The sequence below is a fragment of the Curtobacterium sp. MCPF17_018 genome, assembly GCF_003234135.1.
Lineage (GTDB): Bacteria > Actinomycetota > Actinomycetes > Actinomycetales > Microbacteriaceae > Curtobacterium > Curtobacterium flaccumfaciens.
Genome location: NZ_QKSJ01000001.1, coordinates 1 through 57,219, shown reverse-complemented (window position 1 = coordinate 57,219; position 57,219 = coordinate 1). Strand labels below are relative to the sequence as shown.

The following is a 57,219-nucleotide window of genomic DNA, read 5'->3' as shown; positions in this document are numbered from 1 at the left end:
GCACGAGCACGCCGCCGAGGAACACGTTGAACAGCACCTCGCGGCCGCGGAACCGGTACTTGGCCAGGGCGTACCCGCACATCGCGGAGAGCACGGTGCCGAGCAGGCCGGCGACCCCCGCGTAGGCGATGCTGTTCAGCAGCCAGCGCAGGTAGATGCCGTCCTGCCGCGTGAACAGCTCGACGAGGTTGCCGGAGAAGTCCTGCACCGAGGTGGCACTGAACCACAGCGAGAACGTCGAGTTGAAGTTCGCGGCGGTCTTGGTGGACGAGACCAGCAGCCAGAAGATCGGCAGCAGGAAGTAGAGGGTGAAGACCCCCATCACGATCATCGCGGCGCTGCGCGAGATGACGCTCTCACGGGGACCGCGCGCTCCGCGCTGGTGCGGACGGGAGGCCCGGTTCGGCTCGAGCGGTCGGCCGACGTCGCGGACGAGGTCACCTGGGGACGGGGCGTTGACGGTCATTCGGCGGCCTTCCGCTGGGTCAGTCGGAGGAACCCGATCGACAGGACGAACGTGGCGACGGCGAGGACGACCGAGAACGCCGCGGCGAGGTTGAAGTTCGGCACCGAGGACGTCGAGTAGACGAGCATGTTCGGCGTGAAGGTCGACGAGATGGTCGAGGTGAACTGGCGGAACACGGTCGGCTCGGTCAGCAGCTGCAGCGTGCCGATGACGGAGAACACCGCGGTGAGGACGATGGCCGGCACCACGAGCGGGATCTTGATCGACAGGGCGATCCGGAGCTGGGACGCACCGTCGAGCTTCGCCGCCTCGTACACCTCGGCGGGGATCGCGAGGAGCGACGAGTAGATGATGAGCATGTTGTAGCCGACGTAGACCCAGGTCACGACGTTGGCGACGGCCCACAGCACGGTGCTGCCGCCCAGCAGGTCGACCCGCGAGGTCACCGCGGAGAACGGCGACAGGTCGGGGGCGTAGAGGTAGCCCCACATGATCGCGGCGATGACGCCGGGTACCGCGTACGGCGCGAAGAACGCCAGGCGGAAGAACCGCTTGCCGCGCAGCAGCGGGGAGTCGAGCAGCAGGGCGAACAGGAGCGCGAGCCCGAGCATCACCGGCACCTGCACGACACCGAACAGCAGCACGCGGAGCACCGAGCTCCAGAACTCGCCGTCCTGGAACACCAGGGCGTACTGGCTCAGACCGCCGAAGACCTGCGTCGGGGCGCCGAACGTGCCCTGCCGCTCGATCTTCTGCAGCGACTCCCACACGGCGTAGAGGATGGGGACCAGGTAGAACGCCGTGAACAGGACGGCGAACGGCAGGACGAAGATCGCGATCGCGCGGCGGTAGCGGAACCCGCCGCCCCGGCGTCGTCGGGTCGCGCTGGGCGACTGTGCGGTGGTGGTCATGAGCGGTTCCTGTCGGTGCGGATGATCTGGGTCCCGCCGGGGGCGATGGCGGTGGTCCCGGTGACGGGGCGGTCGGCGACGAGCTCGTGGCCGACCTCGTGGTGCTCGACGGTGCGGTCGGAGTGGTTCAGCAGGAAGACCCACTCGTGGGTGTCGTCCCGGCGACGCACGACCTCGAGTCCGGGGCGGACGGCGGGGTCGGCGCGCACCCCGGCCTCGTCGAGGACGCGGTGGACGAAGCCGCCCAGCGCACCGGCGTCGAGCACCGTGGACGTGTACCAGGCGGTCCCCGCGCCGTGCTCGTTGCGGGTGACGGCCGGACGGCCGGCGAGCGAGCCCTCGGCGTAGTCGACGACGCTCGTCGCACCGCGCAGCTCGACCGGCTCCGACCAGACGCTGCCGGTCGTGCCGTCGGACAGCGCGATCGTGGCGTCCGCGGCGAGCGGGAGGAACTCGTCCACCCGCACGCCGAGCAGGTCACGGAAGGCGCCCGGGTAGCCGCCGGTGCGGACCCGGTCGCGCTCGTCGACGATGCCGCTGAAGCAGCTGACGATCGCGTGCCCGCCGCCGGCGACGTGGTCGGCGATGACGGCCGCGTGCTCGTCGCGGACCAGGTACAGCTCGGGGACGACGACGAGCGCGTACCCGTCGAGCGGTGCCCCGGGGGCGACGACGTCGACGGTCACGCCGAGGTCCCAGAGCGCGGCGTGGAACGCGTGGACCTGCTCCAGGTAGCGGAGCGCGGTGCTGGGGTGGGCCTCGAGGTCGGCGGCCCACTGGTTCTCCCAGCTGAACACGAGCGCGACGTCGGCGACCACACGCGACCCGCGCAGCTCACCGAGCCGCCCGACCAGGGCGCCGAGCGCGACCACGTCGTGCCAGGTGCGCGACTCGGTGCCGGCGTGCGGCAGCAGCGCGGAGTGGAACTTCTCGCTGCCCTGCACGGATGCGCGCCACTGGAAGAAGCAGACCCCGTCGGCCCCGCGGGCGATGTGCGCCGCGGTGTTCCGGAGCATCTCGCCCGGGGCCTTCGCGACGTTGTGCGGCTGCCAGTTGACGGCACCCGTCGAGTGCTCCATGAGCAGCCAGGGGGCGCCGCCGGCCAGGCCACGGGTGGTGTCGGCGGCGAAGGCGAGCTCGACGTGCGGCCGGGGCAGGCGGTGGTCCAGGTAGTGGTCGTTCGCGATGACGTCCATGTCGCCGGCCCACGACCAGTAGTCGAGCGCCGTGATGTGCGCGGCGACCATGAAGTTCGTCGTGACGGGCTTGTCGCTCAGCTCGCGCAGGACGGCGGCCTCGGCACGGTGGTGACCGAGGAGCTCGTCGGACGAGAACCGGTCGAAGTCGATGGTCTGCGCGGGGTTCGTGAACGACAGCGTCGCGCGGGGCGGCAGCACCTGCTCCCACGCGGAGTAGCGCTGGCTCCAGAACGAGGTGCCCCAGGCGGCGTTGAGTGCGTCGACCGTGCCGTACCGGGCCTGCAACCAGCCGCGGAAGGCCTGGGCGGAGACGTCGCAGTAGCAGTGCGCGTTGTGGCAGCCGAGCTCGTTCGACACGTGCCAGAGCCGCACGGCGGGGTGGTCGCCGTAGCGCTCGGCGGTCGCGCGGACCAGGGCGAGGGCGTGCTCGCGGTAGACCGGGGAACTCGGGCAGAACGCCTGGCGGCCACCGGGCCAGCGGGTGGTGCCGTCGGCGACGACGGGCAGGACCTCGGGGTACCGGGTGGTGAGCCACGGCGGCGTCGAGGCGGTGCCGGTGCCCAGGTCGACCCCGATGCCTGCGCCGTGCAGCAGCTCGATGACGGTGTCGAGCGCGGCGAAGTCGTACTCGCCCTGCCGGGGCTCGACGTGCGACCAGCCGAAGACGTTGATCGCGACGAGGTTCACGCCGGCCGCACGCATGAGCCGGACGTCCTCGACCCACACCGCGGGGTCCCACTGCTCGGGGTTGTAGTCGCACCCGAACGCGAGGCCCGTCGAGCCGAGGCCGAGCGCGCCGGTGGCGGTCGTCGGCAGGGTGGTGGTCGTCACGGGGATCCTCGCTGATCGGGGCGACCCCGGCCGCCTCGGTCGCGTGCGACCCCTTCGACGGCGAAGGCCACCCAGTGTTCTGGGAGCGCTCCCAGTCCGCACCGGACGATCGGGGCCGGAGATTTCTGGGAGCGCTCCCAGATCAAACACCAGCGGCTGCACCCTGTCAACTGCGAGGCGTTCCGAGGGCTCCTCGGCGCCGGATATGGTTGCCCCATGTCCGAGGTCCGATCCGCTCGTCAGCGCGCCACGATCCAGGACGTCGCCGACGAAGCGGGGATGTCGCGCGGCACCGTCTCACGGGTGCTGAACGACGAGCCGTACGTGTCGCCCAAGGCGCGCGAGGCCGTGCAGGACGCCGTCCGACGCGTCGGCTACGTGCGCAGCGCCGCAGCCCGCAGCCTGGTCACCCGGCGATCCGGGGCGATCGCGCTCATCGTCCACGAACCCTCGGTCGTGGTGCTCGACGACCCCAACATCGGCAACATCCTGATCGGCACGAACGCCGTGCTGTCCGACGCCGACCAGCAGCTCGTCACGATCATGGTCGACTCCGCCCGCGACAGCGAACGCGTGGTCGAGTACCTGCGCGGCGGGTTCGTCGATGGCGCCATCGTGCTGTCCGCCCGCGACGGCGACCCGATCACCGGCGCGATCGAGGAGATCGGCATGCCCGCGTGCTTCGTCGGGCACCCGTCCGACGCCGCGAACATCTCGTACATCGGCATCGACAACCGCGCCGCAGCCGAGCAGATCACCCGGCGCCTGATCGACACCGGTCGACGACGGATCGGGATGCTCGCCTCGGGACTCGACCGCGACTCCGGCCAGGACCGTCTGGCGGGGTTCACCGCGGCACTCGGCGAGCGCTTCGACCCCGACCTCGTCGCCCGGAACCCCCTGTTCAGCTACACCGCCGGCGCCGAGGGCATGCGCGAGCTGCTCGAGCGAGCCCCGGACATCGACGGGGTGTTCGCCGCGTCCGACGCGGTCGCCGCCGGTGCCATGGACGTGCTGCAGCGCAACGGCAGGAGTGTCCCCGGCGACGTCGGCGTGGTCGGCTTCGACGACAGCGCCTGGGCGCTGCGGTGCGACCCGCAGCTGTCGACGGTGCGGCAGCCGGCGCGCCTGCTCGGCGAGCAGGCGGCGCACCAGGTCCTCGAGCAGATCGGCGGCGCCGACGACGGTCCACGCGGTCTGCTGTTGCCGACGGAGGTCGTCTGGCGCGGGTCCGCGTAGCCGGCCACGGAACGCCACGGGAGGCCCGTGGCGGCGTCGCCACGGGCCTCCCGTCCGTCCATGGGTGCGTCCCGCACCCGGCTGGGTCAGCCCTGCGGGGGCGAGTAGAGCTGCAGGTCGTTGCCCTCGCTGTCCTTAAAGGGGATGATCTTGCCCCACGGGTGCTCGCTGATCTCGCCCTGGATGTCCGCGCCGCGCTCCTTGAGCGCGGCGACCTCGTCCTCGATGCTGCCGTCCGGCTGGAACGACACGACGGCGCCGCCGTCGCTCGCCTGGCTGGCGGACTCGCGCCCGTTCAGGCCGATCATCAGGCCGCCGGCGTCGATCTCGCTCCAGTCGTCGGACTGGTCCTTGACGGTGAGACCGAGCGTGTCGCGGTAGAACGCGACGGCGCGCTCCATGTCGCTGACCGGGACCCAGACTGCTGCGACTCCACTTGCCATGGTGTTTCCTCTCGTCGTGGTGTGCCGTGGACGGTAGGCAGCGCTCGTGCACGGAGGCACAGGGTCACTGTCCCCCGAACGCATCAGCGCACGACACTGCAAACCGACCGGGGAAGCGCTCCGAATGTCATGTGCGCCGCACGCTGCGGCGCGTACAGAAAAGAGGGCTGATCATGACCAGCAGCGCAGCAACCGCACGCACCGGCTCTGGCTCGACGTGGACCCAGCGGGGCGCGTTCGTCTTCGGTGTCGTCTTCCTGATCGTCGGCATCGCCGGGTTCATCCCCGGACTCACCATGGACATGGGCTCGATGTCCATGGCCGGCCACGGCTCCATGGCCCTGCTCCTGGGCACGTTCCAGGTGTCCGTCCTGCACAACATCGTGCACCTGCTCTTCGGCATCGTCGGGCTGCTCGCCGCCCGCCGCGCCGCCTCGGCACGCCTGTACCTGCTCGTCGGCGGCATCGTCTACCTGGTGCTCTTCGTCTACGGCCTGTTCACCGCCGGCATGGCAGACCCCGCCAACTTCGTGCCGCTCAACAGCGCCGACAACGTCCTGCACGCGTTCCTCGCGGTCGCGATGATCGTGCTCGGCTTCGTCCTGCCGCGGATCGGGACGCGCACCGCGCGCTGAACCACAGCACACACCGGACGGGAGGCCCGTGGCGACACCGCGACGGGCCTCCCGTCCGTCGTCAGGGGCGTCCGTCGTCAGCGTCGACGACACCCGGGGTCGGGGTCGTGCCGGTGAAGGCGTCGCGCATCGCGCCGACACCGCGCTGCGGGTGGGCGCGGTCCAGGTACTTCGCCCGCGACTCCTTGCGCGGTTCCGGATCGGTGCGCATCGCCTGGTTCCGGTCCTGCTGCAGTGCGCTGTCCACCTCCCCCTCGCGGTTGAACGACCACATGAGCATCGGATCGCCGATCGGCAGGTCGTGTGCGGGCTGCGATCCCATCGGGGTGCTGTGCCAGGTGTGCCACGTCTTGCCGTACGAGTTCACCAGGTGCCCCATCAGCTCGGTCTCCACCGCGATCGGCAGGCCCGGAGCGACGAGTTCGCCGGAGAACACCTCGTGGTTGTGCGGGTGCCACGACGCCTGCTCGTCCTCGGGCAGGGAGTCGAACAGCCGCTCGGACACGATGTACTCGATGCCGATCAGGTTCGCGTCGGCGGTGTTGCCGTCGAAGAGCACGCACTGCAGCATCTCGGCGTTCACCACCTTGCAGAAGTGGTGCGCCTCCATCTGCACGTCGGGCTCGCCCTTCACGCAGTGGAAGCCGACCACGTAGACGTCGAAGCCCCGCAGCGGCGCCGAGGTCTGCAGCAGATCGGCACCGCGGTCGAGCAGGGCGAGCTCGAAGCCGCCGGCCGCTCCGGGCGGAGTGACACCGGTCTTCCGGTCGTGCACGGTGGGGTTCAGGGGCATGGGGGCGTCCTTCCGTCCGTTCGAGGTGGGCGCCATCCAACCCGGCAGCCCCTCGGAACGCTGTGCGGTTGCGGCGTACTGTCCGCTGCATGCCCGCACTCATCGACACGTTCACCCTGTCCAACGGTCTGCACATCCCGAAGATCGGCTTCGGCACCTGGCAGATCCCGTCCGGCTCCGACGCGTACGACGCGACGAAGACCGCCCTCGACCTCGGCTACCGCCACATCGACACCGCCCTGGCGTACGGCAACGAGGCGAGCGTCGGCGAGGCCGTCCGCGACAGCGGCATCCCCCGCGACGAACTCTTCATCACCACGAAGCTGCCGGCCGAGATCAAGACGGCCTCGGGCGCCCGCGACGCCTTCGAGGAGTCGAGCAACAACCTCGACCTCGGACACGTCGACCTGTACCTGATCCACGCGCCGTGGCCGTGGAGCGACATGGGCTCCGACCACCGCGACGGCAACGTCGAGGTCTGGAAGGTCTTCGAGGAGCTCTACGACGCCGGCCGCACCAAGAGCATCGGTGTCTCGAACTTCGCCGTCGCCGACCTCGAGGACCTGCTCGGCCGCACGGACGTCGTCCCGCACGCCAACCAGATCCGCTGGTTCATCGGCAACACCCAGGACGAGACGACCGCCTTCGACCGCGAGCACGACATCTTGACCGAGGGCTACTCCCCGCTCGCCACCGGCGGACTGCTCGAGAACGAGCAGATCGCCGAGATCGCCGCGAAGTACGACAAGACCGTCGCCCAGGTCGCGATCCGCTACCTGCTCGAGAAGGACGTCCTGCCCCTGCCGAAGTCCACGACCCCGGCGCGCATCGCCGAGAACGCCGACGTTGACTTCGTGCTCGCCGCCGAGGACGTGGCCGCGCTCGCCGCGCTCGAGGACACCGCGAGCTGACACCGGCCCACCCCGGACTGGAGGCGCGGTGCCCACTGGTACCGCGCCTCCGGTCGGCACATGCCGAATCACGGGCGAGCCTCACCCGTCGTGCGTTCGCACCGTTCCTGGCGAGCTGCTTCGTGCCGCCTGGTCGCTCCGCGTACCCGATCAGCTTCAGCCCATAACGGGTCCTGTCTCGCAACCAACGTCGAACACAACAATCGAGCGAGCGGCTTGCGACACACAGTTGCGAGATCGCATTGCTACGGAACACCACCGGTCTGACGCGTTCGACCACAGCACGGACGAGACGCCTCGTAACCGTAGACTCACGAGATGCGACTCCATGCGCCTGCACCCTTCCCTGCACCGTTAGAGGGATCGGGGAGGTGCTCGTTCACGCAGAGAATGCGTAAGCGAATACGAATATGAGAACCACATCGGCGACCAGGATCGCCATTCCTGACCAATAAGCGGAAGCACCCGGCCCGCGATGCATCCTGACTCGCCCAAAGCCCTCAGCTCGTACAGTGTGCCTCGCGCTGAGCAGAATTAGGAACAGGCCAAACACAGCCACAACTACCAATGCTGCCCAGATCAACCAGAACAGGGTCACGTTCACGGCAATATCTCCCTAGAGCCTCGTGGGTAGGAAACGTGTCGCAGCAACTCCGAGTCCGCCTCCGACGAGACCCGATACTCCACCTTCCACCGCTCCCTCGAGCGCGCTCTGGCCGTAATTCGAACCACCTTCAACAGCTTCGGATGCAACACCCCCAGCCGCACCAAAGGCGACCCCCACCGCAACGCCCCCAAGAAGGCACCCGAGCCCGCCAGTAGACGCACAGATTACCGCGCCGGCAGCCACGCCGAGACCGTTCACCACACCACTAGCAGCGGCACCGGCGACAGACCTACCTGAGGGATCCGAGGAGTTGATCGGGTCCGCTCCTGCGAACGCGTATCGGTTGGCGTTGGAAGGGCTGAGGGGTGCGTCGAGGGTGTCGCGGTCGATCCATCCACCAGTGGTGCTGGATTGCCAGCGGTAGCCAAATTTGGTGAGCCCGGTGTCGGTGTTGCTGGAGCGGAGTCCGTTCTTGTACCGGTCGATGCCGCCGATGACTTCGCAACTAGCGAGGTCAAGGGAGAGTGCCCCTTTAATACGAGGCGCTCTCCCTTGAGAATACTTCAGCGATTAGCTCGGCTTGAGGAAAATCGTAATCAGAAGCACCGCAATTCCAATCAGAATCGCACCAATTGCCGGCGCAATGAGCACTCCAGGGGAGAATCGCTCAGGATGCGCATCCCTGTTAAGGCGTGAGGCGGACTGGAAGAATTGTGCTGCTTTGCTCGGGATTACAAGCAATACAATCCCAACGATGATTACTGCCGGACCGAGAAAAAACCCTGGTATCCACATACTTATCCAATGTCAAACTGTGTTTGGTACTGACGCCCTACCGAGATACCCCAGCCTGCGCCGACCTCGATCCCACCGGATCCGCTCCAGCCCGAGCCCAAACTAGAACCGGTCTCATGGCTTGCGTTGCCGACGATGCCCCCACCATACGCGGCGTCTGCACTGATGGAAGTGCTGTCGCTATTAGTGTTCCCGCCGGGGCCACCCTGAACACTGAAGGATGCCGATGCACGCGGGCCGAGTCCCCAACCATAGGTCACGCCGATGCCCTTGTCGTTGAAACTGACGCCAACGTTGCCGCAGATGAAAGCACAGACGTTGAACGAAGGCCCAACCCAGGCGCGACCGGAAGGATCGCTGCCGTTGATTGGATCGTCTGCTGCGTATGCGTAGCGGTTGGCATTGCTTGGGTCGAGGGGTGCATCGAGGGTATCGCGCTGCGTCCAACCACCTGTCGTCGCCGTCTGCCAGCGATAGCCGAACTTGGTGAGGCTGTTGTCCTCGCCGGCGCGGATGCCGCCCTTGAAGCCGAAAGGGTTCTGCTTCCACTGCTGAGTGGTCTCGCCGGACGTCACTACTTCTGTCCCGTACGGGTCGTAGCTGACGGTGTACGCCTTCTCCCCGGTGTCAGCGATCGCAGCAGCAGGGTTACCGATGCCGTCGAGAACCCACATCGACGTGGTGCCGTCCGTGGTCCGCAGGTTCAGCGGCTGCCCGGTTGTCGGGTCGGCGAGCACTGAGGCAACGCCGCTATCAACGACTTCGCGGGAGGTGAGGCCCTTGCCGTACGTGTACCGGTACTCGGCGCCGTCTTCGGTTCGCTGCGACAGGAGGCGCGTCATGTCCGCGCCGGCGTATGTGTAGGTGGTCTTCTTCCCGTCCTTCGTTGACGACGTCATCTGCTGGGCGCCGTTGTACGTAAACGTGGCACCCGGTGCGGTGGTCATGTTGCCGGTGCCGTCGTAGGAGTACCCATCGTTGGTGATCTGCCCGACCGCGTTGAACTTCAACGCCTGCGACGTGCTGCGGTCCCCGGTCACGGTCTCGGTGAGCCGGTTTCCCGCTGAGTCGTACGTGTACGTCCAGGTGCTGTTCGTGTCGCCGCCGGCCTGGGTCGCCTTCTGCAGACGGGTCGTGTTTGAAGTGGTGCCGTCTGAGGCTTTGGTGGTGTAGTCGTATTCGGTGGTCTGCTCGCTGATGTTGTCCTTCAGCCACTGCAGCCGATCGCGGTCGTTCTTCCCATCCGTCGCCGTGCACGCCGAACCGACGCCGACACCCTCGAGGTAGCAGTACGTGGTGTCGACAATGACCTTCGGAGCGGAACTGTCGGCTGACGCCTGGACACGGGTGACCTTGCTGGACTTGTCGTAGGTCAACTTCTGGTGCACCGCCCACACCTCGGGGTCCTTCGCCGGGTCCGCGTTCGGCGTCGCGTTGAGCCAGGTATCCGTGCGGCGGCCGTGGTCATCGGTCTTGTACAGCTGCTTCGCCGTGCCGGAGTTCGTCGGGTACGTCGTCGCGTTGAGCACCTCGGATGCGTCGTACTCGTGCGTCACGGTGCCCTGTTCATCGGTGACCTTGACAGTGTTCCCGGCGAGGTCGTAGCCGTAGGACACGGTGCCGCCGCCCGCGGTGTTCACCGTGGAGGTGAGCCGGTTCCGCTGGTCGTACGTGTTCGTGACCGTCCCCGTCGCGGAGGATTCGGTGAGACGGTTCCCGTTGCCGTCGTACGTGTTCGTCACCGTCGCGGTGCCGTCGTCGAACTCCGTCGTCAGGAGCCGGTCGTCGTTGTCGTACGTGTACGTGGTGACGCCACCGCCACCGTCGGTGTGGTTCTTCACCCGGCCAAAGTCGTCGTAGGCGTACTTCTGCGCCCCGAGGCTGGTGCCGGTGGGCGGGGTGATCGAGCCGAGCTGGTTGTTCGTGTCGTACGCGTACACCGTCGGGTTGCCGCTGTTGCCTGGGGCGGTCGCGGTCTTCACCGCACCCCACGCGTACTTGTCGCCGTCGTCCTTCTTGTTGTACGTCACCTCGGCCATGGCCGCGGGATCACTACCGGACTGCGAGGACGTCTGGTTGCCGACACCGTCGTAGCCGATGCTGGTCGACGTCTTCGAGCTCGAGGTCACCTTCGACGGCAGGTACGCCGTCGCCGCGCCTGATGCGTAGTCCGTTGTCGATGTCGATCCGGAGCTGGACTGGGACTGCGTCAGCGATTGGCCGTCGTTCTTGTCATACTTGTTCGTCGTCGTGCCGGTACCGGCAGCTCCGTCAGCGCCGACCTGCGACGTCGCGACCCCGTTGTTCGCCGGGTTGTACGTCTTGGAACGCTCACGCTTTGCCGGGTCAACGGCCTTTGTTACGAGGTCGTTGCCATCGAGCGTGTACGTCGTGTGCTTCGCGGCAGCGACCGTCGCCGACTGATCCGACCGCGGGTCAGCGACCTGCGTCGTCGTGTCATCCGCGTAGGAGAACCGGGTGACCGCGGTACCCGGCGAGCCAGCAGTGGTGTTGCGCTGCTGGACCTGCGTGACCCGGTCGGACGAGTCGTACGTGAACGTCGTCACCCCGCCCGTCGGCGCCGTGATCGAGGCCAGGTCGCCGTTCGTGTACGCGAAGGTCGTCTTCGCACCCGTCGCGTCCGTGTACGTGGTGATGTCACCGGTGCTGTTCTTCGCCCACGACACGGACCGGCTGCTCGAGCCGCTGGTCTGCGAGAAGGTCTGCACGCCGTTGGCGTAGGACGAGTTCGCCGTCCGCGCACCGGTCGTGCCCGCGGTGGAGACGAGCGAGGTGAGCGCGTACCCGTCGGAGGTGTTGAAGCTGACCTGGTTCTGGTTCCGATCCACGATCGAGGTCGGCTGCCCGGCGAGGTTGAAGTGCGTGGTCGAGTTCGACGTCCACCCCTTCAACGTGTACTCGTGGGTGGTGCTGTTGTCGACCTTCGTGAGGGTCTGCTGCAGCCCCGCCGGCGTGGTGTACGTGCCGACAGTCGTGCCCGGGGTGAACTGCCACGCCGTGCCAACGGCGTCGGTGTAGACCACACCGTCACCGTTGGACGTGAGGTTCCCGGCGCCGGCGAGGGCGTACTGCCACCGGTTGGCGTTCATCGTGGTGCTGTCCGCGACGTTCTTCGCCCGCGAGTTGTACGCAGCCCCGATCGTGCTGTTCTGCGTCACACCCGGCAGCGACATCGCCGACGTCGTCACAAGCAGGTTGCCGGTACCGACATCGACGCTGGCGTTGGTCTGGTCCGTGATCGGGAACGGCAGCGTGGTCGCCGACGTCCGCTGCCCGGTCTGGTTCGTGTCCGCCGGCCCCGTCGGGAGGGCGTTGTAGTAGCCCTGCAGGTCGATGATGTAGTCCGCCGTGTCCGGACCGTTGGAATACAGCTGGATGTTGCCGTCTGCGCCGAGCGGCACGATCGCGGTGTTCGAGCGGATCGTGTTCTTCGGGAACACGATCGAGTACATCGAACTCGGCCGGCTCACCCCCGTCGGCCACAGCGTCGCAGTACCCTCATTGGCGCCCGGGTGGATCGCGGTCAGCGTCACCGCGACTGCGGACACGCCGGTGCCGTTCTCCGGGACGCTCTTCACGCCTGCGATCTTGATGGTGCGGGTCTCCTTCGCCGCGTAGGACCCAGCAGTGGTGCTCTTCGATTCGTAGAGACGGTCCGCTGCGGGCGTGAACACGCCACCCGGGTTGCTCTTGGTGAAGTACCCCTGCAGCGCGATGACCATGTCGATCGTGCCGTCCCGGTTGTAGACACTCATCTTGCCGTCCGCGCTCAACGGCACCTGCATCGACATCGACGACGTCACCGCCGCCGGGTAGTTCATCGCCGTCGACCCCACCGTGCCGCCCGTTGCGTACGGGGTGATGTACCCGTTGGTTTGATTGCGGCTCAGGACGAGGAAGTTCACTGCGACCGCGGACGCGCCCGCCGGGACACCATTTCGGCCGGTGACCTGGATCTGAACCGTCTTGCCCGGCCCGATCTGCGCCTGCGGGACCTGCGACCCCGACACCGAACTCGCCAGCGAGGAACCGTTTCCGGCGACGAACCCACCGGCCGCGACACCACTGTCGGTCGACGTGTAGTAGCCCTGCACGTCCAAGACCAGGTCCACGGACGTTTCCGTCGTGACCGTCACCTTGCCACCCGCGCCGATCGCGAGGGTCGACGAGTTCGTCGACGTGTCCAGGCCGCCACCGCCGTACACCATCATCAGCGACGCACCAGGCGTATCAGCGTCCGCACGGCCGAACAGCTGGCCCTGACTCGCCGGGTGCACCACCGTCGCAGCGAGCACCACCGCGGAAGCATCAGCGGGGATACCGAACTTGCCAGTGACCTGCACCGTACGGCTCTTGTTCGCCGCCATCGGCGTCGAGTACCCACCCGTGCCATCACGCGTGTCCAACACGCGGCCGGTGGTCGTGACGAACTGACCACCATCCCCCGTCACCACCGCCTGCGCTGGTGCAGGCGGGCTCACCACCGCCAACAGCGACCCGAACAGGGCCACCAACGTGATGACCGCGAGCAACACCCAACGAGAACGAACAGACGACAGCGACGATGCGAACACGCGCAGAACCCCTCAACAGGCCGCAACCAGCGATGACGCCCCCATGGCGTCGCCGAGCAACCAGAAAGTCACGCTACGGAACTACTCCCCCACCCGCACCCCCACATGAGGGGGTCGAATCAAGCTGCACCGACCCGATATAGCAGGCACCGATGCGGCTCGGGCCCGGTCAGTAGATAGATGCGCATAGCCTTCCAACCCAGTCCGGCAGCCGATCGACTTCCGGGGTGCGATCACGCCACGCGCGACGGCACCAGCATTCGGGAGCCGCACCGGTTACCTCAGCTTGCGCAGGCGTCTGCTGCGACACCACCACCAGCAAGGGCCAAAGGGGTCGATAGTTGCAGCGTGGAACCAATAGGGAGCTGGCACCGAGGTCCCGCTCGTAGGGTCGAGTCGTACCGACCGCACACCCGGGTGGGTCCGTGCCCCACAGCGGACCTGACGACGGGAACAGATCGTCCCTGTTGCCGGTTGCACCACACGGTGTCGCAGCCAGTGACACGAGAGCCCAGGAGGCCACCATGACCACCACCGAGACCGCCATCCTCGCCGGCGGATGCTTCTGGGGAGCGCAGCAGCTCCTCCGTCGTCGTCCCGGCATCGTCAGCACCCGCGTCGGCTACTCCGGCGGCGACGTGCCGAACGCGACGTACCGCAACCACGGCGACCACGCCGAGTCGGTCGAGATCGTCTTCGACCCGTCCCAGATCTCGTACCGGGACCTGCTGGAGTTCTTCTTCCAGATCCACGACCCGTCGACGAAGGACCGCCAGGGCAACGACATCGGTCGCAGCTACCGTTCGGCGATCTTCACCACGACCGACGAGCAGAAGCAGGTCGCGCTCGACACCATCGCGGACGTCGACGCGTCGGGCATCTGGCCCGGCAAGGTCGTCACCGAGGTCACCGCGGCCGGCCCGTTCTGGGAGGCCGAGGACGAGCACCAGGACTACCTCGAGAAGAACCCGCACGGCTACACCTGCCACTTCGTGCGTCCGGGCTGGAAGCTCCCGCGCCGCGACGAGGCGACCGCGGCCGTCTGACCTGACGACAATTGAGAGGCACGGAGCCAGCTGGCTCCGTGCCTCTTCCTCTTGTCGTGTCCGCCGAACGCGAGCCACGAAAGCGGCGTGGTCCCCCAGTTCTGGGTGGTCGCCGAACCACATCGCTGCGGGTTCGCGCAAGGTTCCGAGCTGACTCGATCTCTGCGGTGCAACCGTGTCCGGACCGGTTGTAACGTTTGCTCGCCTTTGCTGATCCTCAGAACTTCCGGAGAACCCGACATGCCCGAGACCACCCCCACCGAGCAGCCTCCTGCCTACGTCCCCGCGGCTCCCGAGCCGCGTCCGGCACGAGCCCGCCTCGGCACCGCAGCGGTCGTCCTCGGGATCCTCGGCATCCTCTTCGCGGTGATCCCGCCGACGAACGGGTTCGGCATCTTCCTCGGCGTCGTCGCAGTGGTGCTCGGCATCATCGGCATCCGTCGCAAGGGGCGCCGCGCCGTCGCGGGGACCGTTGTCGGCGCAGTCGCAGTGATCCTCGGCGCCATGCTCGCGGGCGTGTACAGCGGCTCCTCCGACGACTCTGCCACTGACGCTGCTGCTGCCACCGAGGTCGCCGCTGCCAGCCCGGCCGCTGCGAGCGAGGAGTCGAAGAAGGTGGAGAAGCCGAAGACCCCCGAGAAGGCGACCGCCGACAAGCCCGCCGAGGCATCCGGCACCGTCGGACAGCTCCAGGCAGCTGCGGCTGCGAAGAGCTACCTCGACTCCGGCATGGGCTTCTCCGCCGCCAGCCTGCTCCAGCAGCTGACCTCGAGCGCGGGCAACGGGTTCGCTCAGGCGGACGCGCAGTGGGCCATCGACCACTCCGGTGCCGACTGGAACGCACAGGCACTCGCCGCAGCCAAGGGGTACCTCGACTCCGGCATGGGCTTCTCCGAGGCCAGCCTGAACGGTCAGCTGACGTCGAGCGCCGGCAACCAGTTCACCCCCGAGCAGGCGCAGTACGCCGTCGCGAAGGCCGGGGCCGACTGGAACGCACAGGCAGTCACCGCCGCGGAGGGCTACATGTCCTCGGGCATGGGCTTCTCGCGCGCGAGCCTCATCGCACAGCTCACGTCATCCGCAGGGAACCAGTTCACGCAGCCGCAGGCCGAGTACGCGGCGACGCAGGTCGGGCTGAACTGACCTGACGACCGCCGCGGATCAGCGTGATCCGCCGAGCAGTTCCAACCAGTCCCCGGGAAGGCGATCCGCCGGCCCGGGGACTGCCTGCGTCACGGGGTGGCTGGTGGGTGCTGCGAGCTCGAGCCCCTCGGAGCGGGTGTCGTCGCGGTAGTCCCACGCCCAGGTCTCGCCGGGCTCGTAGCTCTGGATGACCGCGTGCCCGGTCTCCTCCCAGTGCCGCGTCGCGTGCATGTTGAGGGAGTCGTCGCAGCAGCCGACGTGGCCGCACGCCGCGCAGCGGCGCAGGTGCACCCACCACGAGCCGGTCGCGTCGCACTCGACGCACCCGTCTCCGCTCGGTGCGATCTCGGGGTGGATCATCTCGGCCTGGTCCGTCATGGCACCATCATGGCCTGAGACAGGGCACATGCGGTCGGGAGGCACGGGGCGGGCCCGCACCGCGCCTCCAGGCCGTCATCGGGTCGCGTCCAGGGCGAGGCATGGGGCGGTCGTGCGGGTGGCCGGGCCAGGATGGCCTGGGGCCGACAGCCGATCGGCTCGCAGAGGGAGGACACCGTGGACACAGCGCCGTACTCGCAGCCGTTGCGGGAGTACATCGAACAGCTGCGGACCGAGGGGTACAGCGTCGCGGACGGCCAGACGGCCGACCCGGAGCTGATCGACCCGCACGGCAACCCGGTGCTCACCTGGCAGGACGACTACCCGTACTCGGAGCGCCTGCCGCGGGACGAGTACGAGTACCAGAAGTACCTGCTGCAGATCGAGCTGCTGAAGTGCCAGTACTGGCTCGAGGACACCGGCCAGAAGGTCGTCGTGCTCTTCGAGGGGCGTGACGCCGCGGGCAAGGGCGGCACGATCAAGCGGTTCACGGAGCACCTCAACCCCCGGACCTCGCGGGTCGTGGCACTGAGCAAGCCGACCGAGCGCGAGCGTGGTGAGTGGTACTTCCAGCGGTACGTGCAGCACCTGCCGGCCGCCGGTGAGATGGTCCTGTTCGACCGCTCCTGGTACAACCGTGCCGGCGTCGAACGGGTGATGGGCTTCTGCAGCGACGACGAGTACGAGTCGTTCATGACCCAGGTGCCGCAGTTCGAGCGGATGCTCGTCGACTCCGGCATCCACCTGACGAAGTTCTGGTTCTCGGTGACCCGGCGCGAGCAGCGGACACGGTTCGCGATGCGGCAGCTCGACCCGGTGCGGCGGTGGAAGCTGTCCGACATCGACCTGCTGTCGCTCGACCGGTGGGAGGACTACACCGAGGCGAAGACGGCGATGTTCACCCGGACGAGCAAGCGCTACGCGCCGTGGACGATCGTGCGGTCGAACGACAAGAAGCGCGCGCGGCTCAATGCGATGCGGTACTTCCTGACGCAGTTCGACTACCCGGACAAGGACACCGACGTCATCGGCAAGCCGGACCCGCTCATCGTCCGCCGCGGCAAGCGGGACGTCGACGTCGAGTGATCCCCCACCGGTGATCCCCCGCCACTGATCTGCCCGCCGACTCGGAACGTTTACACGCCGAGGCCTGCCGTCACGCACTCGAAACAGACGGGCAACGGCGGCGACACAGGGCCGCAAGACACTTGTCGCACTACCTGTCACCCGACAGGTACTCCGCGAAAGGTCTGCAGTCATGCGTTCTCCGCAAGCACCGCTCCACGCACCGCGCGCCACGTCCGACGTCGACACCCAGGGGCTCGCCCGCCTGGGCTACGAGCAGGAACTCCACCGCGGGGTCGGCTCGTTCTCCTCCTTCGCGGCGGGCTTCTCCTTCGTCTCGATCCTCACCACGGTCTTCCAGCTGTTCGGACTCGGCTTCGGGCTCGGCGGTGCCGCGTTCTTCTGGGCGTGGCCGCTCGTCTTCGGTGGCCAGCTGCTCGTCGCGCTGAACTTCGCGCAGCTCGCGGCCCGCTGGCCGATCTCCGGCGCGATCTTCCAGTGGTCGAGCCGCCTGGCCGGAGCCAGGTTCGGGTGGTTCACCGGCTGGACGATGATCATCGGCCAGATCCTCACCGTCGCGGTGGCGGCCATCGCCGTGCAGGCCGTGCTCCCCGCGATCTGGGACGGGTTCCAGGTCGTCGGCGGTCCGGGCGCGGACCCGTCCGTCGCGTCGCCGACCGGTGCCGCGAACGCGGTGGTCCTCGGTCTGGTGATGCTCGCCGTGACGACGATCGTGAACATCACGAGCGTCCGGCTGATGGCCCGCGTGACGAGCTTCGGCGTGCTCATCGAGATCGTCGGCGTGGTCGTGCTCATCGGCGCACTGTTCCTGTTGCCGCACCGCAGCGCCTCCGTGGTGTTCACGACCACCGGGTCGACGAGCACCGAGCCGTACGTGTGGGCGTTCCTGGCGTCCTCGCTGATGGCCGCGTACGTGATGGTCGGCTTCGACTCGGCCGGTGAGCTCGCCGAGGAGACCCACAACCCGCGCCGGACCACCCCGAAGACGATCGTCCGAGCGCTCACGGTCTCCGGCCTCGGCGGCGGGCTGCTCATCATCGGCGCCCTCGTCGCAGCCCCGAGCCTGACCGACGGCAAGCTCGCCACGCAGGGCCTCGCCTGGGTGATCACCTCGACCCTCGGCGACGTCCTCGGTCGCCTCCTGCTCTGCACCGTCGCCGTCGCGGTCTTCGCCTGCACCCTCGCCGTGCAGACCGCCGGCGCCCGGATGGTCTACTCGATGGCGCGCGAGAAGGCGCTGCCCTTCCACCGCACCCTCGCCCGGGTCTCGCCCCGAACCGGCACCCCGATCGCCGCGTCGATCGTCGTCGGGGTCGGCGCCGGGCTGGCCCTCGCCGTCAACATCGGGCAGTCCGCGATCTTCACCGCCCTGTCGAGCCTGTGCATCGCGATGCTCTACCTGGCCTACCTCGGGGTCACCGGGCCGCTGCTGGTCCAGCGGATCAAGCTCCGGCGCACGGGGCTGCCGACCGGGGTGGACGAGGACGGCAAGCCGCTGTTCACCCTCGGTCGCTGGGGCATCCCGCTCAACGCGCTGGCCGTGGCGTTCCAGATCGGCATGGCGATCAACCTCATCTGGCCCCGGCCGGAGATCTACGACCTGACCGGCACCTCGTGGTGGCTGCAGTACAGCGCCCTGCTGTTCATCGGCGGCGTGCTGCTCGTCGGCTGGGCGTGGTCGAGCTGGCGTCACCGGACGCACGGGCCGATCACCCTGGCCGAGGTCCCCACCACCGCGGCGGTCCCCGTCCCCGCAGCCGCGACTGCGGCGAGCCCGACCGCCGCCTCCGTCGAAGCCTGATCCGGAAGGAACCCCATGCGCGACCTCCACCAGACCGACAGCGTGCTCGCCTCCCGGTCCGACGCACGCGCCCAGGCCGGCTCGCAGTCCGAGTACATGCCGTACCTGCCGGCGTCGTCGTCACCGTTCGCCCCCGAGGGCGTCGACCCCGCGCAGCTCGTCTGGGCCGAGACGGTGGCGCCGGGCGGGTACACGCACAAGGTGCTGGCCCGCGGATCACGGCTGCGGTTCGACGACCCGACGGGTCAGGCCTGCGCCAACGTCCTGGTGTTCAACGCGCTCGAACCGTGGGAGCGACTCAACGTCGCCGACACCCAGAAGATCCCGTGGCAGGCGTACCTGGGCCAGGGCTCGCCCCTGCTGAGCGGGGACGGCCGGGCACTCGCGACCGTGCTCGAGGACACCTCGGGGCACCACGACGCGTTCTGCGGCACCTCGTCCGACGCCTGGAACGAGCGGAAGTACGGCGACGCGGCACCCGAGGGGCGCACCCCGAGCGGTCGGTCGCTGTTCGCGAAGGCCGCCGCCAAGCACGGGCTCACCAAGCGGGACCTGCCGCCGAGCATCTCGTTCTTCCAGGGCGTGCGGATCGACGCAGAGGGGGCGATGACCTTCACCGGTTCGGCCGGCGCGGGCACCCACGTCACGCTCGTCGCCGAGCTGCCGCTGCTCGTGCTGGTCGCGAACGTCGCGCACCCGATCGACCCGCGCCCGGACTACCTGGTCGGACCACTGCGGGTGCACGCCTGGCGCGGGGCCCCGACGACCGCGGCCGACGAGCGGTTCACCGCGACGCCGGAGCTCACCCGCGCCTACCTGAACTCGATCGACCACGCGGAAGCCCGAGGCCTGTGATGACCGACACGACGACCCACACCCCCGCCTCCACCGTCCCGGTCGGAGCCGTCCACGACCCGGACGTCCCCCTCGACTGGAGCGAGTCCCTGGTGCCGGGCACCGTGGTCCGCGACGACCGGATCGCCCCGCTCGCGCCGTGGTCCGCCGTGGTCCGCGCCGGCGAGGTGCTCACCATCGTCGACGTCGGCGGCAACCAGAGCGCCGACTGCCTGCTCTACGACGCCCAGGACCCCGACGAGCGGTACAGCGTGCCGGACACCCTCGCCGCGCAGGGCAACGCGTACGTCCGGACCGGCACCGTGCTGATGTCGAGCGAGGGCCGCCCGCTGATGACCGTCGTCGCGAACGAGATCGACCGGCAGGACACCATCGGCGGCGCGTGCTCGAAGGAGTCGAACACCCTGCGGTACGGGCACCACACCCGGTACCAGCACGGCTGCCGCGAGAACTTCCTGGCCGAGGCCGGCCGCCACGGACTCGGCGCCCGCGACATCGTGTCGAACCTCAACTGGTTCATGAACGTGCCGGTCGAGGCCGACGGCGCCCTGGGGATCGTCGACGGCATGAGCGCCCCCGGCAAGCGGGTCGCGATCCGGGCCGAGCGGGACGTGCTCGTCGTCGTCTCGAACTGCCCGCAGATGAACAACCCCTGCAACGACTTCTCCTGCACACCGCTGCGCATGATCGTGGTCCAGCCGTGACCGCCGCGCCCGACCCCACCGGGACCGCCACCGTGAACCAGACCCCCACCCTTCGCACCGACACCGTCCTCGTCGCGAACCGCGGTGAGATCGCCCGCCGCATCATCCGGTCCGCGAAGGCGCTCGGCATGCGCACCGTCGCCGTCTACTCGGACGCCGACCGCGCGGCACCCCACGTCCGCGAGGCCGACACCGCGGTCCGGCTCGGTCCCGCCCCCGCCCGCGACTCGTACCTGCGCATCGACGCGGTGGTGCAGGCCGCGAAGGACACCGGCGCTGGACTCGTGCACCCCGGCTACGGGTTCCTGTCCGAGAACACCGACTTCGCCCGGGCCTGCGAGGACGCCGGCATCCGGTTCGTCGGGCCGACCGCCGACCAGATCGTCCGGTTCGGCGCGAAGCACACCGCCCGCGAGCTGGCCGCCGCCGCGGGGGTCCCGATGCTCGCCGGCACCGGGCTGCTCGCCAGCATCGACGACGCCGTGACCGAGGCCGAGCGCATCGGGCTGCCCGTCATGCTCAAGGCCACCGGGGGTGGCGGCGGGATCGGCATGCAGGCCTGCTCGACCCTCGACGAGGTCCGCGAGGCGTACACGAGCGTCGTCCGCCTGGCGACCGCGAACTTCGGGTCGGCCGGCATCTTCCTCGAGCGGCTCGTGCGGCCGGCCCGGCACGTCGAGGTCCAGCTCTTCGGTGACGGCGAGGGCCGCGTCGCGGTGATCGGCGACCGCGACTGCTCCCTGCAGCGCCGCAACCAGAAGGTCATCGAGGAGGCCCCGGCACCGGCGCTCCCCGAGCACGTCCGCGCCGAGCTGCACGCGTCCGCCCGCCGCCTGGCCGAGAGCGTCGGGTACCGCAGCGCCGGCACCGTCGAGTTCGTCTACGACCCGGTGCGCGAAGAGGCGTCGTTCCTCGAGGTGAACACCCGCCTGCAGGTCGAGCACCCGGTCACCGAGGAAGTGTTCGGCGTCGACCTCGTCGAGCTCATGCTCCGCCTGGCCCGCGACGGTGCCGCCGGCATCGACCCCGACGTGTTCGACCGCACCTGGACCCCGAACGGCCACGCCGTCGAGGCCCGTGTCTACGCCGAGGACCCGGCGAAGGGCTCGCTGCCCTCCAGCGGCCTCGTCACCCAGGCCGTGTTCCCGAGCGCGACCACGGCATCCGGCGAGCGCACCGGCATCCGCGTCGACGGCTGGGTCGAGACCGGCTCCGAGGTGTCCGCGTTCTACGACCCGATGCTCGCCAAGGTGATCGCCACCGGGGAGACCCGCGACGACGCCCTCGACCTGCTGCGCGACGGACTCGCGACCACCCGCATCGACGGCATCGTCACGAACGCCGGGCTCCTCCGCGCGCTGACCGACGACCTCGAGCTCCGCACCGCCACGCACTCCACCTCGACGCTCGACGCGACCGAGGACCCGGACCCGCGCATCGACGTCGTCGCGCCCGGCACCATGACGATGATCCAGGACCTGCCCGGCCGGGTCGGGTACTGGCAGGTGGGTGTCCCGCCGAGCGGCCCGTTCGACGCGGCCTCCTTCGCCGAGGCGAACCGCGCCGTGGGCAACCCGGACGGTGCCCCCGCGCTCGAGGTCACCGCCACCGGCCCGACACTCCGGTTCTCGGCCGCCGCGGTGGTCGCGCTCACGGGTGCACCGGCACCGGTCACCCTCGACGGCGAACCCGTGGCGCTGTGGGAGCCCGTCGAGGTCGGCGCCGGCCAGACCCTGGCGATCGGCACGGCCCCCGGTCCGGGCCTCCGCACCTACCTGGCGGTCCGGGGCGGCTTCGACGTGCCGACCTACCTCGGCTCGACCGCGACCTTCACGCTCGGTGGCTTCGGCGGCCACGCCGGGCGGGCCCTGCTCGCCGGCGACGTCCTGCGCCCGGGCTCCCCGGACTCGGACGCCCCGCACCCGGCGTTCCCGGCCGGAACACGTCTGGGCCTGGTGGGCGGCCCGACCCCGGCCGACCGCCGCACCGCGGTCACCGACGCGTGGGAGATCGCCGTCACCGAGGGGCCGCACGCGGCGCCGGACTTCTTCACCCGCGCCGACCTCGACGTCTTCTACGCCACCGACTACGCCGTGCACCACAACTCGGCGCGCACCGGCATCCGGCTCATCGGCCCGCGGCCGAAGTGGGCGCGGACCGACGGCGGCGAGGCCGGTCTGCACCCGTCGAACATCCACGACACCCCGTACGCCGTCGGTGCGATCGACTTCACCGGGGACACCCCGATCATCCTCGGACCGGACGGGCCGTCGCTCGGCGGCTTCGTCTGCCCCGCCGTGGTCGCCAGCGGCGACCTGTGGAAGCTGGGCCAGCTCCGACCGGGTGACACGGTCCGGTTCGTCCCCGTCCGCGAAGCCGACGCCGCCGAGCTCGACGCACACCGGGCCTCCAGGACGGTGCCGCGCACCGGAGGCGACGGCGACGACGGTGTGATCGCCCACCTGGACGCGACCGACGTGCGGCCGAGCGTCGCGTACCGACGCGACGGCGACGACAGCGTGCTCGTCGAGTACGGCGACATGACCCTCGACATCGCTCTGCGGATGCGCGTGCACGCGCTCATGACGAAGCTGCAGGAGCACACGCCGAAGGGGATCCTCGACATCACGCCGGGCATCCGCTCGCTGCAGGTGCACACCGACGCGTCCGTGCTCAAGGCGCGCGACGTGGCGGGGCTGCTCCGCGAGCTCGAGGACGAGATCCCGCCGACCGACCAGCTCGTCGTGCCGTCGCGCACCGTCAAGCTGCCGCTGTCGTGGGACGACCCGGCTACCCGGCTGGCGATCGAGCGGTACATGAACGGCGTGCGGAACGACGCCCCGTGGACCCCGTGGAACATCGAGTTCATCCGTCGCATCAACGGGCTCGAGAGCGTCGACGACGTCTTCCGGACCGTGTTCGACGCGAGCTACCTGGTGCTCGGCCTCGGCGACGTGTACCTCGGCGCCCCGGTCGCGACCCCGCTCGACCCCCGGCACCGCCTGGTCACGACGAAGTACAACCCGGCCCGCACCTGGACCGCCGAGAACTCCGTCGGCATCGGTGGCGCGTACCTGTGCATCTACGGCATGGAGGGGCCCGGCGGCTACCAGTTCGTCGGCCGCACGGTGCAGATCTGGAACCGGTTCCGCCGCGGTGGGCTGTTCCAGGAGAACCCGTGGGCGCTGCGGTTCTTCGACCGGATCGAGTGGTACCCGGTCGGTGCCGACGAGCTGCTCGAGCTGCGCGCCGAGACCGACGCCGGGCGGGGCTCGTTCGAGACCGTCGAGGGTGAGTTCTCGATCGCGTCGTACAACCGGTTCCTGTCCGACAACGCCGGGTCCATCGCGGACTTCCGGGCGCAGCAGGCGCAGGCGTTCGGCGAGGAGAAGGAGCGGTGGCGGGCATCGGGCGAGTTCGACGTCCGTGACGAACCGGCCGCCGTGGTGGCCGACGCCGTGACCGTGCCCGAGGGGTCGACCGCCGTGTACGCCCCCTTCACCTCGACCGTGTGGCAGGTGGACGTCCGACCGGGAGACCGCGTGGACGAGGGGCAGAAGCTGCTGGCCGTGGAGGCGATGAAGATGGAGTCGATGGTGCACGCACCGGTGCCGGGCCACGTGCTCGAGGTGTACATCAAGCCGGGCGACCAGGTCGCGCCGGGGCAGGTCCTCGCCGCGATCGGAGCGGCAGCGTGAGCGGGATCAGCGCGGCGAGTGCCGGCACGAGCGCCGGCTCGGCCGCCACGACGTTCGCCTCGGCCCGCGTCCGCGACGCCTTCGCCCGCATCGACGCCGTCGACCGGCCCGAGGTCTGGATCACGCTGCGCGACCGCGCCGACGTGCTGGCGGAGGCCGAAGCCGTCGACCCGACGCTGCCCCTGGCCGGCCTGCTCTTCGCCGTGAAGGACAACATCGACGTCGCAGGCCTGCCCACCACTGCAGCCGCCCGCTCCTACGCCCACGACCCCGCCGCCGACGCCACCGCCGTCGCCCGGCTCCGCGCCGCCGGCGCCGTCGTCGTCGGCAAGACGAACCTCGACCAGTTCGCCAGCGGCCTGGTCGGCACCCGCTCGCCCTTCGGCGCGGTCCGGAACGCCTGGGACCCCACGCGGATCTCCGGCGGCTCGTCGAGCGGTTCCGCCACGGCGGTCGCCCTGGGCATCGTCGACTTCGCGCTCGGCACCGACACCGCCGGGTCCGGCCGGGTGCCCGCCGCGCTCGGCAACCTGGTCGGGGTCAAGCCGACGAAGGGGCTCGTGCCGAACACCGGCGTCGTCCCCGCCTGCCGCTCGCAGGACTGCGTCACGGTGTTCGCCCGGTCGCTCGACCTCGCGCGCACGGCGGCCGAGCTGATGGCCGGTCCGGACGGCGTCGACCCGCTCGCACGGCCCGACCGCGCCCTCGCCGACCTGCCCGCCGTCCCGCGCATCGCGGTGCCGCTGCCGTCACAGCTCGAGGGGCTCGCACCCGGCTGGGCCGAGGCGTTCGCCGCGGTCGTCGACCGGTTCCGCGCGCTCGGACACCAGGTGGTCGAGGTCGACATCGCACCCCTGCTCGACGCCGCGTCGCTGCTCTACGACGGCGCCTTCGTCGCCGAACGGTACGCGGCCGTCGGCGCCCACATCGAGGCCCACCGCGACGAGATCGGTGCCGACCTCGACCCGTCGGTCGCCGCGATCGTGCTCGGCGGCGCACGACCGACCGCCGCGGAGCTCTTCGCCGACCAGGAACGGCTCGACGCGTTCGGGGCAGCCGGTCGCGCCGCACTCGAGGGCACCACCGCCCTGCTCACCCCGACGACGACGTGGCACCCGACGCTCGAGCAGGTTGCGGCCGACCCGATCGGCGCGAACAGCCGGATGGGTCGCTACACGAACTTCGCGAACCTGCTCGACATGGCCTCGCTCGCCGTGCCCGCCGGGTTCGTCGACGGCCTGCCGTTCGGCGTCATGCTCACCGGCCCGGCGTTCACCGACCGGCGCCTGGCGGCGTTGGCGGCCGCGTTCGCCGCCCCGACCGTCGACCTGCTGGTCGTCGGGGCGCACCTGCGCGACGGGCCGCTGAACGGACAGCTGGTCGCGTCCGGCGGATCGTTCGTCCGGGAGGCCCGCACCGCGCTCGACTACCGGCTGTACGCACTCGACACGGTGCCGCCCAAGCCCGGGCTGGTCCGCGTGGGTCCGGTCGCGTCCGGCGCCGCTGCGCCGGGGTCGGGCATCGTCGGGGAGGTCTGGCGCCTGCCCGCCGCCGGCTTCGGCACCTTCGTCGCGGCCCTGCCGGCACCGATGGCGATCGGCACCGTGGCGCTCGACGACGGTACCGAGGTCACCGGGTTCCTGGTCGAGCCGTTCGCGGTCCAGGGGGCCGAGGACATCACCCACCACGGCGGCTGGCGCGCGTACCGGGAACAGTCGTGACGGACACCGGCTGTCAGGATGGGGGCATGTCCCCCGACGACCGGCCCGTGCGCCCCGGCCGACCGCGGGTCGTGCCGAACGCCGACTCCGCGATGAGCCCGCGTGACCAGATCCTCGACGCCGCCGCCGCGCTGTTCGTCGAGAACGGCATCAGCGCGACCTCGACCCGGGCGATCGCCGAACGGGTCGGGATCCGGCAGGCCTCGCTGTACTACCACTTCGCCGGCAAGGACGACCTGCTCGTCGAGCTGCTCACGACCTCGGTGCGCCCGAGCCTCGAGCTGGTTCGCGGCCTCGAGCAGCTCGTGCCGGAGTCGGCCTCGGCAGCCGGTGCCCTCGCCGCGCTGGTCGTCGCCGACGTGGACACCCTCGCCCGCACCCCGCACAACATCGGCACGCTGTACCTGCTGCCCGAGGTGCAGGGCGAGCGCTACGACGGGTTCCGGGCCGAGCGAGTCGAACTGCAGGAGGCCTACGGGCGCCTCGGCTCGCGCGCTGCCACCCCGGACGTCGCCGCCGGCGTCTCCCCGGCGCGCCTCGGTGCCGTGCTCATCCAGATCACCGAGACCGTCATCCAGCTCCGCCGGTCCGGCCCCGTGCAGGACGCCGACCGCGACGCCCTCGTCGCGACCTGCCTGCGCGCCTGCGGCCTCGACACCGCCGCCGTGGAGGGGGCCCGGTGCGACGCCGAGTCCCTGCTGGCCGCCGTCGCGGTCTGACCCCGTCCCTTTCTCCCGCAGCTCCTTCTCCCCCGGCTCCTTCCCCCAGCGAGGAACACCATGACCACGATCACCCCCGCCGCACACCGTCCGCTCGCCGACGCGCTGCTCCCCCGCACCGCCGTCGTCAGCACCGCCCTGGTCCTCGGCGGCGCGCTGCTGACCGCCGGTGCCGCGCAGGTGTCCGTGCCGATCTGGCCCGTCCCGATCACCGGGCAGACCCTGGCCGTGCTGCTCGTCGGCAGTGCCCTCGGTGCCCGTCGTGGTGCCCTGTCGATGCTCGTCTACGCGCTGCTCGGCGTCGTCGGGCTGCCGGTCTTCGCGGACGGTTCGGCCGGGGTCGGCGTGCTCGTCGGCCCCTCCGGCGGGTACATCGTCGGCTTCGTCGCCGCCGCGGCCCTGGTCGGCTGGGTCGCTGAACGCTTCGGCGACCGCCCGCTGCGGAATGCGCTGCTGTCCTTCGCCGTCGGCACCGTCGTCACCTTCGTCGCCGGGATGGCCTGGCTCGCGGTGGCACTCGGCCTCGACCTGCAGCAGACCCTGCAGTACGGGCTGTACCCGTTCGTCCTCGGTGGTGTGGTGAAGACCCTGATCGGCGCCGGCGTGATCTCCCTCGGGTGGACCGCAGCCCTGCGCTCGGCCACCCGCCGGTGAGCGCTCCGTCAGGACTCCGGCGCCGACCGTAGGGGTTCCGTCAGGAGGCCTTCCGCGCCGTTCGAGCGCGCGAGAGCGTGTGGTCGTGACACTGACTGCGATCATGCCGACGCTCCGCGCGTCGCTCCCCGATCCGATGGACCCGTTCCTCTGGCCGGCCCGCACCACAGCGACCACCGACGACCTGCTGGTCTCGGCGATCTCGATGGTCCGGCTCGCCGACCTCACCGGCACCCCGACCGTGCACACCGCCGAGCAGTCCCCGCCCCGGTACCGTCCACGCGGCTGGACACCCCGCGAGGTCAGCGTCGCCGTCGCGTCGGTCACCCGCGTGCGGCGACCACGCACCGGCGTGGTGCTCCTGGAACTGGACGCGGTCCTGCCGACCTGCGCCGTGCTCGACCAGGTGCGCCTGATCGGACGCCGGAGCACCGCTCCGCTCTCCCCGATGTACGTCGTCACCCGCTGTGACGGTCAGGCCGACGGTCCGTTCCACCGCCTCCCGGCTCCGTTGCCCGCCGACGTCCGCGAAGGCGACCTGGTCTGCTTCCCGTGCCTGGCGACCGTCCGGCACCGCGACGTCGTCGAACCGGTCCGGGCGGAACTCGCGCCGGTGGATCGATGACCGTCGCGCTGCCGGTCCGCACCCGGCTGCTCGACGGCGCCCACCTGTGGGGCCGGTACACGGTCCGGCCCGTCGGCCGAACACTGTGGAGCTCGCGGACCCTCGTCGTGTTCCCGCCCGGCACGACCACCGGCGAGCGCCTGCTGCTGCGCGCCTGGCACGTCTGGCCGGCCGTCGGGGCGGTCGTCGCCCTCGCTGCCCTGGTGCTCGCCGTCTCGGTCCCCGCCGTCGGCACGACCACCGCGCTGCTCCTCTACGGCGGCGGCTTCGCGGTCCTCGCCCGCGCCACCCGCGCGCTGCGGCCACGGGTGCGGTCCGTCACCGTGACGACGTTCCTGGGCGACGGCCGCCGCGAGGTCCACGGCGACGAACGCCTGCTCACCGGCTCCCTGGACGCGCTGTCGATCCTGGAACAGGCGCTCCGGGCCGACCGCATCCGCCCCGTCGACTTCGAACTCATCTGGGGCGACGTGTGGAACGCCCTGCCCGCGCCGGCCCCGGACCACCGCGCACAGCGGTCATCCTGAAGCCGGTTCCCGCGCCGCACGTTTGTATGGGTTCGGGAAGGAGTACGCGATGAAGCACATCCACTACGACGCCACCACGATCCTGGTCGGAGACGACGTCGCCGACGCCGTGATCGAGTACGCCGCGGCTCTCGCCGGGGGCGACCGGGCCGACACCGTCGACGTGCCCGCCGTCGCCGACGACGGGACGATGACCACCACGAAGATCCTCATCGGGCCCTCGAGCGAGATCGTCATCGAGGACGCGGAAGAGGACGAACTCGAGATGGACAACGGGGAGTTCGTCGGGCGGCTGCGCGCCGCCGCGAAGACCTTCGGGCACAGCGAGCCGATCCACGCGAACACGAGGACGGACCTGGCGGACGCGGCGGAGGCTGCCGAGGAGTCCTGACGCCTGGGCGTCGCGCTTCAGCGTCGAAACGGAGAGGGTCTCCTGTACTGTGGTGATTCCGGAGAGCTTCTCCGGTTCCCGACGCCACAGCCTGGAGGCCCGCCATGCCCGAGCAGACCGCTCCCGCCGGGCGCGCCCCGCGCGCTGACGCGCTGCGGAACCGGGACCACATCCTGCAGGTCGCGGAGCGCGCCTTCGCCGAGCACGGCGTGACCGGCTCGCTCGACGCGATCGCCAAGCAGGCCGGCGTCGGCGCCGGCACCCTCTACCGGCACTTCCCCACACGCGAGGCCCTGATCGCCGAGCTCCTCGCCGCCCGCGACGAGCACCTGGTGGCGCGTCGTGAAGCACTGCGCGACGGCTCCGTGGACACCGGCGACGCCCTGCACGGCTGGCTCGACGCGGTCACCGAGTGGGCCGGCACGTTCGACGGACTGCCCGAACCACTCCGCGCCGCCGCGTCGTCCGACTCGTCGCCGCTCGCCCTGACGTGCCAGGGGTTCATCACCACCACGGACGAGTTCCTCCGTGCCGCGCAGCGTTCCGGTCGTGCGCGTGCCGACGTCCGCGCGCGGGACCTGTTCCTCGCCGCGTTGGCGACCAGCTGGGTCCAGGGTGCCGCGATGGCCGACGACTCGTCCTCCGCCGCGCTCTCCGCCCTGTCGCGGCGCGGCTGGGAAGCCCCTGCTCTCCCCTGACCTCCACCACTGTTGAAAGGGCACCACATGAACCGCATCGGCATCATCGGCAGCGGAGCCATCGGCACCGCGATCGCACGCCTGGCCGTCGCCGCCGACCTCGACGTCCTCATCGCGAACTCGCGCGGCCCCGAGTCGCTGCAGGACCTCGTCGCCGAGCTCGGCCCGCACGCCCAGGCCGGCACCGTGCGACAGGCCGTCGAGTTCGGCGACGTGCCCGTCCTCGCGATCCCGCTCACCGCCTACCCGGCACTCGCCCCCGACCTCGACACCTTCGCCGGGCGGACCGTGCTGTCGACGGGCAACTACTACCCCGGTCGCGACGGCCGGATCGAGCAGCTCGACACCCTCGCGACGACCACGGCGGAGTACGAGCAGACACTCCTGCCCGGCACGCGGATCGTCAAGGCCTTCAACAACATCGTCGCGCACCACATCCCGAACCTCGCCGACTCCACTCCCCGCACGGCGCTGCCGATCGCGGGCGACGACGAGCAGGCCAAGGCCGTGGTCGCCGAGCTCGTGCAGCTGCTCGGGTTCGACACCGTGGACGCCGGGAGCCTCGCCGACTCGTGGCGCTTCGAGCCGGAGTCCGGGGCGTACACGGGGATCTACGCGGCGAGTGCCGAGGGGTTCGCGGCGGACTACCTGGCCGATCAGGGAGCACCGTTGCCCGCGGAGCGGCTGCGGGACGTACTGGCGGTGTCGCACCGGGCGGATGTGGCGAACCGGCAGTTCTGACGATCGCAACTCTTTGGGGGACCCTTGCGACGACGAGACCATCAGCTCCTCACTGCAGCAGCGGGCGTGGTCTGCATTGCCGTGGTCACCGGGTTGTCCGCATGTGCCGCGCCTGGGGGTGCCTTCGGGTCAAGCACGTGGTCGAGCCCGCATGCCGCGCGTGCCCCGGGCGCACGATCACGGCCAGGAGCGGCTGCGCAGATCAGGTCGCCATGCGCCGGTCGACGGTTTGAACGTGATGCACGATCTGCTGGCGCTTACTTGCTCCGAGACTCGTGTAGTCGGTACTGCGTGCTTGAGCGAGGAACGAACCGAGACCATCGGTCGGCTCGAAAAGGTTGGGATAGGCGGCGGTGTCGGCGGTTAGGTCGCCGAGGAGTGCCCGCCACTTCGGAGGGTAGTCACCTCGCACACTGTCGTCGGAGACGTAGTGACGGACTCTGAGCCCATCGACGGTCATATAGGTGAGGTGCACAGCGATCGCGACAGCGGACCCGCCACCGGTGGTGTACGTCGCGGGCAGGACTGTGAAGTCGGAGAAGCCGGCGCGGCCCGCTGCCTTCCACGTCAGAAGGTCATTGCTGAAGAACTCGTCGTTGGGGTTTGCGTAGTCGACGTTGCGGTCGCGTCCAGGGAATCGGTGACCGACATCGATGCTCCGCCCCGCCGGGATGTCCGGCAGGTAGGACATCGCGCTGACACCGATGTCGAACAACACGAGGTAGTCGCGGCCTTTCAACGCGGCCGCGAGATCACTCGGCCGGATCAGCTGGGTCGTGAGGACCACGGCGACCGGGCGTGCGGGGTACGTCACAAGGAATGCCTTCAGCTCCGCGAGCCCTTGACCGTCCGACTCGCGGAAAACTGGGCGAATGTGGGCAGCGTCGGCGAGGTCTGCTGCAAGGTGACCGAGTGCTGTCGCTTGGGCCGTCAATGTAGTCAGCTTGCCTCTTGTTGGGTTGGCAACGATCATCGCCGACGCACCTGCTGCACGAATGATGCTGACCTTGTTGTGAAGTTGCACGGTCGTCGCGGCGGGTTCGATGAGCGGGACAACGTGCCCGCTAGCGGCGAGGCTAGGTGCAAGTTCGGCGAGGGCGAGAGCCTCCTCTTGCCGACCGTAGAGGTAGGGGACGTACAAGGAGATGCTCCGATCCAGTTCGGAGCAACTCTCGCGTTCGAGGTGAGTGGCTTCAAGCCCCCAACATGAGGGCCATCGGCTGATGCAACCGCCGGAGAAGGCGTCCACGGCCGACGCCAGAAAGCTCCGCCCCGTAGGCGAGGGCGCGAAGGCTAGTGGGGAAGCCGACCGCACTGGTCAAACTGGCTGCAGCTCGCCCCCGCTGTCGAAGCTGCGTGACAACGAGTCGGTGCGCCTCTGCGACGTCGAGTTCACCGAAGAGTGCTCCCATGCGCTCGGAGAGACGCCCGGTGGGCACGTCGGGCGTGTACCCGATGCGGCTGTGTAGGAGTGCCTGCGCTTCGTTCCTTCGAAGCATGCGGAACAGGTGCTCGTGGCGGATCTGGTCGAGGTTCGATGTTGCGAGGCGGACGGTAGACAGTGCGCCGGACCGCTTCAGAGCGAGGATTCCAACGTGGTTGGGGACAAGAGTTTCCGCAGCAGCGGCCCTTCCATCGGAAGTGACCACGTAGACCCGGTCCGCGCGAGTGCAGTAGTCGCGGAGCTGGCCGTTCAGGCGGGTGAACTGATCGAGGTCCGTCTTGATCTCGTACACGGTGGACGTGCCATTTAGGACAAGGAGGTCCGCTTCGGAGTCGCCCATCGGCATTTCCAATATCGCCGATGCTGTCGCAGGTCGATGCTTGCCGAATACGATCTTCGACACCAGCGTGTTCTTGAAGACATACTCGGACCGATACGACGCGACTAGCCGCCGATGGGCCTCCTCGAACCGCTCACCAAGCGTCGCGGTACTCGGGGCGTCAAGGGCTGCCAGCGGAGCGAGTCGAGCTAGGACGTCTTCTGGGCGCTCCGCCGCGAGCGCCCGGAAGACACGCGTGCTGAACACGGACGCGAGGCGTCGTGCTGGCAAGGCGGTTACGGCTGGCATTCTGCTCCTGCGACTGGACGACGGCATGTCCATCACCTATGCGGCGAACGAAGAACCTGTCCGACGATAGACGCCCGTTCCACTGTCCGCGACTTCGCTGACGCTGGTAGGCCCTGGCTGAGTTCGCAGTTGAGCAGGGCCGGCAGTGCGAACTCTCCAGCAAATGTCCCGAGCAGCACCGGCTCCGCCACCGGCACTGGCCGGCCGACGGTGACGGACCGTCGCGACGAGAAGATGGCCAGGCGGCAGCGAGACAGCGGCAACGTGGCAATGCACGACCGGCGCTCCGGGTCAGAGCGGTGCTGTCGACTTCGCCGTTGCACTCATCCTCGCAGCCGACCGCTCGTCGGTCCGCGCGAAGGACGAGGCGCGAGCGCAGGTTCGAGTCCGGCCACTGCTTCGCTCGTTAAGGCGGCACTGTCGCACCCTGCGCTCGATCAGTGATGACAACGACAAACTGCTTCTAGAAGCGCAGCGTATGCTACGGGTTATGAAGCAGTCTGTTCCGACGCTCACTCCCCTGCTCCGGTCCGACGCCCAGGGACGCCTCCTCGCAACCTTGTTCCTGAGACCCGACGAGGAGTTCAGCATCAACGCTCTAGGACGCGAGGTTTCCGTCAGCGGCGTCACTGCACTCCGCGAGGTGAACCGCCTGTTGAACGCCGATTTTCTGACTGAACGACGGTCCGGTCGGAACCGGTACGTTCGCGCGAACGAGGCCCACCCCCTGTTCGCACCCCTTCGGCAGATTGTCGAGTGGGGTTACGGCCCCCTCGTCGCACTGCCGCCGCTGATCCGGGAGATGGAGGGTGTCGAAGAAGCCTACGTGTATGGCTCGTGGGCCGCGAGACTGAACGGCGTCGAGGGACCTCCGCCTGGCGACATTGACGTCCTCCTGATCGGCACGGTCGATGAGGCTGAGGTGTACGACTTCGAGTACTCCGCCCGGAAGCTACTACGACGCGACGTGAACGTTGAAGCGATGTCCGCCGCCCGATGGGCTGATGACGGGGATCCGTTCGTTCGAACGGTCCAGTCACGCCCGGTCGTCCGCCTTCTTTCGTGAGTTTCTGACAGGATCGGCTCGTGACTGATCGCATACTTCGGTGGGAGGCGGGCCGCGCGTCCGTTGAACGGGCGCTCTCCGCCCGCGAGCTCGAGCGCGTCAGCCCAAATCGTGCTCACGCCGACGACCTTCTGAAACAGGCGCGAATCGCGGCGGCCTCTGCGCGTACCCTTGCAACCTCCGATCCAGTCTCCGGCGTCAACGTGGCATACGACGGCGCACGCAAGGCCCTGACTGGGATCCTCGCGGTACAAGGGCTACGCCCGACGGCGCAGGGTGGGCATCGTGTCGTCATAGACGTTCTCGGCGATCAGTTCGGAAACACCTTCGAACCCCTGCTGAAGCGCTTCGACAGGCTGAGGCGGCGCCGCCACGCGAATGAGTACCCAAACCCCGATTCCCCGATCGCAACGCCCGACGACGCACTGAATGCAGCGGAGGTCGCCGAAGCGGTCGTGGAGGCAGCAGAACGAGTGGTCGGGGTTCTACCGCCGTTCTGATCCGCAGCACAAGTGACATCCGCACTGAGCACCCCATACACGCGGCCCAAAGGCGACGACAGCTCGGCCTGAGGTCCTGTTCTCAGGGATTGAGATGTCGCTCCGCGCGTGCGAAACGGAGACTTGATGAACGGCGTTGGTGCCGCTATCCCGCTTCCGGATGGGCTCGCTGACCTGTTCACTGTCGTCGTCTGGTCTGACTCTCCTGGTGATCTCGTCCGTTGGGTTCGAGGCGGCGAGGCGTGGGCGGCCGAGTCCTCGTGGGGCGGCGGTTTTGCCCTGCAAGGGCCCGAGCAAGGGACTGCTGCAGCTTTCGTTGACTCGTCCGTTTAGGCCGCGAGTGCGACCTGTGGGTTGATGATTGCTTCGTACTCGATGGGCGTCAACTTCCCGAGGCCCCGCTGTCGACGCTTCCGGTGGTAGGTCCCCTCGATCCAGTGCACGATCGCGACGCGCAGCTGCTCCCTGCTCGCCCACCGGCGCCGGTTCAGGACGTTCTTCTGCAGGAGCGCGAAGAAGGACTCCATCGCCGCGTTGTCGGCGCACGCGCCGACCCGACCCATCGAGCCGAGCAGTCCTGCGTCGCTGAGCGAGCGGACGAATCGCTTGGAACGAAACTGACTGCCCATATCGGAACGAACCACTGTTCCGATCGGATTCCGTCGAGAGATCGCCATCTGCAGCGCCGCGACGGCGAGCGAGGAACGCATCCGAGAGCCGATGGAGTACCCCACGATGCGTCGGGAGCAAGCGTCTTTCACGGCGCAGAGGTACAGCTTGCCCTCGCTCGTGTTGCGTTCGGTGATGTCGGTCAGCCACAGCTTGTCGATGTCCGGCGCTGTGAACGCACGCTGCACCCGATCATCGTGGACGGGTGGTCCCGCTTTCCGGTTCAGACCCCGCTTCTTCGCGTGCAGAGACCAGAGTCGCTGCTGTGAGCACAGGCGCCAGACGCCCCGTTCCGACACGAGGTGGCCGGCTGCGGCGAGGTCGTCGGCGATGAACCGGTACCCGAACGTCGGGTCGTCCCGGTGCGCGTCGACGGCGGCGTTGGTCAGGTGGGCGTTCACCCAATCGCGTCTACTTACGGGGTCTTTCCGCCAGGCATAGAACGCCTGCTTTGTGAAGCCCAGCACCCGGCAGGTCACCGCGACCGGGATCCGGTCGGCGGCGAGTTCGAGGACCAGCGGGTACATCATTTTGGGAGGTGCGCTTGCGAGAGATACGCGGCCGCTCGGCGCAGGATCTCGTTCTCCTGCTCAAGCAGCCGGTTCCGTTTCCGCAGTTCTCGAAGCTCCGCGTTCTCCACGGTCGTGACGCCGGGCTTGACGCCGTCGTCGACGTCCGCGCGGCGCAACCAGTTCGTCACGGTTGCCTCGGAGATCCCAAAGTCCTTCGCGACCTGCGTCAACGGGATCTCCCCGCGACGAGCGACCGCGACCACGTCGCGTCGGAACTCCTCCGGATAGCGCCTGGGCATGATCGACATCCTTCCAGCGAGGAGCACGTCCTCACAGGTCAGGAGTCAACCGAACCTGCAGCAGTCCCCCCGCAGTCGCGCAGGACGACGCATCCGGGTTGATTGGGGCATCGAGTTCATCGACATGCTCCGGCCGGGCGAATCACGCGAAGCGCGCTCGCGCGGCCTCCACAACGATGTCGTCCTCGCCGAAGAGGAAGTGCTCGCGCCGCAGATTGCACCACCGGTGCGTCACGCGGAGGTTGGCGAGTTCGTCGCCTCCGCCATCGGTCACGCGAACGATGTGGTCGACAGCCGGCGCGCGATCGTCGAACGGTAGCGCGTCGCGGTCGATCGGGATCTCGCAGATCTGGCACAACCAGCCGTCGCGCTCAAGGACAATCGGCCGGTTTCTCGCGAACTCCGGTGACACCTCGCGCGTTCGCGGCTGAGGAGCCGGGCGAAGCCTTGGGGCAGCGTCACCTCGAGCTCGTCGGCACGCCGAACACCCACAGCCAGCCGGCCGCCCGGACTCGTCGATGATCTTCCGTCGGCAGCCCTCGTGCAGGGCCGCGAACGCAGTCGAGACCGCTTCCCACTCGCCTGTGAGGTGCGCGACGACCTGCTCGTCGAAGCTCAACGCCATCTCTGCTTCGCATCCGTAGCAGCGGCCGGTGCGCGCCGTCAGGTACAGCAGCCGACACTCGTTCGTGCAGTACTTCCGATTCCGCAGGTGCGTCGGGTACTCGACGCCGCAGCCGCCGCAACGAAACGCAACGAGCGGTCGGTCGGCCGCGAGAGGGCGGGGCATCGGGCTCCGATCATCGAACTAGCTCGTCATGAACGTACCGGCGCCGCGTCTCACCGTGAAGCCCTCGAACGGACGAGATCACCAGGCTCCGCGGAGCCTGAGACGCGTCACAACGCGCGGGGCACGTTCGATCGCACGTCGTCGGCCTGCGCCTCGTCGAGCTCCCAGCGACCGTGCTTCGGGTGCTCCGGGTAGCGCTCCCGCAGGTACTCGCGCACGACCCGCCCCGGACGAGACTCGTTCGTGTAGCCGAGCTCGGATGCAAGCTCTCGCGGGGTGTACGTCGTCATCGGTTGCTCTCCCTCTCAGTCGCGGCCGAGCAGCCGCCGGAGCCAGTCGGAGCGCATCGTGGTCTCGCGACTTGCCTGGGATGCCGGTGACTCCCCCGCAGGCGGCACGGACCCAATCATGGGCGCCGGCACGCCGATCGTGATGCTCAGCTCGCGCTCCGCCGGGTCCGGCATCGGCGTCATCGGCCAGTCCGACGGCTCGTAGTCGTCAGGCACGACGTACCCGCCGCAGTCGACGACCTCGCCGGCGGCGTTCACCGTGATGTACTGCACGTACAGCGTCCCGTCGTCGAAGTCGTAGGGGCTGGGCCCGTCCGGTGCATACGCCGTCTGCTCGCGAAGTCCCTTCGACCAGGAGAGCCTGCCGACGGCGCCTTCGTCCGACGTCGCCCACCAGTGGGTGCCTCGCCACTCGACGTGGAGCTCGTCGCCAACGCGGACTGATCCGATGTGCTCGGTGACCGTCGAGTGGTACAGGCTCGACAGCATCGGCGTTCCTCGACCGGCGAGGACGCTCGACAGGAGCCCCGCGACGCCGAAGCGGCGATCGCCGTTCTTGTGCACAGAGCCGAGCTGCGGATGCCCGTCCGCTGCTACTGGTGAAGCCATGGCCGGCATCCCTGGGTCGTCGTCATCGCCGGGACTCGCAGACCGCCGTGTCCGGGAACACACCGCAGGCGATCTCGAGGTCCTGATCGCCGGTGGCGCGCGTCATACCGAGGAGGCTGGGGTGCTTCGCGAACGCCTTGTTCCAGTCATCGGCGTCCCGGCACATGTCGAGGCTCCGCTCGACGTAGAAGTCCGCGTTGTAGTCCGCGTCCGAAGCTTGCCGCTCGGCTTGTTCCATCGCCATCGTGCAGTTCGCGGTCGGTCCGATGGCCGTGCCGATTTTCACCGCGCCGATGATGCCGCCGAGCACGGCGAGCGTCAGCACGGGCAGCAAGATTGCGCTCCCCCACGGCAGCAGCTGCTTCCGCTTCACGACCGGTCGGACTTCCGGCGCAGCCTCGCCGTCCTGGAGCCATCGCTGACCCGTCCAGTACCGGTAGGTGTCCAGGCGCCACGGGTGGAGATGCCACCCGATGCGCCGGCCCGACTGCCGAGGATCTGTCATGGTGCGATTCTCGCAGAGATCGACTGCCTCAGCGGCTGCCCGCATCCGCAGACAGACGCAGCATCAGGTCACTTCAAGGGGTGCGACTCACACCGACGGTAATGGCACTTAACGAAACTTTTCGGCGCAGGCTCGGGTAGGAAAATCCGTAGCTTGAGACTCAGGGACAACACGCCTTCAATTGCTCCGATCAAATACCCTCGGGAGGAGAATCCCAACCACCCTTTTCAGAGAGCTCGCTAACGCGAGGCTTCCCCTTCTTTGCGCCGCTATACGATAAACGGAAGCTTCTCGATACACCCTTTTCATCTTGGAACGTCAGGACCCAAGGAACACCTTGCGTAGTTCGAGACTTGTTCCAGGCTCGGAACCCACCCGACAGCCTTGAGACCGTCCACCGCCCTACTTGCCCGCCTTGCTGCCACCAACGCACGAGGTCCGAAATGACAAACAATGGAACGTCGCCTGGACGGTAATATCGACCATCCTCAGTTTCAAGCAATGAGAGTTTTATACCCTCGGCCTGATCGTCCCCTTCGGGCACACCCGGCTGGCCTGAAGCGTCTTCCGCTGTAGGTAACTCCGGAGACGCCAGATCGGCCCGTACTGCCTCGTTCATCGTAGTCTTGAGCTCGTCGAAGCCCGCTGCCACCGTCGATGAGTAGTCGACCGACCGCTGAGTGAGCGAACTCAGCTTACGCAACAGCGTCGCCTGGTTGCTGCCTTCCAAACGAGCGGTTTCTTCTTGTACTACAAAAATGAGCAACGCCACGCCCGCCGCCGCGACCGTAGCTGCACCGAACACCAATCCCAAGCCGTTCCACAGCCAGTTGGTGTTAGCGCGCTGAAACACAAGGTACCAGGCGGCAATGGCCAGGACCACCGCCGCCAAGATGAGCAGCACGAATGCCGTACCACGGAGCCACTGCCTCCCTTCGATCGGCCGAGAATCTTGCTCGCGCGGAACGAGTGCCGTACGCCCACCCCTCCCGGGGAGCTTTGTGACAACGCCCTGCTCGAGCAAAGCATTACGAGCCGCCCAGTACTCGGAGTCAGACACGCCGAGGGTCTCTCGGAGTTCTCGGTTGGTTCGAGGAGTGCCATCTGCGGGAAGTAGTTCGACCAAGCGGTCAGAGATAGCCTCCTTGCTTGACGCCCCCGTCTTCCAGAACCCCTTACCGCGCCGCTTTGTTATCAAACCGCTTCCCCTCCCAGAATTAAGACATCGAAATGCGTTCCTCGTGCCTATGACGAACCACAATTCCTCGCGGTACGATTGAGCATTGCCGCGACGACTCGCTAGCGGCTAGACAAACGTTCCAGTGCCGGAGGGTTCTTCGTCACCCTCGCATCCAGCACACGCGGTCGCTGCCACAGGCGGTAGCTCAAGAACGCCCCCACTGTCGACGCAGTGGCCGACCTTGCCCATGCGAGCATAGTTGACGCTCACTCATTCATGGACGGGGGCAGACTTGGCACGAGGGCGACGAACCAGATAGACGGCTCGGCACGGGGAACAGTAGAGCTCCGGGGACGCCCTGAGGTTGCGGTTGCTCACACCTTCCACGAGAAGCTCCGTTACCGCCCGGTTACCGCCACAGCCCACGGGGTAGACCGAAAGAGCCCCAGATGCCCGTAGTGACGGGTATCTGGGGCTCTTTGCGTTGGCGGTACCGGTGGGATTTGAACCCATTGCCGTGCGTTCGCTTGAGAGTGACCGAAGGGCGTAACGCTGTAAGTACGGGGCTTGCCCCGACTGATCAGGCCAGGCTGAGCCACCTTGAGACAGGTGGCGGTGCACCAAAATGCACCACGGATGCACCTCGACGATGCCGCCCAGAAGGAGCCGCGATCGCATGCGTCCGACGCCGACGGGCGTCCGCATAGCGCCCCCCGATCATAGAGACTGCTCGCAGACCACCCATATGAGACAGGCGCCACGAGCTGCGCCGGTGCGATCTGGCTTGTACTCCGCAGGACCGGCTTACGGGACGCGCCGGAGCGGGCTCCGGCGCAGGATGAACGTGTGCGCGTGTTGATGATTCAGATAATGGCGATGGGTGTCTCCGCGGAGCAGGAGGCTGACTGGCCGCGGCTTGCAGCCGCCGCGGTCCTGGCCACTGATGAGGGTCGCGAACCCGTTCCCGCGGTGTGGTTCAGTACAGACGAAGGAGCGAGTGAGCTGATCCCGGTGTCCGGACTCACTCCCGTGACCTTTACTAATGACGAGGAACCGGCTCCATTCATCGGGACAATGATCGCGCTCGGCCCGGACGCCGCTCCGTCGGCCTAAGCGCTGTCCGGTCGTCGACCCCCTACCGGGCGGCGCCGTTGGCCATGATGCGCGCCAGCACGGCAGCCTTGATACCCACCGCTTCTTCCGCGTAGTGATTGACCAGCAGGCCGTGCATGCGAGCGGAGCGCGCGCCAGCGATGTCGTGCGTTGCGCTGTCGCCGACGAAGAGACAGTCGGAGGCGTCGACTCCCAGCTCGAGCGCCAAGGTCAGGAATGCCCGTTTGTCCGGCTTCTGGAAGCCGATGCGTTCGGAGACGCAGACCGCGTCGAAGGTGCCGTCGAGGCCGGTGTACGCGAGCTTGTCGAGCTGTTGCTCTTCGGCGCCGTTGGTGAGCAAGCCCAGGCGATATCTCCGCCCACACGGAGCTCTTGCAGCAGCGACACGCTCTCGGGGAACGCCCACCAGGACGCACGCTACGAGCTCAGGTAGCTGTCGAACAACGAGTCCAAGCCGACCTCATCCGTCGGAGGGTGGCAGCCGAGCGGTGGCAACACGGTGCGGAGACGCTCGCGTCGTTGCTCTTGGAAGCTGATCTGCCCGGACCCCCACCGCTCGAACTGCGCGTCTTCGGCGGCGAACCACGAGTTCAGAGCAGACTCCGTCGCGGCTACCTCCAGGCTCTCGAGGAAGCGGGTGGCACCTGCTCGTGCTGACCCCCTGTGATCGAACAGGGTTGCGTCCAGGTCGAAGCAGACTGCTCGCAATACCCCCATCCGCCCAGACTAGAACTCGCCCCGTCCGGTCAACGTTCCTACCGGACCGTGGCCAGTGTTCACCTCGGCCCTCGTCAGCAGGTGCACGCTGCGTGTAGACACCTATTTGTGAGAAATGACGCCTCGGGGCCGGACGGACGCTGGGCAGTACCGCTGCGCCGTGTCTTTCCATGGTGGTACGTAGCCGGCGCGGTGGCGACGATAGGAATCTTGATCCTGCTGAACCCCGAGGGCAGCCTGGCCGCGATCGCCGTGTGGGGCCCGACGATCGGTGTCGCCATCCGAGATCGAGAGAAAGCCGCACGAGCACGTTTAGATAAGGGTCTCCCGGTCGACCGAGCATCGTTACTGTCGCCGCCGTGGATCGAACCGGTCTGCGCTGCGCTAATCGCCGGATTCGCGGTCGGTCTAGGTCTCCTGCTCGACGCCCTGTTCGGACATCGGACGTTCGTTACGGTGTGGGTCGGCCTGAGCTTCTTGGTCAGCAGTGCGCTCGGTTTCCTGCTGTTGCTCATCGTTCTTCGCGCGCTGCGTCGGCGGGGACGGGCATCCGCCTGACGTCCCGACCTGTCTTGCTCACCGAGCGGCTATCTCTAATGGTTCTTGGTCGGCCTGGGGTCGGCTGACAGGCTGGCACCGGTCCCGGCTTGTGGTGTGACTCTTCGGCTATCTGCCCGTCGTCATGACGTGGCATTGTCTCGACTCGTCCGCTGCGGGTGGCGGGGCTGGTGCCGGCCCGTCCGCTGCGATGGCTTGATAGAAGGTCGTCCAACCAGTCACCTGGTTGTGACTCGTTAGAGATCCGCCCCGCAACGACTCTCCCGGGCCGGGCACCAACACGGTTCCCGTCTTGGAAGGAGTCCCGCAATGCCCATCGTCGCAGACGAGTACACGCACGTCATCGGCGTGCGACACGCACGCCAAAACACACACCTACGTCATCCTCGACACCCGCACCGGCGGCGTCATCGACACCGCGACGTTCCCGACGAATCCGGCTGGTCTCGCTCGCGCCTAGCATGGATCGACCGTCGAACGCCCGCCGGCCTGCTCGCAGCCGTCGAGGGAACCAGCTCCTACGGGGCTTCCTTGACCGAAGCGATGCAGCAGGCCGACATTCCCGTGGTCGAAGCGCGACCACCACGACGAGCGGACCGCGGAGCCCGCGGGAAGTCCGACCCAATCGATGCTGAGGCCGCGGCTCGTGCCGTGCTGCGCACCGACACGGCGCTGCTCTCCTGGCCGAGGACCGGCAAGATCCGGTCGGCGCTGCGCGTGTTGCTGGCTGCCCGGAGATCGATGGACGGTCAACGCACCGCGAGCAGGAGCGCGCTCACCGCGCTGCTACGCACCATCGACCTCGGCATCGACGCTCGTCGCCCGTTGACGGACTCGCAGATCACCTCGATTGCAGCGTGGCGGCACCGCCCCAGCGACGACGTCGACAGGACGATTGCGCGGGCCGAAGCGGTCCGCCTCGCCCGCGACGTCATTGCCCTGACCGGCAAGCTCAACGCAAACCACAACGCACTCGAGGAATACGTTTCCGCTCTCGCGCCTACGGTGCTGGACATTGCTGGCGTCGGGCCGGTCTCAGCGGCTGTGCTCCTCACCGCCGACAGATCGGACAGATGCATCGTCGCGGTAGCGGATCGGCTACCGGGCGTGCGCTGCCCCGTGGCGATCTCACTCGTCGCGAGTGACTGCTCTCGGTCGTCGCAGAACAACCCCTGCGCTTCCCGCGGCCAGGCAACCGCAGACGGCTGCCGCCGGCAACACAAGTTGCCAACCACCTACAGTCAGCAGCAGACCGCCGATGACGGCAGTGACAAACGCCAGCGCTCCCACGACGGCCGATGCACGGCGCACCGGATGCGCCACAAGCTCATCCTCCGCGCGGTTCCTCACGGCTATTCCGACCCGCGCGACGGCCGCGGCAACCGCAACTCCCAATGGGATCGCGACCTGTGAGGCGACAGCCACCGATCCCCAACTCACGTAGCTGTAACGGATCTTCCCGAGGCTGAACATCCCGACCGCGAAGACTGCGCCAGCGAGAACGACCACCGCAGGAAGCGTCGCTCGGCGTAGCCAACTCAGCACCGCTTTGTCGCCGGATCGCATCATGTCGACAGATTAGAACTGCACAACGCAGTGCAGGTGCAACGTTCACCGACCTGCGCGCCGGAACTCAAAGCCGATTGCCCTCCAGCGCGCGCTCCCGCGGGCGAGCAGGTCGGCGTCCGTCGCCCTCAGACCTCGACGGTGTAGTCGAGCGCGAGGTCGGCGGCGTTCCGGCCCCGGATGCCCCAGTTCACCTTCGGCGTCTCGGTAATCGTGATCTCAATACTGTGCGACGAGATGCCTGCCGCGGATTCGATTCGAGTAAAGAGCTCGCTGATGAGCGTTCGCTTCGCTCCGTCGCTCCTGCGCTCAAACATCGAGATCTCGATGATCGTGTAGTTGGAACCCCGGTCCTCCGGGTAGACGAAATCGGAGGGGTCGAGACCGATGAACCGCTGGAACCGCTTCTCTGGCGGGTAGTCGAGCGCCTTCATGATCGCGCCATGGATCGCGTGCGAGAGTTCAGCACGGTGTGCATCCAGGGAAGGACGAAGGCCGAAGACGACTACTTGTGCCATGACCAGATGCTAGCGAGCGCGTCCACCGCGGGGCGTCCCGTAAGCCCGGTCCTTCAGTGAGACGGAGCGTCTCGGGCCTTCGTCCGCGCGCCTCCGGCGCTCCGAGCGTCTCAGATAGCTGGTCTGAAACTGATTCCGGCAAGGTGTTGCGTCGATCGAATGAATCCGGGTGTCCTATGCGAGACGGTGTCACGCGAGGGCGCTCGAGTTTCAGGACGGAGGAAGGGCGTACCCGTGGCCACGGCCGTCACCACGACCACGACCACGACCAGCGTTATAGCTGTTCCGCTCGTTGCCGGCTCAACGCGGAGGTGACGTTGTCGAGGTCGTCCGGGAACAGCGCCGCGTAAGTGTCGAGAGTCACCTTCGCCGACTTGTGCCCCAGCATGCGTTGGATCACCTTGACGTTGGCGCCAGCACTGATCGCGAGTGACGCGGCAGTGTGCCGGAGGTCGTGCGGCGTGATTCGACGGAAGCCTGCGTCGGCCGCCATGGCCCTGTGCACCGCTTGTGCGAACCACCCCTGCTTGGAGTGCCCGGGGCGGAGGAAGCCCCCAGCCGGTGACGACCAGAGGCGTTCGTCAGGATGCTTGCTCCGACAGGCCGCGGCAACAGCTGAGTCGAGGAAGTCGGGGAACGCGACTGAGCGTCGCTCATGCGACTTCACACTGCCCAGGACGTGCTGGCCGTTTACCTCAGTCACTCCCTCTCGGATGTTGAGGCGACGCCGGCCGAGGTCGACACTGCGAACCCGCAAGGCCGTCACTTCGCCCCACCGGAGCCCGGTGTAGGCGAGTAGCCGAACAAGATCGCCGTACCTGGCCTCGAAGGCGAGCGCCTCGACTTGCCGATGAGTCAGGAACACCTCGTCAGGGATCGGCTTCTTCCTGACTGTGAGTCCACGCGCAGGGTTCTTTACCACGCGGTTCTCTTCGACGGCTTCATCGAAGATGCCGGCAAGCAGATCTCGGGCCCTCGCCACCGAGGTGTGCGAGAGCGAACCGCCGAGTTCGTTCAGCCACGCTTGGACGTCTCTCTTGGTGACCCGGCCTACGGCGTACCCGCCCCACTTTGGTTCGACGTGCACGCGCCAACAGCTTTCGACGGAGTGGAAGCTGCTCTGGGTGAGCTTGAATCGGTGCATCTCGAGCCAGCTTGTTCCGAGCTCGCCGATGGTCACTCGCGCATCCGTCGGATCGACGTAGGATCCCCGCAACTTCGACACCTCGACGGTGTTGAGGTAGTTGAGAGCGTCGGTCTTGCGGCGGAAGCCGCGGTCATGACCGCGCGTCCCATCAGGCTTCGTGTACCAAACCTCATAGAGCTTGCCGCGGGTCTTTGTCTCGTAAGACTTGACTGTCCCCATGGCTCAGCGCAGTTCGTCGGCGGTGCTGGCGTACTCCTGCTCGAGAAGCCACGCATCAACGGCTTCCTGACGGTACAGCGGGAACCGCCCGACTCGAACAAATCGCGGGCCTGCCCCGGTGATGCGCCACTGCCGCAAGTTGCGAGTCGTCACGTGGAGCCGAGCGGCGAGGGCGTCCGGGGTGAGCAGGTCGCTGGGCTGCGCGAGCGGGGCGAGAGTGGACTGAGACATAGGTACTCCTCGAAAGTCGATGCTTTCGAGGAGGCCTTCTAGCCGAACCTGTTAACGGTTGCTTGGCGTACCCACTCGTCGAGCCGTCACTGGCTCTGGCCCTTTTCAATCATTCAGACCTGCAGCAGACCATACACGTCCAGCCAGTTGGCGACAAACGTACGCGGGTGGAGCATCGGATGATGTCGCTCCTCACGCGTCTACTGCTGCGCACACCTCAACCATCGTCGGCCCACTCGCGAGACATCACTCCGCCGGAGGGCATCGCAAGCCCACGAGCATCCACTGCGGATGCAGGTCCCGACAGCGCGGAAATAGTTCCTGAAATGATTTCGGGCTACTTAGCGGCCCAGCGCAGGAAGGACCGGCACAGCCGTTGCCGTGTCTGTGGTCCACGCCTCGCGCGGGCGTGGTCAGCCGACGGTGTCCGTGGGGAGCGAAGCGGAGGAGCGGCACCGACGGAAGGCACCCGAGAACGCCCCCGATGGGGCGCTGGAGGGCAAGGAGCGTAGCGACGCAGTAAGGGCCACGAGGAGCGCAGCGACGAGTGGTGAGGGGGACCCAAAGACCGAGCACAGCGAGAGTCTCAGGGGCTCCCGAAGAGGTGTCGGCTGAGCCGACCGACGAGCAAGTTTCCAGGTCGCGAAGCGGACTGGAAACGCAGCTCGGCGTCACCTCCCCTTATGCCCTTTCTCTCTGCCGCGAAGATCCGGAGCTCCAGCGACGGATCGAGGTCACGATTGCTGCTGTGATCGGGGGAAACGGATGGATCAGCCTCATCTTGATCAACACCAGCTCCGAAGGATCAAGCCTGGAGGTGGTGATCAAGTGGCATCCGTTTGCCGCGGGAAGTCGGGGTTTGGGTTGATCCACGGTTTTGGGCGTCCTGACGCCGGGGATCAACCCATGGAGCGCAGCGACGCCAGGGGCTGAGGAGCTTGCGGATCAGCCCCTGATCAACCCCGACGCAGACGCGGGCACGCGGCTGCCTGTGCCTTCAGAGCAGCGCAGGTCGGAGCATCGCGGAGACCTCTCACGTAGCGCTGTTGCCACATCGTCACGGGGGAGGAACGACGTCGTGGCGGGTCCCGCTGCCGCCGCTTCAGCGGCGCCTTCGGTTCCCCTTCGCCCCATCGGGCCGGGAGTGCGCGTCAAAGACGGACGCAATAACAGGTCGGGCTCTGATTAGCTCGCGCAACCGGGCCCCCTCATGATCGAGCCACATCCGGTGCGTTCAGCACCGGGTTTCTGTGCCCCGTTCCTGGTCACGGCTGATCAAGTCGTGGGCGAGTCCTCGCCAGGGGCGTCCTTCTCTGGGCCACGAGGCGACCGCCGAAGCTCCCTCAACGGCACATTAGAGGAAATAAGGGGCCACCCGGACGCGCTCAGCGTCGGATGACCCTGTTGTGACCGCCTTGCGGTCACATTTAGGTCACCGCCCGGTTAGGCTACGGGCAGCGCCACTGAAACGAGCATCGAGCGCCAGCGAGAGGGAGCGCGGTGGCCCTTGCGCGGCCACGAACGACCCTCCGTGGGCCGGGTGGTGGCCGACGACTGCCGGCGGCCCCACTCGCTACGCTGCGGCTGTGAGCACAGCGCACGCATCTGACTCCCTCGCTCGGCGCGACGCCGAGCCGTTGATCATCGCCGCGATCGCGGAGCACGTCGGGGTCCCGCTGGCGCCAACCCGGGTCGTGATCGAGGACGGCGTCTGTGTTGAGCTCGATGGAGTATCCGAGGACCGGAAGGTGCTCGTCGAGGCGTACGCGCACATCGGCGCGCTTCGAGGCGGGCAGCCGAAGAAGCTCGCGACGGACGCCTTCAAGCTCCTCTGGGCCGGCCGGAAGCTCGAGGCGACACGGCTCGTAATCGCGGTCATCGACGTCGAGGTCGAGCAGTACCTGATGCGGCCGAAGGCGTGGCTGACCGCGGCGCTGCGCGACAACCGAATCGAGTTGGCGCGCGTGAGCATCGACGAGGACGCGCATGCGCGGGTCCGGGCTGCGCAGCAGGCGCAGTTCATGACCGGCGGCACCCGCGAGGTCTGACCGAGTCCGGCCTCAGTGCTGCATTACGCGACTGCGGAGACATCTGTTGCCCCCAGTCCTGGTGCATCGGGACAGATCTGCTTGAACTGTCGCCGGTGCTTGCGAGGACGGAAGACATGAGCATTGATGCGGTGTGGGGACCGTCATTCGGGGACGAGCTCGAGGCCGCCGGCGCGCTGTCGGCGTTCGACGCAGCCGAGCAGCGGTCCCGAGACGACTCGCTGGCCGAGTGCCTCAAGGCAGAGCCGACACTGCTCGGTGAACCGCTGATGGTGGTCGGCACCAGCGTGCTGACGAAGGACGGCGACGTCGTCGACGTCCTCGCGCTCAACGAGCGCGGCGCCACGCAGGTCATCTCGGTCGGCAATGGGATCGCGTCCGTCGAGACCATCGGCAACGTCCTCGGACAGGGCGCGTGGGTCGACGAGCTCGATGACGCAGCCTTCCGCGACATCTTCGACGCGCACCACCAGGACGAGACGTTCGACGAGTCCTTTCAGCGCCACTTCGGCGAGCATGTCCCGGTCACGCTGAACGGCGCGCGGGTCCTCACCGTCGTGACTGCAGGGCTCGACGACGCCGCCGAGCGCGTGCCCGCTACCTGGCCGACCAGGACATCGAGTTCCGGGCGTTCGGCTACCAGGAGTTCGTCGACGCCGACGACACATACGTCATGACGAGCCGACTCGTCTGAGACCAGCCCCGCTGGGGAAAAGAAGAACCCCCGACGCCGTGAGGCGAAGGGGGTTCTGTCGTTGATGGGGTGGCGGCGTGGCGCTGACCCGTCACCACCACACACCGCTGAAGTGCGACGTGTACGTCGGGAAACCATCGCCGCCCCGGCCCTCGAAGAGGAAGCCGTCGTCGACGAGTTCGTGGAGCCATCGACCGATGGTCTTGTACGTGCCCTGGCCGAGTCGGATTCGGCTTCGGTAGAGCGTGTCCGCGACGTCCTTGACCCCGAACGGCACGTTCTGCCGGCCGGCGATGTGCACGAAGTACGCCACGCACTTCCACTGTTCGAGAGCACCCTCCGGACCGAGGTCCCGCGGACGCCGATTCGCGAGGAACCGACCGATGAGGACCGCCGCTGGGTGCGATTCACCCCAGGGCGCGCGCGTCTCAAGAGCAGCGCGGATCGCGACGATCTGCTGCTCGCGCTGCTGCTTGGTCCGTTCCATCGCCGCCTGTTTGGCGACTTGCTCCCGCTCTTGGCGTGCTCGGTCGCGCTCGAGCTGCTCGGCATACAGCCGACGCTGCTCCGCGTTGTAGCCCGCGAGCTCGCGCGCATTCTCCATGAGATGCTCGATCCGCTCCGAGGTCAGAGTCGGACGGCCGAGCCGGAAATCGTTCAGCGAGTGCACCTCGAGCGTTGATCCGTCGGCGCCACCGAGGACAGGCACGTCCGGGGGGAGAATCTCCCGGCCCAGCTTTGCGGAGAAGGACGAGACGTAGGACACGGAGAGCGCGAGCTGCTCGGTGGTCGGGTTGATGAACAGCAGCGGAGCGCCGGTCGCCGCGACTGCGGCGAGGGCGGGGTTCGACCGAAGACGGCCCTGGTCGTCGAGCTTGAGCTGCTTCTCCGTGTGCCCGAAGAGCCACACGTCCTCGACATCGCGCGACCGGTAGGACTCGTGACGCGTGGTCCATGCGTCGTGCGTGAGGGGTGAGTACTGGACCTCGAAGGCGACGCGGGCTCCGGACGGGTGCGTGATAAGTACGTCGGCCCGGCGCTCTCCCTCGGCGTTGATGTAGTCCTCGCGGTTGACCGCGCAGTGGGGGTACTCCTTCGAGAGCCAGGCGTGGACCAGGGCGCAGCCCTGAGCGTGGAAGACCGACTCGAGTCCGTGGCCGCCGCCTAGAGTGAGGTGACGCAGGTGATCGCGCTTCGTCGTGGCGTGCACGGTCGTCAGGGGACTGGCGCAGCCGGGGACCGGGCAGACGACGTTCTCTCGGACGTGCCCGTGCTGGGCTGCAGCCTGGTCCTCCTCGAGGAAGAACATCCGGTCGGTGGTGCGGTCGAGACCCCAGACAAACCGCTCGTCGCCTGAGGTCTGGAAGGACGTCAGGGCCGCGCGGTGGTCGAAGGCGAAGGGCTGCTCCACAGGAGCCGACCGTAGCGGGAAGCTGCGACATCGTCAGGTTCCCCTTCGAGGGGCACTGGCCCGAAAGAAAAACCCCCGCAGCCGGATGGCTGCGGGGGTTTCGCGACATGCGCGATCCTGGCGGATCCTCCGCCGGTTCGCTACCAGTTCTTCCGGATTGTCTCCAGGCGCCGCTGCACTTGCTGGTGTCGGCCGTCCAGCCTGAGCGATACCGCCAGACCGAGCAAGGCAAGAGCGAACAGGACGTTGAACAGCACTGCAAGTGGGTGACTTCCCCGCCCTGTGATCCGCCTCATGTGCTCACCGCAGAACACAGCACCCCCGCAGCCATTCAGCTGCGGGGGTGCTGTGTTCGAATGGAAACGAAATGGACCCCACTCAGCTCTCGGCGGCGAGCTGGTGGAAGTCCATGACGTTCCCAACGCGCGGCCAGCGCACGACGACGTGGCTGTCGTCGTCGAGGTCGAGGTCCATGACGACGCCGGCGTCATCCGGGTGCAGCATGCCGAACGGCGTCCACACCGGTTCGAGCACCCGGACCAGCGATCGCGGAGCGGGGCGCAAGGTGAGCGTCTCGGTGAGTCGCCTCGTTGCCCGTGCTCGGGCGCCCCGGCGGCTCCTGCTGCACCGGTGCCGGCGCCGGCTGCTCCGCGACCCGCGGCTCCGCAGCCCGCCCCGCCCGCCGGTGGCGGTGGCGGTGGCGTCGGGAGCGGCGGCGGTGGCTGCTGGACGTCCAACGGCAGCGGCGGCTCGATCCGCTGCTGACAGACCGGGGGTGGCAAGTCCACCCCGAAGAGCTCACCCACCAATGGCGGGCAGAGCAGCGGGCCACGTCACCATCGGGTGGCGCGCCCAGCCTGTGCGAGCACGCCCTGCCGGCGTCGACCACACGAATCATCCCCTGAGGAGCGTCTGCTCCTCGGGGGATTTTTCGTCGTACCGGTTTGTACCGGATTTCTCGGTACAGGCGCGCGCTCTGCGACGCCACGAAAACCCCAGTTCAGAAGGCTAATGGTCGCTGTTCGGCTGATCGTGGCCACGCGGTGTTCCACTTCGTGTACCAGGAACAGAAGGACCTGAAACCGGTCCTGATCGGGGGAAAGCGTGCCCTGTACCGGTTGTACCGCTTTTTTCGACGAACCCCTGTATGTGCGTGTGCGCGCATGCGTGCGTGCGTAAAGGTCCGCAGAAAGCGGTACAACCGGTACAACCTGCCTCTCTACCCTCCTACTTCCTTGAAAAATCAGGGATGTAGGGCTCACAGGGCGTACCAGTTCTCGAAAACCGGGCCTCAAAAGTGGTACACGAGCCACCCCTGCACGAGCCCTGAAAAGTGGGGTTGACCTGGGAAAAGCTGCCTTGCGCGCCTGTACCGGTTTCCGAACGTAAAAGTGGTACACGTGGTCCGGGCACACCCTCGAGTGCGTCGACTGGCTGGCGAGCCTGAGCATCCGTGCCCGACGATCGGCGTGGCTTCTCGCCGTAGCGGTTCAGTCACACCGCATCGGACACCACCGGAGGGTCTGTGCTGCGCGGACTCCGAGCTTCGGCCGGTGCATTCGATCGACCGCCTCGCAACAGTCATGTCGACTATTCATTTCCCATAAGGATCAGTCATCTGACATAGTGAGAGCGCAATAGCCCCGCAATAGGAGAATCACCATGGCGCAGAAAGTCATCACCACCCTCGTCGACGACCTCACCAACGAAGAGCTGAAGGACGGCGCCGGCACCACGGTGCAGTTCGGCTTCGACGGCAACAACTACGAGATCGACCTCTCGAACGACAACGCGGACAAGTTCCGTGAAGCGTTCTCGAACTACATCGCAGCAGCCCGCAAGGCCAGCGCGCGCACTTCCCGCCCCGCCTCTTCCGGAGCTGCCTCGAAGCCCCGCGGTAACGCGGACGAGCTCGCGAAGATCCGCGAGTGGGCCAACGCGAACGGCTACGAGGTGTCGACCCGCGGTCGCATCGCTCAGAGCGTCCGCGACGCGTACGACGCAGCGCACTGATCTCGAGCGGGGCCAGGAGTGCTCACGTAGCCCTGGCCCCGCGAGCTCTGTTCAGCGCTCTCTCCCCGCGCGGGTCACCGCGCCCCTCCAGACCCACACCCGGTACTTCGAGCCATCCCGCCTGGAGACCTCCACTCGCACGGCGCGGTCCGTGTAGCCGACGACCACAGCGCGCTCCTGCACTCGTACCTCAACGAAGCGCAGCCAGACGTCAACGGTGTCACCGTCGGCTACCTCGACGACCGGAGCCGGACCGATCTCGTCATCGGACAGCGAGACCGGTGAAGGCCTCGTCAGGAACTCGTTGATCGCGCTCCGCGAGACGTCCGTGCCGTACCTGCGGTTCTGTCCCATCGGTCCATTAGAACAAACTTTCGATCCGAGTGCGTCTACCGCCCACCGCGGAGGAGTCGCCGCAGCCATGAGGACGGGCGGGGCTCAGGTGTTGGTGCTGGTTCTTCGGTCCGCGCCGGCACCCCGATCGTGATCGTGAGCTCGCGCTCCGCGGGGTCTGGCATCGGCGTCATTGGCCAGTCCGACGGATCGTGGTCGTCCGGCACTACGAACCCACCACAGTCGACGACCTCACCGGCCGGGCTGACAGTGACGTTCTGCACGTGCAGCGTGCCGTCGTCGAAGTCGAATGGGCTTCGGCCTCCGGGTTCCGCTGCCCCTCTAGCGCGATCGCCTTTCGACCAGGACAGTCGCCCGACGCGCCCGACCTCCGACGAAGCCCACCAGAACGCTCCGTCCCATTCGACGCGCAGCTGATCCCCTACGCGGACGCTGCGAACGTGCTCGGTGACCGTCGAGTGGTACAGGCTCGACAGCTTCGGCGTCCCGCGACCGGCGAGCACCCTCGAGTAGAGGCCTGCGATGCCGAACATCCGGTCGCCGTTCTTGTGGGTCGAACCGATCTGCGGGTGACCACCTGCGGCCGCCGGCACGTTGCCCTTCGCCATCGTCGACTCCCCTCTCGCGTCATCGAGAGGCTACGTGACGCGGATCGAGACCCCGTGGGCCGCCGACCAATCTGTCCCGACCTGCGCTGCGAAGCACCCCGCCACAGAGCCGATGTCCAGCACCGCTGCCAAATCAATTGTCCTGACGTAAGCAGCGTCCCGATAGCCGATGGTCTATCGGACACTCTTGGCTGTGCCGTGGTCGGCTCCGTAAGACGGCTTAGCCGGACGCGTTTGTCGGCGTCACCCGCATGCGAAGCCAAGTCCGGCCGTTGCAGTCCCGCTCGGTGGGACGGTCCTTACCAGCTGCGGGAGGCCTGCCGAGTTTGCCTGGGCAGCTCGCCGAACTCGTCCCGATACGCTCCGGCGAATCGTCCGAGGTGGGCAAACCCAGCCCACCGGGCGACCTCCGCGACGCTGAGGTCGTTGTCGGACTCGAGCTGCTCCCGCGCGAGGAGCAGTCGGATGTGTCGCAGGTAGGCCAGCGGTGTGATGCCGTGGTGACGGTTGAACGCGGCCTGCACGCCACGGACGCTCAGCCCGGCCGCCTCGGCAATGTCCGCGACGGTGATTGGTTCTCTGGCGTGCTCGAGGAGGAATGCCTCCGCTCGTGCGAATCGTGTGCCCGCGGTGGCGGGCGGGGCGTGCTGACCGACGGGCCAGTGCGGAATTGCTGTGAGGAGGCCGCCGGCGGCGAACCGGGCCAGTTGTCGTTCGCGCTCCTCGGAGACTTCGTCCGGCCCGGCGAGTACGTCCGCGGCGACGGTGCGGACCATCAGCCACCAGGCGGCCAGTGTCGGGCCCTCCGGTACGTGGTGGGGATGGAACTCGAGCGGTCCCGGGTTCCACTCGCCACGTTGCGCGGCGACTTGTTCCACCGTGGCGCGGTCGATGCGGATGACGTCCTTCTGGAACGACTCGAACCGGACGGGTTGTGGTGCGTTCCGGTACAGCACGGGGCGGCCGATCGGAACCTGCTTCCCGTCGATGGTGCCTCGCCCGGACTTCAACCAGGCCAGCACCATCACGCTGTCCGGCTCGATCGTGCCGCTGACCGCCCCCGTGCATGACGTGGTCTCCAGTGACAGCAGCCGGGTGCCGCGCACCCGCTCCTCGAACAGGAACGCCGCACCGTCCGGGTCAACGTCCACACTCTGTGTGGAGTGCGTGCGAGCGATTGCGTTTGCGGCAACGATTGGGTCCCCGGTGCGGGTCATCCGTTGGGTGCGGCGCATCAGTTCAGGCACAACTCGATCATCACCAGAACTCAGTCACCGCGCACATGGGTTCCGAAAATGGATAACGGGTTCGGAATACGGCTCTCGTGGCTGGAGCCGACGAGGCGCCTCCAGCATTGCCGGGAGCGGTGGGCTCAGCCAGGTCGACAGGACAGCTTGTTTGCACATCGTGGGCGCGTACTTTGAGAGACGTTGTCAGCTCGCGGGTCTTCTGCGAAGACGCCTACAGGAAGCCGCACGCATGGTCCGACCGCAACGCATCGTGTGGCATGAAGGGCCCGGCACCGACTGGACAGCGCACGCCGACGGCGTCACCGTCGGCAGCATCCAGCACCACGACCAGTACGAGCTCCACACGACCGACAACCAGGTCCACGGTTCACACAGCACCCTCTGCAACGCGCAAGCACAACTCAGTGCCTGGTACTCCTGGATCGCCGCGCAGCAGGCCTGACCAGCACGCAAGACTCTTACGCGAGGCGAGCGTTGCCGATCACGTGACCCGAACACGGACCGGCAACGCCCGTCCCGCAGCCTGATCCGCCACGGGTTCCCGCACCGTACCCAGGGTCGGGCTGGACGGGCAGTCAGCAGAGTGAGTGCCTGCGCAGACCGGATCAGCCCACCGCACGCTCACATCGCACTCACACTCGGTGCCGCCGATGGCGGGAGAACCTCCGGCACGGAATGCAACACCTGTCGACGATGGTTCACAAAGCGGTGGGGCGGCTGGTTACCGCCCAAGCGAAAGCGTCCTGAGTCCCTGATCCTCGGACGCACGCGGCTGCCCGCTCTCACCCCAACGAGAGCGGGCACCTCCCATCTCGTACTTGCGGACGCCCTCGACCATCGGATCCTCAGACTGACGTGTGCGGTTCACGACGGCTTACGTCCCCAGCGACGACGATCCCGAAGTCGCTGGCGTTGCAGCGCCTGATGCTGTCGCTGGTCATCCGCCGCCGGAAGCAGCTCCACAGCCAGGATGAGAACGCCTGACCTGCTGAGCGGTGACAGACACGGCGAGGGCCGGCCCCGGAACATCGGGGCCGGCCCTCGCTCATTGCGTCCGGCTCGAACGAGCAGCAAACAACGAGCAGGTGGGTCGAACGCAACCCGAATGTGAACGGCCCACCTGAGTGCTGCGCCCTGATCCGACGAAGCCTCACCACCATAGCCGTTTGTTAGCACATGACAGGAGGGGTTGACATGGGCGGAAAAGTGCGGGTGCCGCTGTCGGTTCGGGTCACGGCGGCGGCACCCACACGGCCGACGCTCCCAGCGTGGAAACGCCCCTGGTAACGGGTCCAGCGCATCACTGCGGCCGAGAGCAGCATGACCCTCACGCGCCTTCCCTGCAAGAGCATTCAGATAGGGCCCGGGGAAGCCCGCGGCGTCGAGTTGCTTTCCACCCCAGATTCAGGGACTACATGAGCGAATTCGGCGCTCCTAGTATCGGCACTGAGCGGCCCGACAAGCCGCGCTACTGCCGCCGCCCGCGGCCGAGTTCCTGGGAGATTCGTCATGCCTGAACGGGCCGAGCAGATGAGCAACGCTCCGGTGCGCGGCGTCCCGCACGCCGAGACATTCACCAGCTCACGCGACGGTGCAACCATCGCCGTCGCATGTGACTGCGCAGTCGGCATCGACCACCCGTACCGGCGCGTCTTCACCACCTGACGTATTTCCGAATCTCGTCCCGCGGTGCGCCGCGATGTTTCTACGGCGGCCGGTTGCCGTCGAGCGTGGCCGTCTCAATGCTGATCCTTTGAGACAGCACGGCTGCCCGCCTCGCCTCGAGGCGGGCAGCAGCCTTCCGAGAGGGCGGTACTCAGGGGCTTGTCGCCCGCGTCGCAACCCATCGGAACAACGACTCTTCGGAGGCGGTCGAGGCGCCCCTGCGATCACTACGCGAACCATGCCAAGGACAGGCGAGCCCGGCTGGGTCCGAACTTCCGGGGCTGGGCGATCGCGCTCCGGCCCGAGCATAGGGGCGCTCCAGGGTCGGAGCTTCGATGCTCATGCGGGCCTGCGCGCGGAAGCGCGATCGGGTGTGGCTCGCTGACACTGAGCCTACGTGTCCTCCTTAAGGCGGTCAAGCGGCACCGTCATCCCCATTCGGGTTCCGGCTCCCAACGCGCTGGTGCGGGGTGAGCGGCTGGGTTAGTCCGCGTCGGTGAGGTCTGAGCGGGTGTCGGCGTGGATCGGTTCGTTGTGGCCGAAGGTTTTGGCGGCAGCACGTAGCCGTGCGACGAACTCTCGGTCTTCGACTTCGAGTTCGTCCTCGTCGGCGTCCTCGATGACGATCTCGCTGGACGGGCCGATCAGGATCTTCGTGGTCGTCATCATTCCGTCTTCTGCGACCGCGGGCACGTCGACGGTGTCGGCACGGTCACCGCCGGCGAGGGCTGCTGCGTACTCGATGACAGCATCGGCGACGTCGTCGCTGGTGAGGATCATGCTGCTGTCGTAGTGGATGTGCTTCATCAGACGCTCCTTCCACTGACATGAAACCGATCCCAGCTGTATGCAGGTGCAGTGCAGTGCAGGTGCAGGTGCAGGTGCAGCGCCGTGCTCCGCTCCGCGCAACCAGCCTGGCGTTGAAGCGCCCGATCCTGACGAAGGAGATACCCGATTCCGCGGTCGCTCCGGGGTCACGTCCGCTTCGCCCCTGGCCCGTTATCCGCGCGACGTGGGACGGGTTGAACCGGGTCGTAGCGCATCGTAGATTCCCGGCATGATCGCTGCCGAGCCGCGCGATCCGCAGGACCGGATCGCCCAGGAGCCATACTGGCTCGATGACTTCTTCGACGAATACATCAGGTCGTTGGACCCGTCCAGACCGACCTCGACGGCCCCGGGAGACACTGGCCGGCAGTAGGCGCCCCTCAGGCTGTTTCCCTGAGGTCGGCGCCGTGGTGGACGACGTCCTCAGCTCTCGCGCGCATGCCGCCGCCGGCTATGTGCGCTGCTCGACGTAGGACTTGGAAGGCTTCGTCGATCCGGATGCCGCGTCGGTAGGCCAAGGCCCCCTTCGCTTGCTCGACGAGTACTCGAGCCTGGATTGCGTCGTCGATCTGCTCCTCGAAGGTGCGCAACCGGCCGGCATCGCGTTGCCGCACGAGCGCGGCGGATGCCGCGTCGGCGAACAGCTGGATCAGAACCACGTCGCGGTCGTCGTGCCCGTCGGCGTGGTCGGCGAACAGACACATCGAACCGATGGTCCCATCGCGCAGCCGGATCGGCTCAGCGAAGGTCCCGCGAAGCCCCCTCTCGCGCATCGTCTCAGCGAACGTCGGCCACACGGTCTCGTGGGTGGTGACGTCGGGCACGTCGATCGTCCTCCCGGTCCGGAAGCAGTCCAAGCACGAGCCCTCGTTCGTGCCGAGCTGCGCCTCTTCCGCATCGCTCGTGCGTTCGCTCGTCGAAGCGATGACGTGCAAGGTCCCGGACCCATCGGCCAGGACGATCCCCGCTTCCGTTGCTGAGGTGAGCTCCACGCACCCCGCGATCACGCGGTCCATGGCGTCGAGGACCTCGAGGTCGGGGTTCAGAACACTGCTCAGGCCTTCGGAAAGGCGCTCGAAGCGGTCCTCACCTCGATGCGCCTCTGACCTGGTCATGGTCGGACTGTACAGCGGGACAGTTCGCGAACCTACCAGCCGTAACGCGTATGCGGGTCGGGGATGAACGGCACGAGCGTCCGCGACGTAGCGTCAGGGCATCGCTCGCGTTGCGTGGGGTGCTGCTGCGTTCCCGTCCGTTCCCCGGTGAGTTGTCGTCAGAGCGCACGTCATGAATGCACCACGATCCAAGCGCTATACGCCTTGCTTGCCCGGAAGGGGGTGGGCTACCAAACGCCGTCTCGGTCGCTCGTGGTCGTTCCGGTAGGGGATCGGCTACCGGACAGTCGTAGAACGTCCGGTAGCCGGTCGAGGGGGTCAGTCGTCGTGAGCGAGTGAGGAGGACAGTTCCTCGTGTGCGGCGACCTGCTGCAGGAGCAGGTTGGCTTTGTCGACACCGGTCTGCACGGCATCGGCGCCCGCGACCCATCGCAGCGGCGGCTCGTCGGAATCGATCAAC

The 57,219-nt window shown here is 67.8% G+C and carries 54 protein-coding genes (1 of these 54 only partly in view); 27 read left to right on the top strand and 27 right to left on the bottom strand.

The genetic code is table 11. The features are described 5' to 3' along the window. The 3 genes in view from DEJ27_RS00265 to DEJ27_RS00255 are tightly spaced (each overlapping or abutting the next) and all read right to left on the bottom strand, a layout consistent with a single transcriptional unit that may run on beyond the window. Positions 1-466, bottom strand: the beginning of a protein-coding gene (locus DEJ27_RS00265; RefSeq protein WP_258370265.1) for a carbohydrate ABC transporter permease. Its footprint begins 485 nt before the window's first position; the window shows 466 of its 951 coding nt (coding positions 1-466); its start codon is at positions 464-466; its stop codon lies beyond the left edge, outside the window. Continuing rightward, positions 463-1,377, bottom strand: a complete 915-nt coding sequence (locus DEJ27_RS00260; protein WP_027467229.1) for a carbohydrate ABC transporter permease — start codon at positions 1,375-1,377, stop codon at positions 463-465. The genes DEJ27_RS00265 and DEJ27_RS00260 overlap by 4 nt, the downstream gene beginning before the upstream one ends. Beyond that, the gene (locus DEJ27_RS00255) at positions 1,374-3,407 is read right to left on the bottom strand and encodes a beta-galactosidase (RefSeq protein ID WP_111090106.1); all 2,034 of its coding nucleotides are present in this window, start codon (positions 3,405-3,407) and stop codon (positions 1,374-1,376) included. Before DEJ27_RS00255 ends, DEJ27_RS00260 begins: the two co-directional genes overlap by 4 nt. 216 nt (positions 3,408-3,623) lie before the next feature. Between DEJ27_RS00255 and DEJ27_RS00250 the strand changes: the two genes are divergently transcribed. Further along, positions 3,624-4,646: a LacI family DNA-binding transcriptional regulator gene (locus DEJ27_RS00250; RefSeq protein WP_110858547.1), complete on the top strand. Its 1,023-nt coding sequence runs from the start codon at positions 3,624-3,626 to the stop codon at positions 4,644-4,646. 86 nt (positions 4,647-4,732) lie between these two features. Here the strand turns inward: DEJ27_RS00250 and DEJ27_RS00245 are convergent, their stop codons facing one another. Further along, a complete protein-coding gene (locus tag DEJ27_RS00245; RefSeq protein WP_027467232.1) occupies positions 4,733-5,089 on the bottom strand; it encodes a VOC family protein in 357 nt (118 codons plus the stop codon). Between the two features lie 173 nt (positions 5,090-5,262). Between DEJ27_RS00245 and DEJ27_RS00240 the strand changes: the two genes are divergently transcribed. Then, on the top strand, positions 5,263-5,724 hold the full coding sequence (locus DEJ27_RS00240) for a DUF4383 domain-containing protein (protein ID WP_111090105.1): 462 nt from the start codon (positions 5,263-5,265) through the stop codon (positions 5,722-5,724). A 61-nt stretch (positions 5,725-5,785) separates the two neighbouring features. Here the strand turns inward: DEJ27_RS00240 and DEJ27_RS00235 are convergent, their stop codons facing one another. Next, positions 5,786-6,517: an OBAP family protein gene (locus DEJ27_RS00235; RefSeq protein ID WP_110858544.1), complete on the bottom strand. Its 732-nt coding sequence runs from the start codon at positions 6,515-6,517 to the stop codon at positions 5,786-5,788. An 89-nt stretch (positions 6,518-6,606) separates the two neighbouring features. On the opposite strand from DEJ27_RS00235, the gene DEJ27_RS00230 reads away from it, so the two are divergent. Beyond that, entirely contained in the window at positions 6,607-7,428 is an 822-nt protein-coding gene (locus DEJ27_RS00230; RefSeq protein ID WP_111090104.1) for an aldo/keto reductase, read from the top strand. A gap of 616 nt (positions 7,429-8,044) precedes the next feature. Here DEJ27_RS00230 and DEJ27_RS18130 read toward each other — a convergent pair. Both DEJ27_RS18130 and DEJ27_RS00220 read right to left on the bottom strand, forming a co-directional pair. Then, positions 8,045-8,521: an RHS repeat-associated core domain-containing protein gene (locus DEJ27_RS18130; RefSeq protein WP_349815127.1), complete on the bottom strand. Its 477-nt coding sequence runs from the start codon at positions 8,519-8,521 to the stop codon at positions 8,045-8,047. A gap of 311 nt (positions 8,522-8,832) precedes the next feature. Next, positions 8,833-13,257, bottom strand: coding sequence for an RHS repeat domain-containing protein (locus tag DEJ27_RS00220; protein WP_146249017.1), 4,425 nt, complete (start codon positions 13,255-13,257; stop codon positions 8,833-8,835). Positions 13,258-13,949: 692 nt separating this feature from the next. Between DEJ27_RS00220 and msrA the strand changes: the two genes are divergently transcribed. Then, the gene (gene msrA / locus DEJ27_RS00215; protein ID WP_111090102.1) at positions 13,950-14,471 is read left to right on the top strand and encodes a peptide-methionine (S)-S-oxide reductase MsrA; all 522 of its coding nucleotides are present in this window, start codon (positions 13,950-13,952) and stop codon (positions 14,469-14,471) included. A gap of 240 nt (positions 14,472-14,711) precedes the next feature. Further along, the gene (locus tag DEJ27_RS00210; protein WP_111090101.1) at positions 14,712-15,614 is read left to right on the top strand and encodes an Ltp family lipoprotein; all 903 of its coding nucleotides are present in this window, start codon (positions 14,712-14,714) and stop codon (positions 15,612-15,614) included. 18 nt (positions 15,615-15,632) lie between these two features. Here DEJ27_RS00210 and DEJ27_RS00205 read toward each other — a convergent pair whose 3' ends face one another. Next, positions 15,633-15,992, bottom strand: coding sequence for a UBP-type zinc finger domain-containing protein (locus tag DEJ27_RS00205; RefSeq protein ID WP_111090100.1), 360 nt, complete (start codon positions 15,990-15,992; stop codon positions 15,633-15,635). 177 nt (positions 15,993-16,169) lie between these two features. Between DEJ27_RS00205 and ppk2 the strand changes: the two genes are divergently transcribed. The 13 genes from ppk2 to DEJ27_RS00140 all read left to right on the top strand — a co-directional run bounded on the left by ppk2 (position 16,170) and on the right by DEJ27_RS00140 (position 30,212). Then, positions 16,170-17,078: a polyphosphate kinase 2 gene (gene ppk2, locus DEJ27_RS00200; protein WP_258369751.1), complete on the top strand. Its 909-nt coding sequence runs from the start codon at positions 16,170-16,172 to the stop codon at positions 17,076-17,078. Positions 17,079-17,250: 172 nt separating this feature from the next. Continuing rightward, positions 17,251-18,879: an APC family permease gene (locus DEJ27_RS00195; protein ID WP_111090099.1), complete on the top strand. Its 1,629-nt coding sequence runs from the start codon at positions 17,251-17,253 to the stop codon at positions 18,877-18,879. 15 nt (positions 18,880-18,894) lie between these two features. Then, complete coding sequence (locus DEJ27_RS00190) at positions 18,895-19,734, top strand: urea amidolyase associated protein UAAP1 (protein ID WP_111090098.1); 840 nt, start codon at positions 18,895-18,897, stop codon at positions 19,732-19,734. After that, positions 19,734-20,438: an urea amidolyase associated protein UAAP2 gene (locus tag DEJ27_RS00185; protein ID WP_111090097.1), complete on the top strand. Its 705-nt coding sequence runs from the start codon at positions 19,734-19,736 to the stop codon at positions 20,436-20,438. Before DEJ27_RS00190 ends, DEJ27_RS00185 begins: the two co-directional genes overlap by 1 nt. Next, the gene (gene uca / locus DEJ27_RS00180) at positions 20,435-24,136 is read left to right on the top strand and encodes an urea carboxylase (protein WP_258370264.1); all 3,702 of its coding nucleotides are present in this window, start codon (positions 20,435-20,437) and stop codon (positions 24,134-24,136) included. The genes DEJ27_RS00185 and uca overlap by 4 nt, the downstream gene beginning before the upstream one ends. Continuing rightward, positions 24,133-25,857, top strand: a complete 1,725-nt coding sequence (locus DEJ27_RS00175; RefSeq protein ID WP_258370263.1) for an allophanate hydrolase — start codon at positions 24,133-24,135, stop codon at positions 25,855-25,857. The genes uca and DEJ27_RS00175 overlap by 4 nt, the downstream gene beginning before the upstream one ends. A 26-nt stretch (positions 25,858-25,883) precedes the next feature. Further along, entirely contained in the window at positions 25,884-26,576 is a 693-nt protein-coding gene (locus tag DEJ27_RS00170) for a TetR/AcrR family transcriptional regulator (RefSeq protein WP_111090096.1), read from the top strand. A 60-nt stretch (positions 26,577-26,636) separates the two neighbouring features. Then, on the top strand, positions 26,637-27,230 hold the full coding sequence (locus DEJ27_RS00165; protein WP_111090095.1) for a biotin transporter BioY: 594 nt from the start codon (positions 26,637-26,639) through the stop codon (positions 27,228-27,230). An 85-nt stretch (positions 27,231-27,315) separates the two neighbouring features. Next, positions 27,316-27,855, top strand: a complete 540-nt coding sequence (locus DEJ27_RS00160) for a hypothetical protein (RefSeq protein WP_146244625.1) — start codon at positions 27,316-27,318, stop codon at positions 27,853-27,855. After that, entirely contained in the window at positions 27,852-28,382 is a 531-nt protein-coding gene (locus DEJ27_RS00155) for a DUF6611 family protein (RefSeq protein ID WP_110858534.1), read from the top strand. The genes DEJ27_RS00160 and DEJ27_RS00155 overlap by 4 nt, the downstream gene beginning before the upstream one ends. A 49-nt stretch (positions 28,383-28,431) precedes the next feature. After that, complete coding sequence (locus tag DEJ27_RS00150; RefSeq protein ID WP_051597132.1) at positions 28,432-28,773, top strand: hypothetical protein; 342 nt, start codon at positions 28,432-28,434, stop codon at positions 28,771-28,773. Positions 28,774-28,877: 104 nt separating this feature from the next. Further along, complete coding sequence (locus tag DEJ27_RS00145) at positions 28,878-29,471, top strand: TetR/AcrR family transcriptional regulator (RefSeq protein ID WP_111090093.1); 594 nt, start codon at positions 28,878-28,880, stop codon at positions 29,469-29,471. A 27-nt stretch (positions 29,472-29,498) separates the two neighbouring features. Beyond that, the gene (locus tag DEJ27_RS00140) at positions 29,499-30,212 is read left to right on the top strand and encodes an NADPH-dependent F420 reductase (RefSeq protein ID WP_111090092.1); all 714 of its coding nucleotides are present in this window, start codon (positions 29,499-29,501) and stop codon (positions 30,210-30,212) included. A 202-nt stretch (positions 30,213-30,414) separates the two neighbouring features. Here the strand turns inward: DEJ27_RS00140 and DEJ27_RS17405 are convergent, their stop codons facing one another. Together DEJ27_RS17405 and DEJ27_RS00130 are read right to left on the bottom strand one after the other, a co-directional pair. Beyond that, entirely contained in the window at positions 30,415-31,353 is a 939-nt protein-coding gene (locus DEJ27_RS17405) for a sce7725 family protein (RefSeq protein WP_181430045.1), read from the bottom strand. Between the two features lie 52 nt (positions 31,354-31,405). Continuing rightward, positions 31,406-32,284 carry a sce7726 family protein gene (locus DEJ27_RS00130; protein ID WP_181430044.1) on the bottom strand — a complete coding sequence of 293 codons (879 nt, stop codon included), beginning with the start codon at positions 32,282-32,284 and terminating at the stop codon, positions 31,406-31,408. A 490-nt stretch (positions 32,285-32,774) separates the two neighbouring features. On the opposite strand from DEJ27_RS00130, the gene DEJ27_RS00125 reads away from it, so the two are divergent. Then, a complete protein-coding gene (locus DEJ27_RS00125) occupies positions 32,775-33,350 on the top strand; it encodes an ArsR family transcriptional regulator (RefSeq protein ID WP_146244622.1) in 576 nt (191 codons plus the stop codon). A gap of 20 nt (positions 33,351-33,370) precedes the next feature. Next, the gene (locus DEJ27_RS00120; protein WP_111090088.1) at positions 33,371-33,850 is read left to right on the top strand and encodes a HEPN domain-containing protein; all 480 of its coding nucleotides are present in this window, start codon (positions 33,371-33,373) and stop codon (positions 33,848-33,850) included. Positions 33,851-34,179: 329 nt separating this feature from the next. Here the strand turns inward: DEJ27_RS00120 and DEJ27_RS00115 are convergent. The 7 genes from DEJ27_RS00115 to DEJ27_RS00085 all read right to left on the bottom strand — a co-directional run bounded on the left by DEJ27_RS00115 (position 34,180) and on the right by DEJ27_RS00085 (position 40,223). Then, a protein-coding gene (locus DEJ27_RS00115; RefSeq protein ID WP_111090243.1) for an IS3 family transposase occupies positions 34,180-35,330 on the bottom strand; the annotation gives its coding sequence in 2 pieces (ribosomal slippage) (positions 34,180-35,063 and positions 35,063-35,330; 1,152 coding nt in all). Between the two features lie 142 nt (positions 35,331-35,472). After that, a complete protein-coding gene (locus tag DEJ27_RS00110) occupies positions 35,473-36,120 on the bottom strand; it encodes an HNH endonuclease (protein ID WP_111090087.1) in 648 nt (215 codons plus the stop codon). Positions 36,121-36,227: 107 nt separating this feature from the next. Next, positions 36,228-36,410 carry a hypothetical protein gene (locus DEJ27_RS00105; protein WP_111090086.1) on the bottom strand — a complete coding sequence of 61 codons (183 nt, stop codon included), beginning with the start codon at positions 36,408-36,410 and terminating at the stop codon, positions 36,228-36,230. Positions 36,411-36,425: 15 nt separating this feature from the next. After that, the gene (locus tag DEJ27_RS00100) at positions 36,426-37,019 is read right to left on the bottom strand and encodes a hypothetical protein (RefSeq protein ID WP_146244621.1); all 594 of its coding nucleotides are present in this window, start codon (positions 37,017-37,019) and stop codon (positions 36,426-36,428) included. 22 nt (positions 37,020-37,041) lie between these two features. Beyond that, entirely contained in the window at positions 37,042-37,392 is a 351-nt protein-coding gene (locus tag DEJ27_RS00095; protein WP_146244620.1) for a hypothetical protein, read from the bottom strand. A 322-nt stretch (positions 37,393-37,714) separates the two neighbouring features. Next, a complete protein-coding gene (locus tag DEJ27_RS17400) occupies positions 37,715-38,428 on the bottom strand; it encodes a hypothetical protein (RefSeq protein ID WP_146244619.1) in 714 nt (237 codons plus the stop codon). A gap of 1,411 nt (positions 38,429-39,839) precedes the next feature. Continuing rightward, entirely contained in the window at positions 39,840-40,223 is a 384-nt protein-coding gene (locus DEJ27_RS00085; RefSeq protein ID WP_258370262.1) for an HAD family hydrolase, read from the bottom strand. Between the two features lie 521 nt (positions 40,224-40,744). On the opposite strand from DEJ27_RS00085, the gene DEJ27_RS17395 reads away from it, so the two are divergent. Together DEJ27_RS17395 and DEJ27_RS00075 are read left to right on the top strand one after the other, a co-directional pair. After that, positions 40,745-41,092: a hypothetical protein gene (locus DEJ27_RS17395; protein WP_146244618.1), complete on the top strand. Its 348-nt coding sequence runs from the start codon at positions 40,745-40,747 to the stop codon at positions 41,090-41,092. 309 nt (positions 41,093-41,401) lie between these two features. Continuing rightward, positions 41,402-42,505 (top strand): transposase, encoded by a 1,104-nt coding sequence (locus tag DEJ27_RS00075; protein ID WP_111090080.1) that lies wholly within the window; start codon positions 41,402-41,404, stop codon positions 42,503-42,505. Positions 42,506-42,786: 281 nt separating this feature from the next. Here the strand turns inward: DEJ27_RS00075 and DEJ27_RS00070 are convergent, their stop codons facing one another. The 3 genes from DEJ27_RS00070 to DEJ27_RS00060 form a co-directional block, all read right to left on the bottom strand. Next, the gene (locus tag DEJ27_RS00070) at positions 42,787-43,176 is read right to left on the bottom strand and encodes a tautomerase family protein (RefSeq protein WP_111090079.1); all 390 of its coding nucleotides are present in this window, start codon (positions 43,174-43,176) and stop codon (positions 42,787-42,789) included. A 274-nt stretch (positions 43,177-43,450) separates the two neighbouring features. Then, positions 43,451-44,542, bottom strand: coding sequence for a site-specific integrase (locus DEJ27_RS00065; RefSeq protein ID WP_111090078.1), 1,092 nt, complete (start codon positions 44,540-44,542; stop codon positions 43,451-43,453). A gap of 3 nt (positions 44,543-44,545) precedes the next feature. Then, complete coding sequence (locus tag DEJ27_RS00060; RefSeq protein WP_111090077.1) at positions 44,546-44,773, bottom strand: AlpA family transcriptional regulator; 228 nt, start codon at positions 44,771-44,773, stop codon at positions 44,546-44,548. Between the two features lie 1,586 nt (positions 44,774-46,359). Here DEJ27_RS00060 and DEJ27_RS00055 point away from each other — a divergent pair. Both DEJ27_RS00055 and DEJ27_RS00050 read left to right on the top strand, forming a co-directional pair. Further along, complete coding sequence (locus DEJ27_RS00055) at positions 46,360-46,821, top strand: hypothetical protein (RefSeq protein WP_146244617.1); 462 nt, start codon at positions 46,360-46,362, stop codon at positions 46,819-46,821. A 116-nt stretch (positions 46,822-46,937) separates the two neighbouring features. Continuing rightward, positions 46,938-47,498 (top strand): hypothetical protein, encoded by a 561-nt coding sequence (locus tag DEJ27_RS00050; RefSeq protein WP_146244616.1) that lies wholly within the window; start codon positions 46,938-46,940, stop codon positions 47,496-47,498. A gap of 108 nt (positions 47,499-47,606) precedes the next feature. Here DEJ27_RS00050 and DEJ27_RS00045 read toward each other — a convergent pair whose 3' ends face one another. Together DEJ27_RS00045 and DEJ27_RS17590 are read right to left on the bottom strand one after the other, a co-directional pair. Then, positions 47,607-48,926, bottom strand: a complete 1,320-nt coding sequence (locus DEJ27_RS00045; protein ID WP_111090074.1) for a competence protein CoiA family protein — start codon at positions 48,924-48,926, stop codon at positions 47,607-47,609. A gap of 378 nt (positions 48,927-49,304) precedes the next feature. Further along, positions 49,305-49,490: a hypothetical protein gene (locus DEJ27_RS17590; RefSeq protein ID WP_181430041.1), complete on the bottom strand. Its 186-nt coding sequence runs from the start codon at positions 49,488-49,490 to the stop codon at positions 49,305-49,307. 1,098 nt (positions 49,491-50,588) lie between these two features. On the opposite strand from DEJ27_RS17590, the gene DEJ27_RS00035 reads away from it, so the two are divergent. After that, entirely contained in the window at positions 50,589-50,939 is a 351-nt protein-coding gene (locus DEJ27_RS00035) for an Lsr2 family protein (protein WP_111090072.1), read from the top strand. 51 nt (positions 50,940-50,990) lie between these two features. Here DEJ27_RS00035 and DEJ27_RS00030 read toward each other — a convergent pair whose 3' ends face one another. The 3 genes from DEJ27_RS00030 to DEJ27_RS00025 form a co-directional block, all read right to left on the bottom strand. Further along, complete coding sequence (locus DEJ27_RS00030; RefSeq protein WP_111090071.1) at positions 50,991-51,293, bottom strand: hypothetical protein; 303 nt, start codon at positions 51,291-51,293, stop codon at positions 50,991-50,993. Between the two features lie 35 nt (positions 51,294-51,328). Beyond that, positions 51,329-51,901 (bottom strand): hypothetical protein, encoded by a 573-nt coding sequence (locus DEJ27_RS17390; protein WP_146244614.1) that lies wholly within the window; start codon positions 51,899-51,901, stop codon positions 51,329-51,331. Positions 51,902-52,200: 299 nt separating this feature from the next. Continuing rightward, a complete protein-coding gene (locus DEJ27_RS00025; RefSeq protein WP_146244613.1) occupies positions 52,201-53,148 on the bottom strand; it encodes an AraC family transcriptional regulator in 948 nt (315 codons plus the stop codon). A 232-nt stretch (positions 53,149-53,380) separates the two neighbouring features. On the opposite strand from DEJ27_RS00025, the gene DEJ27_RS00020 reads away from it, so the two are divergent. Then, the gene (locus DEJ27_RS00020; RefSeq protein WP_111090069.1) at positions 53,381-53,593 is read left to right on the top strand and encodes a hypothetical protein; all 213 of its coding nucleotides are present in this window, start codon (positions 53,381-53,383) and stop codon (positions 53,591-53,593) included. A 1,706-nt stretch (positions 53,594-55,299) separates the two neighbouring features. Here DEJ27_RS00020 and DEJ27_RS00015 read toward each other — a convergent pair. After that, positions 55,300-55,623: a hypothetical protein gene (locus DEJ27_RS00015; protein WP_111090068.1), complete on the bottom strand. Its 324-nt coding sequence runs from the start codon at positions 55,621-55,623 to the stop codon at positions 55,300-55,302. A 250-nt stretch (positions 55,624-55,873) separates the two neighbouring features. On the opposite strand from DEJ27_RS00015, the gene DEJ27_RS17585 reads away from it, so the two are divergent. Then, complete coding sequence (locus DEJ27_RS17585) at positions 55,874-56,017, top strand: hypothetical protein (protein ID WP_181430039.1); 144 nt, start codon at positions 55,874-55,876, stop codon at positions 56,015-56,017. Between the two features lie 7 nt (positions 56,018-56,024). On the opposite strand, the gene DEJ27_RS00010 is transcribed toward DEJ27_RS17585, so the two are convergent. Further along, positions 56,025-56,759 carry a GAF and ANTAR domain-containing protein gene (locus tag DEJ27_RS00010; RefSeq protein WP_111090067.1) on the bottom strand — a complete coding sequence of 245 codons (735 nt, stop codon included), beginning with the start codon at positions 56,757-56,759 and terminating at the stop codon, positions 56,025-56,027. Positions 56,760-57,219 lie beyond the last annotated feature (460 nt).

Bases quoted from the DNA above. Each gene is read 5' to 3' on its own strand.
- DEJ27_RS00260 (WP_027467229.1), bottom strand. From the start codon at position 1,377: ATGACCACCACCGCACAGTCGCCCAGCGCGACCCGACGACGCCGGGGC.
- DEJ27_RS00250 (WP_110858547.1), top strand. From the start codon at position 3,624: ATGTCCGAGGTCCGATCCGCTCGTCAGCGCGCCACGATCCAGGACGTC.
- DEJ27_RS00245 (WP_027467232.1), bottom strand. From the start codon at position 5,089: ATGGCAAGTGGAGTCGCAGCAGTCTGGGTCCCGGTCAGCGACATGGAG.
- DEJ27_RS00240 (WP_111090105.1), top strand. From the start codon at position 5,263: ATGACCAGCAGCGCAGCAACCGCACGCACCGGCTCTGGCTCGACGTGG.
- DEJ27_RS00235 (WP_110858544.1), bottom strand. From the start codon at position 6,517: ATGCCCCTGAACCCCACCGTGCACGACCGGAAGACCGGTGTCACTCCG.
- DEJ27_RS00230 (WP_111090104.1), top strand. From the start codon at position 6,607: ATGCCCGCACTCATCGACACGTTCACCCTGTCCAACGGTCTGCACATC.
- msrA (WP_111090102.1), top strand. From the start codon at position 13,950: ATGACCACCACCGAGACCGCCATCCTCGCCGGCGGATGCTTCTGGGGA.
- DEJ27_RS00210 (WP_111090101.1), top strand. From the start codon at position 14,712: ATGCCCGAGACCACCCCCACCGAGCAGCCTCCTGCCTACGTCCCCGCG.
- DEJ27_RS00205 (WP_111090100.1), bottom strand. From the start codon at position 15,992: ATGACGGACCAGGCCGAGATGATCCACCCCGAGATCGCACCGAGCGGA.
- DEJ27_RS00195 (WP_111090099.1), top strand. From the start codon at position 17,251: ATGCGTTCTCCGCAAGCACCGCTCCACGCACCGCGCGCCACGTCCGAC.
- DEJ27_RS00190 (WP_111090098.1), top strand. From the start codon at position 18,895: ATGCGCGACCTCCACCAGACCGACAGCGTGCTCGCCTCCCGGTCCGAC.
- DEJ27_RS00185 (WP_111090097.1), top strand. From the start codon at position 19,734: ATGACCGACACGACGACCCACACCCCCGCCTCCACCGTCCCGGTCGGA.
- DEJ27_RS00170 (WP_111090096.1), top strand. From the start codon at position 25,884: ATGTCCCCCGACGACCGGCCCGTGCGCCCCGGCCGACCGCGGGTCGTG.
- DEJ27_RS00165 (WP_111090095.1), top strand. From the start codon at position 26,637: ATGACCACGATCACCCCCGCCGCACACCGTCCGCTCGCCGACGCGCTG.
- DEJ27_RS00155 (WP_110858534.1), top strand. From the start codon at position 27,852: ATGACCGTCGCGCTGCCGGTCCGCACCCGGCTGCTCGACGGCGCCCAC.
- DEJ27_RS00150 (WP_051597132.1), top strand. From the start codon at position 28,432: ATGAAGCACATCCACTACGACGCCACCACGATCCTGGTCGGAGACGAC.
- DEJ27_RS00145 (WP_111090093.1), top strand. From the start codon at position 28,878: ATGCCCGAGCAGACCGCTCCCGCCGGGCGCGCCCCGCGCGCTGACGCG.
- DEJ27_RS00140 (WP_111090092.1), top strand. From the start codon at position 29,499: ATGAACCGCATCGGCATCATCGGCAGCGGAGCCATCGGCACCGCGATC.
- DEJ27_RS00130 (WP_181430044.1), bottom strand. From the start codon at position 32,284: ATGCCAGCCGTAACCGCCTTGCCAGCACGACGCCTCGCGTCCGTGTTC.
- DEJ27_RS00125 (WP_146244622.1), top strand. From the start codon at position 32,775: ATGAAGCAGTCTGTTCCGACGCTCACTCCCCTGCTCCGGTCCGACGCC.
- DEJ27_RS00110 (WP_111090087.1), bottom strand. From the start codon at position 36,120: ATGCCCCGCCCTCTCGCGGCCGACCGACCGCTCGTTGCGTTTCGTTGC.
- DEJ27_RS00105 (WP_111090086.1), bottom strand. From the start codon at position 36,410: ATGACGACGTACACCCCGCGAGAGCTTGCATCCGAGCTCGGCTACACG.
- DEJ27_RS00100 (WP_146244621.1), bottom strand. From the start codon at position 37,019: ATGGCTTCACCAGTAGCAGCGGACGGGCATCCGCAGCTCGGCTCTGTG.
- DEJ27_RS00075 (WP_111090080.1), top strand. From the start codon at position 41,402: ATGCCCATCGTCGCAGACGAGTACACGCACGTCATCGGCGTGCGACAC.
- DEJ27_RS00070 (WP_111090079.1), bottom strand. From the start codon at position 43,176: ATGGCACAAGTAGTCGTCTTCGGCCTTCGTCCTTCCCTGGATGCACAC.
- DEJ27_RS00065 (WP_111090078.1), bottom strand. From the start codon at position 44,542: ATGGGGACAGTCAAGTCTTACGAGACAAAGACCCGCGGCAAGCTCTAT.
- DEJ27_RS00060 (WP_111090077.1), bottom strand. From the start codon at position 44,773: ATGTCTCAGTCCACTCTCGCCCCGCTCGCGCAGCCCAGCGACCTGCTC.
- DEJ27_RS00050 (WP_146244616.1), top strand. From the start codon at position 46,938: ATGAGCATTGATGCGGTGTGGGGACCGTCATTCGGGGACGAGCTCGAG.
- DEJ27_RS00035 (WP_111090072.1), top strand. From the start codon at position 50,589: ATGGCGCAGAAAGTCATCACCACCCTCGTCGACGACCTCACCAACGAA.
- DEJ27_RS00030 (WP_111090071.1), bottom strand. From the start codon at position 51,293: ATGGGACAGAACCGCAGGTACGGCACGGACGTCTCGCGGAGCGCGATC.
- DEJ27_RS17390 (WP_146244614.1), bottom strand. From the start codon at position 51,901: ATGGCGAAGGGCAACGTGCCGGCGGCCGCAGGTGGTCACCCGCAGATC.
- DEJ27_RS00020 (WP_111090069.1), top strand. From the start codon at position 53,381: ATGGTCCGACCGCAACGCATCGTGTGGCATGAAGGGCCCGGCACCGAC.
- DEJ27_RS00015 (WP_111090068.1), bottom strand. From the start codon at position 55,623: ATGAAGCACATCCACTACGACAGCAGCATGATCCTCACCAGCGACGAC.
- DEJ27_RS17585 (WP_181430039.1), top strand. From the start codon at position 55,874: ATGATCGCTGCCGAGCCGCGCGATCCGCAGGACCGGATCGCCCAGGAG.
- DEJ27_RS00010 (WP_111090067.1), bottom strand. From the start codon at position 56,759: ATGACCAGGTCAGAGGCGCATCGAGGTGAGGACCGCTTCGAGCGCCTT.